We start from the raw sequence: 48,137 nt of genomic DNA, 5'->3' as shown, positions 1-48,137 counted from the left end.
TCTCCTCCCGCTGCAACCTCGGATACGCGCCGACGACGGGTGACGTGAACTCCCAGCCTCCCGGTCCGCCCGGCCCGCCCGGTCCGCCCGGCCCGCCCGGTCCGCCCGGAGTGCCGCAGGGCGCCCCCGGCCCCGTACCGCCGAATCCGCATACCCCGCCGCCCCCGGCGAACGCATATCCGCAGGCGCCGACCGGCCAGCCGACCGTCGGACCCGGCTACCAGGCCGTGCTGCGCTACCGCGCGCCCGACGGCAGCGAGCAGCAGCTGATCCGCCGCTCGGCGCCCGGCACCCCGCACCCCGAGTGGCAGATGCTGCACGAGCTGCGGGCGATGAACGTGCCGCCGCAACAGGTCATCGAGCTGCACACCGAGCTGGAGTCCTGCGAGCTGCCCGGTGGCTACTGCGCGCGGATGATCCGTGAGACCTGGCCGCAGGTGCGGATCACCAGCGTCGCTCCGTACGGCACCGATCACGCCAGCCGCCAGCAGGGCATGCAGCATCTGCTGACCCACCAGGGCGAGCTGCACCAGGTGGCGGACGGGCCGGCCCGTCCGGCGCCGGTGCGGGCCCCGCTGCCGCAGATGCCGCCCGCGATGGCGGCACCGCCGGAGGCCATCGCGGACGAGCTGCTGCAGACCTTCGGGCCGCAGGGCATCCTCCGCTTCGACCAGCGCGCCGTTTCCCGCCAGGGCGTGCCCGAGACCGTGGCGCGCACGCTGGTGTGGGCGGGGCTGCCCGCCGACTTCGGGCCGTTCTTCTGGGCCCAGCCGGGTCAGCCGGTGGTGCCGACGCTGGCCGAGCTCGCCGCACAGCGCCAGGTGCAGGCCGCCCCCGACGCGGGGTCGTATCTCGTCATGGGGTCCGACTTCGGGCGGGCGCTCTGTGTCCAGTACGGGACCGCGAACATCGTGGCCGTGCCGGTCGAGGCGGGACCGGGCGGGCAGTCGGTGGCGCCGCAGTTCGTGAACACCGGGCTGCCGGAGTTCCAGCGTTCGATGGCGCTGCTCGGCCGGATGTGGCGGCTGCGCTTCGGGCTCAACCCGGAGCAGGCGGGCCGCTGGACGGTCGACTTCCAGGCCCAGCTGGTGGCGCTGGACGCGGCGGCGCTGGCGTCACCGGAGAGCTGGTGGTCCGTCCTTCTTGAGCAGATGTGGGACGGCCTGATCTGACCCGGCGGCTTCCGCGACGGCGCCCGGCTCCCCGAGAGGGGGCCGGGCGTCGTGCTGTCTGTGATGCCTGTCGCTTCCGTCCGGAAAGCAGTTGATCGATTCCGACTTCTTGGCCAATTGCCGCATCCTTGACGTATTGCTGGTGGTCGGAGAGTCGGAAAGAGGCTTCAAGGATGAGTTCTGCACCGGTGTCCGCGCATGGCTTCGTCGGCGTACGCGGACGTGGCTACCGTCCGGAGCAGGTGGACCGCGCGGTGGCCGCGCTGTCGGCGGAGCGGGACGGGGCGCTGGACGAGGTGTCCCGGCTGACCGCGCTGGTGGAAGAACTGTCGGCGGAGTCGGTCCGGCTGAGCGAGGTCGTCGCCACGCTCGCCCCGCAGAACTACGAAACGCTGGGTGAGCGTGCCCAGCAGATCCTGGCGCTCGCCGAGAGCGAGGCGGAGACCGTACGGGGCGCCGCCCAGGAGGAGGCGCAGGCGCTGCGGGACGCGGCGCAGGAGGCGGGCCGAGGGCTCCGTGCCTCGGCGCGGGCGGATGCCGAGGTCATGCGGGCGGCGGCCGTGCAGCACGCCGACGCGACGCTGTCCGCGGCGAGGGGCACCGCCGACGGGGCCGTCGCCGAGGCCCGCGAGGAGGCCGCGGAGGTGCGGGAGCGGGCGGAGTCCATGATGGCGGAGACGGTCCGCCGCACCGAGAGCGTTCTCGCGCACCAGGAGCAGGAGCACTCCGAGCGGTGGCAGGCGGCCGAGCGCGAGGTGGCCGAGGCCGAGGCCGCGCAGTCGGCGCACCACGACGAGCTGACCGAGCAGGCAGAGGCCCGGCTGGCCGAGGCGCGGCGGGCGCTCGCGGAGACGGAGGAGGCCGCCCGGCACGGTCAGGAGGACGCCGAGGCGCGGGCCGCGGAGCTGATCGCGGAGGCCAGGGTCCGTGAGGAGCGGGTGGTCCGGGAGACGGAGCGGATCGTGCGGGAGCACGAGGAGGGCCGCGAAGAGGTGCAGGCGCACATGGCGCACGTACGGAATTCGCTCGCGGCACTCACCGGGCGGGTGACACCGGCGGAGGACTGATCCGGCCGGCTCCTCTCCCGGCCCCCGTACGTGGCCGAGTAACCGTCGTGCGCCCGTTCGGGCCTGGGCTAATCTGACGCCATGCGCGGGGGAGCTGAAGAAGAGTCACGTTTACTGGGCAGCGGAGCCACACCGACGGAGCCGGACGATCCCCGGCGGATCGGCGCTTTCCGGCTGCTCGGCATCCTCGGTACCGGCGGGATGGGGCGGGTCTATCTCGGCACCTCGGCGGGGCGGTACGCGGCGGTCAAGCAGGTGCTGCCGGTGCTGGCCGCGGACAAGGACTTCCTGTCCCACTTCGGGCACGAGCTCGACAATCTCGCCAAGCTGCCGGCCGGGGTCAGCGCGCGGCTGCTGGCCAGTGACCGCACGGCTCAGCCCCCGTGGTTCGCCACGGAGTACATCCCCGGCGTCACCCTGAGCGACGCGCTGCGGCTGAACGGGGGCCCGCTGCCCGCCGAGAGCCTGTGGCGGCTGCTCCGCGACGGGGCGGGCGGCCTGCGGGCCGTGCACGCGGCCGGCATGGTGCACCGCGACCTCAAGCCCTCCAACGTCATGCTGACGCTCGACGGTGTGAGCCTGATCGACTTCGGGGTGGCCCGCGCGGCCGACCAGTCCAGGGTGACCAGGACCGGGATGGTCATCGGGACGCCTGCCTACATGGCCCCCGAACAGGCCATGGCCGAGCGGGATCTGACCGGTGCGGCGGATGTGTTCGCGCTGGCCGGCCTGCTGCTGTTCGCGGCGAACTGCCGCCCGCCGTTCGGCGACGGGTCGGGGCCGGGCCTGTTCTACCGGATCGTCCACACCGACCCCGACCTCGGGCGCCTGCCGGACATCGATCCGGACCTGGCCGCCGTGGTCGAGTCCTGTCTCGCCAAGGACGCCGCGGACCGGCCGACGGCCGACCAACTCTTCGAGATCGCCGACGGCCATGTGCCCGCCGCGGCCTCCGCGCCCTGGCCGCCGGCCGTCACGGAACGGATCACCGAGCGGGCGGCGTTCGCGGCGAAGCCGCCGCCGGCCGAGGAGCCCGAACCGGAGCCGGTCGCGCCCGTCCCCGCCGGGCCCTCGCTGCCGGATGTCCGGACGACCGGCGTCCCGGAGAAGCCGCGCAGGCGCCGCTCCCGGGTGCTGCTCATCGCGCTCCCCGTCGTGGTGGTCACGGGCACGACCCTGACCCTCGCGCTCGGGCCGTACCAGATCGGCGGCTCCCGCGGTGCGGACTCCGATGTCGCGGCGCCGTCGGTCACCGTCGGTCCGTCCGGATCCGCGGCGGACGGCCGCTCCACGGACCCCGAGGCGTCGCCCTCCCGCTCGTCGGGCTCCGGGCCGGGTTCGAAATCCGCCTCGCCGGACGGCTCCGCCGACGAGCCGAAGGACGGGAACGGCGGGAAGGACGGGAAGGGCGGGTCCGACGGCGCCGGGGGTTCCGGTTCCGGCGGGTCCGGCGGTTCCGACGGCTCCGGTCCCTCGGACGGCTCCGGTTCCGGCGGCACCAAGCCCTCCGGCGGCTCCGGCTCCGGTGGTTCCGGCGGCTCGGGCGGCGGCGGACAGATCCCGGCACCCTCGGGGCAGTACTACCTCAAGAACGCGTCCAACAAGCGGTGCCTGGGCGAGTCCGCGTCCCCGTACGGGGGCTCCATGCTCATGAACTCGGTGTGCGGCGAGCCGGCGCACAACGGGGCCACGCTCTACTACAAGTGGACGTACAAACCCACGTCCGGCGGCAGGTTCAAGCTGGTCGGCCAGGGCACCGGCAACTGCCTCAGGCTGAACGGCCCCGCGGGGCTGTCGGCCGAGACCTGCAACGCCTCCGAGTCCCAGGTCTGGCGGATCGGGGCCAAGACGTCGAGCGGTCACACCCTGGTGAACGTCGCCGAGGGCGTCTGCCTCCAGATGTTCAGCAGCATCGGCTTCCAGGCGGTGGCGTGCAACCCCTCGGAGCCGGCCCAGCTGTGGCGCAACTCCTGACCGGCGCGCAGGGGGTGGGCCCCCGCGCGCCGTACGGGCCCTGGCCCGGCGGCCGTGTTCAGTGCCGGGATGTCGGCGGCACGCCCGCCAGGATCCGGGGCTCCTCGCTCTGGTAGAGCCGGCGAGCCGCGGGGGCCGTGTGGCGGGGGAGCACCGTTCCCAGCCAGCCCGCCAGGAATCCGGCCGGGATGGAGACGAGCCCGGTGGTGGTGTACGGGAACCAGTTGAAGTCGTGGTCGGGGAAGACCGAGGTGGGGGAACCGGAGACCAGGTTGGTGCCGGTGATCAGCACCAGCGTGGTGAGGGTGCCGACGATGAGGGTGCAGAGCAGTCCGGTGCGGGTGAAGCGCCGCCAGAACATGCTGTAGAGGAGCGCCGGGGCGAGCGCGGAGGCGCCGACGCAGAACGAGAGCGTCGCCAGCGCCTGTACGTTCCAGTGTCTGGCCACGACGGCGAGAACGGTGGCGAGCAGTCCGACGACGATCGCCGAGATCTGTGCCGTACGCATCTCGGACAGACCCGCCAGCGGCTTGCGGTCCGGGTCGCGCACCCCGTGCAGACCGTGCGCGAAGAGGTCGTGGGCGAGGGAGTTGGCGCAGGACAGGATCATTCCGGCGACCGAGGCGAGCAGGGTGAGGAAGATCGCCGTCGTCATCGTCGTGATGATCAGGGCCCCCATCTGCGTACCGTTCGCGACCTCTCCGCTGATCTGGAGGATCGCGCTGTTCCCGGACGCCCCGGCGGAGGTGATGACGTCATGGCCGACGAGGGCCCCCGCGCCGAAGCCGATCACGACGAGCAGCAGGCAGATCGCGCCGACCACGCCGACCGCCCAGGACATCGAGCGGCGGACCGCCTGGGTGGAGCGGGCGCTCGACATGCGCATCGTGACGTGCGGCAGGCAGGCGGCACCGAGCACCACGGTCAGTTCGGAGCTGACCATGTCCAGTCCGCTGCCGTCGAACTGGAGCCCCGAGCGCAGGTACGCGGCCCCCGCGCCGCTGCTCTGCCGGGCGGCCGAGAGCAGGGAGTCGGTGTTCCAGCCGAACCGGTTCATGATCAGTACGGCGATGGTGAGGGCGGCCACGAAGAGGACCACGGTCTTCACGATCTGGATCAGCGAGGTGCCCTTCATCCCGCCGATCGCCGCGTAGCCGATCATCAGGGTGCCGAGCCCGATGATGGCGCCGGTGCGGAACCCCGAGGTGTCGAACCCCAGGATGAAGGCGAGCAGATCGCCGCTGCTGGCGAGCTGGACCACCATCATCGGAACGAGCGCGGCGAGGGTGGCCGCGCAGGCGGTGATGCGGACCGCGCGGCCCGGGGCGCGGCGCACCAGCACGTCGCCCATGGTGAACCCGCCCGCGTTGCGCAGCGGTTCGGCGAGCAGGAACATCAGCAGCACGAGCGAGAGGGTGATGCTCAGGGCGAGGATCAACCCGTCGTAGCCGGTGAGGGCGATGATGCCGGTGGTGCCGAGCACCGTGGCCGCGGAGAGGTAGTCGCCCGCGAGGGCGAGGCCGCTGTGCATGGGCGAGAGCGAGCGGGAGCCGGTGTAGAACTCGTCGAGGTCGTCGCGGTCCGGGCCGGTCATCACACAGAGCAGCAGCGCCACGCTGCCCACGGCGAGGAAGGCCACCAGGGACATCGACTGCGCGGAGTTGTCGAATCCGTTCACCGCGCCGCTCCCGCTCTGCGGATCCGGGAGGCGAGCGGGTCGACCGTGCGCCGTGCGGTCCGCTCGTACAGGGAGATGGCGAGCAGGGTCACGGGGAACTGGCAGAGCCCCAGGGCCAGGCCGATGTTGAGGCCGCCGAACAGCGGGCGGTCCAGCAGGTCCTTGGCGTATCCGGAGAGCAGCAGGAAGATCACGAAGTAGCCGAACGCGGTCAGGGCCGCGGTGCGCCGCAGTACCCGGTACGAGGTGCGCAGCCGGCGCAGGTCGCTGTGGCGGCCGGGCGCGGGTGCGGGGGTGCCCGGCGTGCTCGGTGTGCTCTGCGACCGGGGGGACGGCGCGGTTTCCGAGCTCTGCCAGGGCAGCAGATAGTCGGGTTGGTGCGGAGGCGGGGGCTGATGCTGCGGAGAGGGTTTCGGCAGCTGCTCGGGCCAGGAGGGGTGGGGGGACGGGGGCGGGGTTCCGTGCGACATCGGGGTGCTGCTCCTTGCATGGCTCGGGTCCTGGTCTGGACGGCAAGGCAGGAGTGCGGGTGCGGTCGGAAGCGCGAACATTACTCGTGGGTACGGCAGTTGGGGAGTGGGTGGCCTGAATTACCAGCGGTAATGGCTCAGTTGCGTGAGGCCCGGTGAACCGGAGGTGGCGGCCGGGCGGGAATGAGACTTTCCAGGACCGGGCGGCTGCACCCGTGGGACCAGCCCCTGATACGGGTCTCCACCCGGGGGCCGAGACCCTTAGGGGGAGCTCCTTATTTCTGGCCAGGGGTGGTTCCTCCCGGCGGAGGACGTGGCAGCGGGAGCCCGTTCCTTAACGTGTTCCTACACCGCGAAAAGCGGCTGAATCCCGCCGCGAACGCGGCCGGGCACGGGGGGCGGGGTGGGGAAAACCCCACCCGAGGACTGCGCTGGGCACCAGTGTGCCGCCCTCCTCCCGACACCAGACTCTGCATGTGCGCCGACACATCCCGAACGCGCTGACCGACATAGGAGATAAACCGTGACAACGGCTGTAACGATTCCCAGGCACGGGGACACTGGAGGGCGTACGGCCGTCGCTGCGCGAGCGCGGCAGGTCGTCAAGGCGTACGGGACGGGGGAGACCCGGGTCGTGGCACTCGACCACGTCGACGTGGACATCGTCCGCGGGCAGTTCACGGCGATCATGGGCCCGTCCGGCTCCGGCAAGTCGACCCTGATGCACTGCCTGGCCGGCCTGGACACCGTGAGCTCGGGGCAGATCTTCCTCGACGAGACCGAGATCACCGGGCTCAAGGACAAGAAGCTCACCCAGCTCCGCCGGGACCGGGTCGGCTTCATCTTCCAGGCGTTCAACCTGCTCCCCACGCTCAACGCGCTGGAGAACATCACGCTGCCGATGGACATCGCGGGCCGCAGACCCGACGCCGCCTGGCTGCGGCAGGTCGTGGACACCGTCGGTCTCGCCGAGCGGCTGAAGCACCGGCCCACCGAGCTCTCCGGCGGCCAGCAGCAGCGCGTCGCGGTGGCCCGGGCGCTCGCCGCCCGGCCGGAGATCATCTTCGGTGACGAGCCCACCGGGAACCTGGACTCACGGGCCGGCGCCGAGGTGCTGAGCTTCCTGCGCAGGTCGGTCGACGAGCTGGGCCAGACCATCGTCATGGTCACCCACGACCCGGTGGCCGCCTCCTACGCGGACCGGGTGCTGTACCTCGCCGACGGGCGCATCGTCGACGAGATGCACAACCCGACGGCCGACCAGGTCCTCGACCGGATGAAGGACTTCGACTCGCGCGGGCGGACCTCATGACCGTCTGGAAGACATCGAGGCGGAACTTCTTCGCCCACAAGGGACGCATGGCGCTCTCCGCCGTCGCGGTCCTGCTGTCGGTGGCGTTCGTGTGCGGCACGCTCGTCTTCACCGACACCATGAACACCACGTTCGACAAGCTCTTCGCCGCGACCGCGGCCGATGTCACGGTTGCCCCGAAGGCGCCCGACGAGGACGACCGACTCCCGGGCGACGGCAAGCCCGTCACGGTCCCCGCGTCCGCCGTCGGGCAGGCCGCGAAGGCCACCGGCGCGAAGGCGACCGAGGGCGTCGTCTCCAGCACGTCCGTCACCGTCGTCGACCGCCACGACAAGAACATGGGTCCGACCTCGGGTGGCCCGACGATCGCGGGCAACTGGACCAGGAACGCCCTGCGTTCCATGGAGCTCTCCTCCGGTCACGCACCGCGCGGCCCGACCGAGGTGATGGTCGACGCCAACACCGCCGAGAAGCACCATCTGAAGCTCGGCGACGAACTGCGCACCATCACCGCCAACGGCGACATCGAGGCGCGGATCAGCGGCATCGCCACCTTCAAGGTCACCAACCCCGGTGCCACCGTCGTCTATTTCGACACCGTCACCGCGCAGACCAAGCTGCTCGGCGGCCCCGATGTCTTCAGTGGGATCTCGGTCACCGCCGAAGCGGGCGTGGCCGACGAGCAGTTGAAGAAGAACGTCGCCACGGCACTGGGCGACACCTCCGCGTACGAGCTGCGGACGCAGGAGGAGTCGGCGGCGTCCAGCAAGGACTCGATGGGCTCCTTCCTCGATGTCATGAAGTACGCGATGCTCGGCTTCGCCGGGATCGCCCTCCTCGTCGGGATCTTCCTGATCGTCAACACCTTCTCGATGCTGGTCGCCCAGCGCACCCGCGAGATCGGTCTGATGCGGGCCATCGGCTCCAGCCGCAAGCAGGTCAACCGGTCCGTGCTGATCGAGGCGCTGTTCCTCGGCGTCGTCGGCTCGCTCCTCGGCGTCGGCGCGGGGGTCGGCCTCGCCGTCGGCCTGATGAAGCTCATGGGCGCCATGGGCATGGAGCTCTCCACCGAGGACCTCACGGTCGCCTGGACGACCCCCGTGGTCGGCCTGGTGCTCGGCATCGTCGTCACCGTCGTCGCCGCGTACTTCCCGGCCCGCCGGGCCGGGAAGATCTCCCCGATGGCCGCCCTGCGCGAAGCCGGAACCCCGGCGGACGGCGGCGCGGGCCGGATCCGGGCCGCGATCGGCCTGGTCCTCACGCTCGCCGGCGGCGCCGCGCTCCTCGGCGCGACGAAGGCCGAGGAGTCGGCCCCGGGCTCGCTCCTCCTCGGTGCGGGCGTGCTCCTCACCCTGATCGGCTTCATCGTGATCGGCCCGCTGCTGGCCGGCTTCGTGGTCCGGGTGCTGAGCGCGGTCATGCTGCGGGTGTTCGGCTCCGTGGGACGGCTCGCCGAGCGCAACGCCCTGCGCAACCCGCGCCGCACCGGAGCGACCGGCGCCGCCCTGATGGTCGGTCTCGCCCTGGTCGCCTGCCTCTCGGTCGTCGGCTCCTCCATGGTCGCCTCGGCCACCGACGAGCTCGACAAGTCCGTCGGCGCGGACTTCATCGTCCAGCCGGCCGGCGGCGACGGCGCACTGATCGTGGACCAGGCGGCGAAGGCCCTGAAGAGCGTGCCGGACATCGAGCACGTCACCAACTACAAGATCGTCAACGCCCGGCTGACCGCCCCCGACGGCAGCACTGCGAACGAGGGCCTGGTCGCCGTCGAACCCACGTACAAGGACGACGTCCGCCGCGAGACGGTCTCCGGCGAGCTGGCCGACGCGTACGGCAAGGACGCCATGTCGGTCGGTGAGAGGTACGCCACCGAGCACCACGTCAAGGTCGGTGACCGGATGACCGTCGCATTCAAGGGCGGCGAGAGCGCGAAGCTGAAGGTCGCCGCGATCACCTCGGACGACGTGAACATCGACAAGGGCGCGATGTACGTCAACATCACGACCGCCGCGCGGTACGTCCCCGCCGACACCCTGCCGCAGAACATGATCATGTTCGCGAAGGCCGCGGACGGCAAGGAGAAGGAGGCGTACGCCGCCCTCAAGAGCGCCCTGGTCAAGTACCCGCGGTACGAGGTGAAGAACCAGGCCGACTTCAAGCAGCAGCTCAAGGACCAGATCGGCCAGCTGCTGAACATCGTCTACGGCCTGCTGGCACTCGCGATCATCGTCGCCGTGCTCGGTGTGGTGAACACCCTGGCCCTGTCGGTGGTCGAGCGGACGAGGGAGATCGGCCTGATGCGCGCCATCGGCCTCTCCCGCCGCCAGCTGCGCCGGATGATCCGCCTGGAGTCGGTGGTCATCGCCGTCTTCGGAGCCCTGCTCGGCCTCGGCCTCGGCATGGGCTGGGGCACGGCGGCCCAGAAGCTGCTGGCCCTGGAGGGCCTCGGCGTCCTGGAGATCCCGTGGCCGACGATCCTCACGGTCTTCGTCGCCTCGGCCTTCGTCGGCCTGTTCGCCGCCCTGGTTCCGGCGTTCCGGGCGGGCCGGATGAACGTCCTGAACGCGATCGCCACGGACGGGTGACGCGGGCTGCCCACGTAGACTGACCGTTCCGGCCCCGGGGTGTTCCTCCAAACACCCCGGGGCCGGATTCGTGCGCCGGGACGTCGCCCCGGACACCCCGCCGGGCCGGATTGCGGGCGCGGCTGTCACAGCGGAGTCGTACGCTGGGAACCCCCGGCCCGTGCGACGTGTCGGGTCCTTCGTGTTGCCCCTACGCGTCGCTCCTGGCAGCAGCCGGCTGCCGGACCTCGCCCTCGTTACCCGGACGGAAGCCCTTCATGAGCCTGCACGGTCTGCTGGATGTCGTCGTACGTGATCCGGCGCTCGAAGAAGCGGTGAAGGCCGCCGGCGACGGCCACCGGATGCATGTCGACCTCGTCGGCCCGCCCGCCGCCCGCCCCTTCGCCGTCGCCGCGCTGGCCCGCGAGACCGGGCGGACCGTGCTCGCCGTCACCGCGACCGGCCGGGAGGCCGAGGACCTGGCGGCCGCGCTGCGCACCCTGCTGCCGCCGGACACGATCGCCGAGTTCCCGTCCTGGGAGACCCTGCCGCACGAGCGGCTGTCGCCCCGCTCGGACACCGTGGGCCGCCGCCTCGCCGTGCTGCGGCGGCTGGCGCACCCCAGGAAGGACGACCCGGAGACCGGCCCGGTCTCCGTCGTCGTCGCGCCGGTCCGCTCCGTGCTCCAGCCGCAGGTCAAGGGGCTCGGCGACCTGGAACCCGTGGCACTGCGCATCGGTCAGAGCGCCGACCTCGGCAAGACCGTCGACGCGCTCGCGGCGGCCGCGTACGCCCGCGTCGAACTGGTCGAGAAGCGCGGCGAGTTCGCCGTGCGCGGCGGCATCCTGGACGTCTTCCCGCCGACCGAGGAACACCCCCTTCGGGTGGAGTTCTGGGGCGACGACGTCGAGGAGGTCCGCTACTTCAAGATCGCCGACCAGCGGTCCCTGGAGATCGCCGAGCACGGGCTGTGGGCGCCGCCCTGCCGCGAGCTGCTGCTCACCGACCAGGTGCGGGAGCGGGCCGCCGCCCTCGCCGAACAGCATCCGGAGCTGGGCGAGCTGCTCGGCAAGATCGCCGAGGGGATCGCGGTGGAGGGCATGGAGTCCCTCGCCCCGGTCCTGGTCGACGACATGGAGCTGCTGCTCGATGTGCTGCCGAAGGGGTCGATGGCGCTGGTCTGCGACCCGGAGCGGGTCCGCACCAGGGCCGCCGACCTGGTCGCCACCAGCCAGGAGTTCCTCCAGGCGTCCTGGGCGGCCACCGCGGGCGGGGGCGAGGCCCCGATCGACGTCGGCGCAGCCTCCCTGTGGGGCATCGCGGACGTCCGGGACCGGGCCCGTGAGCTGGAGATGATGTGGTGGTCGGTCTCCCCGTTCGCCGCCGACGAGGCCGACCAGGACGACGACACGCTCAAGCTCGGCATGCACGCCCCGGAGGCGTACCGCGGCGACACCGCCCGCGCGTTCGCCGACACCAAGGGCCGGCTCGCCGACGGCTGGCGCACGGTGTACGTCACCGAGGGCCAGGGCCTCGCCTCGCGCACCGTCGAGGTGCTGAGCGGCGAGGGCATCGCCGCCCGCCTCGACCCGGACCTGGCGGAGATCTCCCCGTCCGTCGTCCATGTCTCCTGCGGCGCGATCGACCACGGCTTCGTCGACCCGGCGCTGAAGCTCGCCGTACTCACCGAGACGGATCTCACCGGCCAGCGCACCGCCACCAAGGACCTGGGCCGGATGCCGGCCCGCCGCCGCAAGACGATCGACCCGCTGACGCTGGAGACCGGCGACTACATCGTCCACGAACAGCACGGCGTGGGCCGCTACATCGAGATGGTGCAGCGCACCGTGCAGGGCGCCACCCGCGAGTACCTCCTCGTCGAGTACGCCCCCGCCAAGCGCGGCCAGCCCGGCGACCGCCTGTACATCCCGACCGACCAGCTGGAGCAGGTCACCAAGTACGTCGGCGGCGAGGCACCCACTCTGCACCGGCTCGGCGGCGCCGACTGGACGAAGACCAAGGCGCGCGCCAAGAAGGCCGTCAAGGAGATCGCCGCCGACCTGATCAAGCTGTACTCCGCCCGGATGGCGGCCCCCGGCCATGTCTTCGGCCCCGACACCCCCTGGCAGCGCGAACTGGAGGACGCCTTCCCGTACGCGGAGACGCCCGACCAGCTCTCCACCATCGCCGAGGTCAAGGAGGACATGGAGAAGTCCGTCCCGATGGACCGGCTGATCTGCGGCGACGTCGGCTACGGCAAGACGGAGATCGCGGTACGGGCGGCGTTCAAGGCGGTCCAGGACGGCAAGCAGGTCGCCGTGCTCGTACCCACCACCCTCCTGGTCCAGCAGCACTACGGCACCTTCACCGAGCGCTACTCCCAATTCCCGGTCAACGTACGGGCGTTGAGCCGCTTCCAGTCCGATTCGGAGTCCAGGGCGACCCTCGAAGGGCTCCGCGAGGGCTCCGTGGACCTGGTCATCGGCACCCACCGCCTCTTCTCCTCCGAGACGAGGTTCAAGGATCTGGGCCTGGTCATCGTCGACGAGGAGCAGCGCTTCGGCGTCGAGCACAAGGAGCAGCTGAAGAAGCTCCGCGCCAACGTCGACGTCCTCACCATGTCCGCGACGCCGATCCCCCGTACGCTCGAAATGGCCGTGACGGGCATCCGCGAGATGTCGACGATCACCACGCCGCCCGAGGAGCGCCACCCGGTCCTCACCTTCGTCGGCCCGTACGAGGAGAAGCAGATCGGCGCGGCCATCCGCCGTGAACTGCTCCGCGAGGGCCAGGCGTTCTACATCCACAACCGCGTCGAGTCGATCGACCGGGCCGCCGCGCGGCTGCGCGAGATCGTCCCCGAGGCGAGGATCGCGACTGCCCACGGCCAGATGTCCGAACAGGCCCTGGAACAGGTGGTGGTGGACTTCTGGGAGAAGAAGTTCGACGTCCTGGTCTCCACCACGATCGTCGAGTCCGGCATCGACATCTCCAACGCCAACACCCTGATCGTGGAGCGCGGCGACAACTTCGGCCTCTCCCAGCTCCACCAGCTGCGCGGCCGCGTCGGCCGAGGCCGCGAACGCGGCTACGCGTACTTCCTCTACCCCCCGGAGAAGCCGCTCACCGAGACGGCCCACGAGCGGCTGGCCACGATCGCCCAGCACACCGAGATGGGCGCGGGCATGTACGTGGCGATGAAGGACCTGGAGATCCGCGGCGCCGGAAACCTCCTGGGCGGCGAACAGTCCGGCCACATCGCGGGCGTCGGCTTCGACCTGTACGTACGCATGGTGGGCGAGGCGGTCGCCGACTACCGGGCCTCCCTCGAAGGCGGCGTGGAGGAGGAACCGCCCCTGGAGGTCAAGATCGAGCTCCCCGTCGACGCCCACGTTCCGCACGACTACGCCCCCGGCGAGCGGCTGCGCCTCCAGGCGTACCGCGCCATCGCCTCCGCCAGTACGGAGGACGACATCAGGGCCGTCCGCGAGGAACTCACCGACCGCTACGGCAAGCTCCCCGAGCCGGTCGAGAACCTCCTCCTGGTCGCCGGCCTGCGCATGCTGGCCCGCGCCTGCGGCGTCGGCGAGATCGTCCTCCAGGGCCCGAACATCCGGTTCGCCCCGGTGGAACTGCGCGAATCGCAGGAGCTCCGCCTCAAGCGCCTCTACCCGAAGACGGTCATCAAGCCGGCCGTCCACCAGATCCTGGTCCCCCGCCCCACCACCGCCAGAGTCGGCGGCAAGCCGGTCGTCGGCCGCGAACTGCTGGCGTGGACGGGCGAGTTCCTCACGACGATCCTGGGGTCGTAGCCCTGGAGCGTTGCGTGTATCGGCCCCGTCGGATGTCCGGCGGGGCCGATACGCGTGGGTGCGCGGCCGGGTCGGACCTCGTGGGGTCGCGGCAGGCGAGGTGGCCGCGCCGGAAGCGGTCGCGGAACTACTGGGGACGCCTGTCGATCAGGTGAGCGCAGGCGTCGCTCTCCCGGCGATCCGCTCAGACGGCGAACGCGCCGCGGTTGTCCTGGGCCCAGGTGGCGAAGGTGCGGGGCGGGCGGCCCAGTGCTCGGCGCACCTGGTCGGTGAGCCTGGCGTTGCCGCCCTCCGCTACCAGCCTGGAGCCGTTCCCCGCTGGGCGCAGCTCGCCGACGCGGTCGGCTACTACGACCAGTCCCATCTGACCGCGGAGTTCCGCACCATGATGGGCGTGCCTCCGGCGGCTTTCTTCATGGGCCGCCTGCCGCCCCTCCAGCCTTGCTGACGTGCCGTTCCCGGTGTGATTCCGGCCGCAACGGCTCGCGGGCGCGCTCATGAACACCCGTCAGCGGGGAAGGCATCCGTAGGATTCCCGGGTTCGGCTTTCTCCCCGTCAGGACGGTTCCGCGTGATATCTCCCCGCACTTACCGAGTGATGCTGCCCGCCCTCAGCGTGGCGGCGGTGCTGGCCCTGGCCGGCTGCGACCCCGAGAAGACGTCCGCCGGGACCGGGCGGCAGGGCGGCGGTTCGGACGGCGGCGGGCGGGCCGCCACCGGATTCGGGGCCAGTCCGCTCGACAACGCCGACGGTACGAAGCCGGGGCTCGCGCCGCTCACGTCCGAGGCGGACCGGGCGGCCGGCCGGAAGGTCATCGAGCAGGTGGCGACGAAGGGGCGGGGGCCGAAGACCGGTTACGCCCGGGACGAGTTCGGCTACGCGTGGAAGGACTCGGTCGACGGGATACCGCTCGCGAGGAACGGTTGCGACACCCGTAACGACCTCCTGGCCAGGGACGGCAAGGACGTGAAGTTCCGGTCCGGTTCGGACTGTGTGGTCGTGTCGATGACCCTCAAGGACCCGTACACGGGCTCGACCATCGACTGGCGCAAGCAGCAGGCCACCAAGGTGCAGATCGACCACGTCATGCCGCTCTCGTACGACTGGCAGATGGGCGCCGCGCGCTGGAACGAGGCCAAGCGGCAGCAGATCGCCAACGACCCGCTCAACCTCATCCCGGTGGACGGGCCGGCCAACAACGCCAAGCGCGACTCGGGGCCGGCCTCCTGGCTGCCGCCGTACAAGCCGGTCCGCTGCTCGTACGCGGTGCGGTTCGCGCAGGTGTCCCTGAAGTACGAACTGCCGGTCACCGGCGCCGACAAGAAGGCGATGCTGGAGCAGTGCGGCGGATGACCAAGTGACCGGGTGACCGGGTGGGCCGGGGGTCCGGGGGTCCGGGCGGGGGTGCCCGTCCGGACCCCCGCGTCGTCAGAGCCCCGAGCCTCCGGTCGCGTCGATCGACCTGCCGGTCACCCAGCGGGCGTCGTCGGAGGCGAGGAACGCGACGATGCCGGCGATGTCGTCCGGCTGCCCGACCCGGCCCAGTGCGGCGAGCGACGCGGCATGCGCCTCGGCCTCCGCGTTGCCGCGCAGCCAGCCCGCGTTGACGTCCGTGTCGACGACCCCGGGGGCCACCGAGTTGGCCGTGATGCCGCGCGGGCCCAGCTCCTTGGCGAGGTTGAGGGTGAAGTTGTCCAGGGCCCCCTTGGTCGCGCTGTAGGCGATGATCTCCGGCATGGCGATACGGGCCGCGCCGCTGGAGATGTTGATGATCCGGCCGCCGTCGCGCAGCCGCCCGAGCCCCTCCTTGACGATGAAGAACGGCGCCCGGACGTTCACGGCGAAGACCGCGTCGAAGTCCTCCTCGGTGAGGGACGTCAGGTCCGAACTGCGGCCGATCCCGGCGTTGTTGACGATGATGTCGACACCGCCGCCGGGTGCGTGCCCGGTGATCCGTTCGTCGAAGGCGGACCACAGGGCGGCCGCGTCGCCGTGCGTGCCCAGTTCCGCCCGGATCGCGAACGCCGTCCCGCCGGTCCTGCGGATCCCCTCGACGACCTCGTCGGCCGCCGCCGTGTCGCGGGCGTAGGCGACGGCCACGACGGCCCCGTCCCGCCCGAGCCGTTCCGCGATGCCCCGGCCTATGCCCCGGCTGCCACCGGTGACGAGTGCGACCTTGCCTTCGAGCGCGTACGTGGTCATGGCTGTGGACCGCTCCTCTATTGTTGAGTGCTCGTTCAAAAATAAGCTAGCACGACTTCTTGAGCGGGCGCTCTAGAATGTGTGGCATGGGCAATACAGGTGCGACGCGCGGGCGCCCGCGCTCCTTCGACCGGGATGCGGCACTCGCGGCGGCCACCCGGCTGTTCTGGGAGCGTGGCTACGGGGCGACCTCGGTCGGTGAGCTGACCGAGGCGATGGGCATCAGGCCGGGAAGCCTCTATGCCGCCTTCGGGGACAAGCGGTCACTCTTCGAGGAGTCGGTCCACGCCTACGGGCGCACCCCCGTCGGGGCGTTCATGGGCAACGCCCTGGCGGAGGAGCCCACCGCCTACGGCGCGTTCGCGCGCATCCTGCGCGAGGCGGCGGAGATCTACCCCGACCCCTCCCACCCGGCGGGATGCCTGACGATCAGCGCAGCCACCAACATCGCCCCGCAGGACGCCGAGGTCGCCGCCTTCCTCCGGGACCTGCGCAATGCCAACCTCGCCGCCTGGGAGTCGCGGCTGCGGGCGGCGCAGCAGGAGGGTGAGCTGTCGGCGGACGCGAGCCCCGGGGCCCTGGCCGGATATTTCGCGGCGGTGATCCAGGGGATGTCGCAGCGGGCCCGGGACGGAGCCGGGCGGGCCGAGCTGGCAGAGGTCGCCGAGCTGGCGCTGGCCGCTTGGCCGGGGGCGGGCCGCTGACGGAGCCCGCGTCGCACGGACGGAACCCGCCCCGGGGCGGGGGCGGGTTCCGGCGATCCAGCGGTACGGGTGGTTCAGGTCTTCGGCTTCGCCGCGGTGAACGGCTTGTCGAATGCGGAGAACTCGACCGTCACGGGGCCGGTGTCGTGTCCCGCTCCACCGTGCGGGAGGCGCAGTTTCAACAGGAAGGGTCTGCCGTCGGTGGCGACGTCCGCCGTCCACTTCCCGTCGTCCGTCCTGCCGGCGACGGTCAGGGCGGGTGTGCCGGAGCCGGGCGCGGTCGTCCATCTTTTGCGGGCCGTTCCGCTCCTCGGTGCGAGGAGGCCGAGGAAGGTCTCCCGGTCGCAGTAGCGTTCGGCCGGCTTCGCGTGCCGGTCGGCGGTGGTGGGCCTCACCCAGTGGCCGGCGAGGCCGGTGGTGGCCGTCGCCCGCAGCATCGCGGCGTCCGACCGGGTGTGGACCGTGCCGCCCGTCCGTACCAGCTCCATGGTGCCCGCCGCGCCCATGGAGAGCGTGACCGTGCACTCGCCCCTGATGTCCGTGGCGACGTACGCCTCGACCGGGCCCTCGGGGGAGGTCGTCTCCACCGTTATGCGTACCGACTTGGCGGCGCGGGTCGCCGCGAGGGCCTTGTTGACGACCTCGGGGGCGGTCAGCCGGTCGTAGGGGGCGGTGGCGTCGGGTGCGTCGTCCGGAAGCATGCCGCAGGCCGTCGCGAGGGCGAGGGCGGTCGCGGCACTCAGGGTGGCTGCCGAGGCGCGGGCGAGAAGGCGCATGGTGATCGGCTCCGGTCCGTCGGTCCGAAGGGGAGGGTCAGAGCTTCAGGTCCCACTGGGAGGCGTCGTACGTGAAGCCGGGGTTGACCTCGACGGTCAGGTTCTTGGCATCCGCCGGGGCGTCGAAGGCGAACTGGACCGTGACCTTCTTGCCCGGCAGGACCGTGCCGCTGAAGCCCGCGCCGACCTTGTTGTCGAAGATCTGCTCGGCGTCCACGCCGTCCTGGCCGGCGCGGGCCGAGACGCTGACGAGCGCGGAGTCGAACTTCTCCTTGCCCGCGTTCTCGATGACGACGGCGACCCGGTAGGCCTTCTTGCCCTTGGTGTGTCCGGCGGCGTACGCGTCCGGGGTGTACGAGGTGGCGTCGCCGACCGTGACCGTCAGGTCGTCGTCGTACACGGCCGAGTCGCCGGCCTCCAGTGCCTTGCCGGTGTCCTTCTTCTTGTCCGCGCCGCCGCCCTTGGCGGAGTCGCCGCCGGGCTTCGGCTTCGCGGAGGCCGTGGTGTCCGACACCGCCTTGTTGAGGTCGTTCACGGCGTCGTCCACGGCCTTGAACGTGATCACCGCGCCCACCACGGCGAGGATCAGCGAGATCAGGCCGAGCACGGCGCCGAAGGTGGTCACCCCCTTGTTGGTGGCCTCGCCGCGCTTCACCCGGCCCCTGCCGGCCAGGCCCAGGATCAGGGCGATGAGGCCGAGGATGCCGGCCAGCCAGAACAGGAACGGGATCAGGCCGGACACGGCGCCGATGACACCCAGGACGAGGGCGGCGACGCCCAGTCCGTTACGGGCCGGGCGCATGCCCGGCATCTGGGCGGGGGCGTACGGCTGCTGGGGCTGCGGGGACTGCGGCGGCTGCGTGAACTGGGACATGGCTGTGCCCTCCGGCAAAAGCAGAAGTGGGTGGTGAGCGGTTCCGTGCATCGCTCTTGTGTGGCGATGGGTCAATAACAACAGAGCTTGTGAACCGAGTCAACACGGTTCACAGGAAATTGGTTGATGCACGCTGTGAATCGATGTCGTGTGGACCAGGTCGGTATGCTCGCGGACAACCGACAACCGACGACGAACGACCGGCAACCAGTACCGGGACGAGTGCCAGGACCAGGGGAGACAGTCAGTGCCGGAGAACTCGACAGAGGTGACCGCGGCCGGGATCGCACGGCTGGCGGGGGTGGGGCGCGCCGCGGTCAGCAACTGGCGCCGCCGTCACGCCGACTTCCCCAGGCCCGTCGGCGGCACCGAGACGAGCCCCTCCTTCGCGCTGCCCGAGGTCGAGCAGTGGCTCCGCGACCAGGGGAAGCTCGCCGAGGTCCCGCTGCGCGAACGGGTCTGGCAGCAGCTCGCCGGGCACCCGGCCGGCGCGGTCCCCGCCCTGGTCCACACGGGCTGCGCCCTACTGCTCCTGCGGACCGGCCCCAGCGCCTGGCCGGAGATCACCGCCGTGTCGGACGAACGGATGGCCGGCGTGCTGTCCCCGGCCCTCGACAAGGTGCTCACCGCCCGTTTCGGTCCGGCGGCGGAAGCCGGAAGGGCCGTTCACACCCCGAGCCGCGCCGAACTGCTTCCGTCCATTCCGCTGCTCCGCGCCGCCGCGGAGCTCGCCGCCGGGACCGGGGTCCAGGAGACCTTCGAGTTCCTGCTCGGCCGCCAACTGGACGCCAACCCGCGCCAGTACACACTCACCCCGCCCGGACTCGCCGGACTGATGGCCGCCCTGGTGGAGACGGGGGAGCGGCCCGCCCGCTCGGTCCTCGACCCGGCCGCGGGCACCGGCGCCCTGCTGCGCGCCGTCGGCCGGCCGGCCGCTCTGTACGCCCAGGAGACCGACCCCGACCTCGCCGCGCTCACCGCGCTGCGACTCGCCCTGCACACCGACACCGGCTGCGCCCTGGCGGCACGGACCGCCGACACCCTGCGCGCCGATGCCTTTCCGCAGCTCGCCGCCGACGCCGTGCTCTGCCACCCGCCGTTCAACGAACGCAACTGGGGCCACGACGAACTCGCCTACGACCCCCGCTGGGAGTACGGCTTCCCGGCCCGTACCGAGTCCGAACTCGCCTGGGTCCAGCACGCGCTGGCCCATCTGCGCGAGGGCGGCACCGCCGTGCTGCTGATGCCCCCGGCCGCCGCCTCGCGCCGCTCCGGCCGCCGGATCCGCGCCGATCTGCTGCGCCGGGGCGCCCTGCGCGCCGTCATCGCGCTCCCGGCCGGCGCCGCACCCCCGTACGGCATCCCGCTCCACCTCTGGGTGCTCCGCAAGCCCGGCAGCGGTCCGCACCCCTCGCCCGAACTGCTGCTCGTCGACACCGCCGAACCCGCCGAATCGCCCTCGGCCGGCCCGGCGCCGGCCGCCCCTTCCGGCGGGCGCGACCGGCTCGACTGGCAGGCGGTGCACCAGGCCGTGCTCGACGCCTGGCTGTCGTTCGACGGCGCCGGCCACCCCGGACAGGAGGGCCGGACCGGTCCCGGTCGCCCGTCCGGGGCCCGCCCCGGCGCCGCCCGCGCCGTACCCGTCATCGAACTCCTCGACGACGACGTGGACCTGGCCCCCGCCCGCCATCTGCCACCGCCGGCCGCCGCGGGCGGACCCGGCGAGCTGATCCGGGTACGGGAGCGGCTCACCGAGACGCTCGGCCGCACCGGCGCCCTCACCCCGCCCGCCGTGACCCCCTCCGACCCGGCCCACTGGCCCCTCACCACCGTCGGTGAACTCGCCCGCGCCGGCGCCCTCCAGCTCCGCACCGGCGGCTCCGGCACCGGCCCGGGGCCCGTCCTCACCGAACACGACGTCCTCGGCTCCACCGCCCCTTCGGGAAGCCTGCCCGCCGACGGGGCCCCCGAGGAGCCGGTCCTCGTCGAACCGGGAGATGTCGTCGTCCCCGTGCTCGGCGGCGGCTCCGTCGCCCGCGTCATCGACGACGCCACCGCGGGCGCCGCGCTGGGCCGCAACCTCCAGCTGCTGCGCCCCGATCCGGCCGCCCTCGACCCCTGGTTCCTGGCCGGCTTCCTGCGCGGCACCGCCAACAACCGCCAGGCCAGCAGCTACGCCTCCACCGCCACCCGGCTGGACGCCCGCCGCCTCCAACTGCCGCGGCTGCCGCTCGCGGAGCAGCAGCGGTACGGGGAACGGTTCCGTGCCCTGGCCGAGTTCGAGGACGCACTGAGACTGGCCGGCCGGCTCGGCGGACAGCTCGTACAAGGGATGTACGACGGGCTGACGGACGGCACGGTCGCGCCGAAGTGAGCTGAACCACAACGGTTCCGTACAACCCGGGGCCGGTTGTCGGTGTCGCCCTTTACGCTCGGATCTGCGTGCACGGAGCGTGTGCGCGGATGTTCAACGACCAGGTCTCCAGGAGCAGCCATGTACGCCCCGGGTCATCCGCCGACGCCGCCGCGCCGGGTTCCCGGCCGGGCCTGGATCGTCTCCATGCGTGTGCTGTTCGGCGTGCTCTCGGTGTGCTCGCTCGGACTGCTGCTGTGGAGCCCGCTGCTCCGCCTCGCGATCGTGCGCCGCCGGGCGTCCGACTGGTGGCTGACCGGGGCCGGGTTCGTGTTCGTCTGCGTGCTCCTGCCGATCCTCGGCAGGGACGGCAGCGACGAGCCGACCGGCATCGACAACGTCCTCATCCCGCTGCTGCTGGTGACGATGCTGGGCTCGCTCGCGTACTACCTGGTCGGGGACATCCGCCATTACGAACGGCTGACGAAACAGCACCCGGCGGGCGGCTACGCGGCCTCGATGCCGGGGTACGGATACGGGTACGGGTACGCACCCACGGTGCCGATGCGGATGTCCACGCCCGCGCCCGCGCCCCTGCCCGCGCAGCAGCCGCCGTCGCGTCAGCCGATGCAGCCGATGCAGCCGATGCGGCCGGTACAGCCGCCCACCGCACCCCAGCAACAGCCCCAGCCGCAGCCTTCACCCCAGCCCCAGCAGCCCCAGCCGTCACCCCAGCAACCGCCCCAACCGGACCCCTCGCCCCACCCCCACCCCCAGCGCATCGACCAGGTCCGCGCCGAGCTCGACGAGTTGAGCGACTACCTCCGCAAGGAGGAGGGCCGGTGAGTGGGCGTCTCATCGGCGGGCGGTACCAACTGGCGACCATCCTCGGCCAGGGCGGCATGGGCCAGGTCTGGACGGCCTACGACCAGCGGCTGGACCGCCGCGTCGCGGTGAAGCTGCTCCGCCCCGACCGGGTCACCGGCCCCATCGGCAGCGAGGCCGCGGGCGAGCTGCGCCGCCGCTTCGTCCGCGAGTGCCGGGTCACCGCCCAGGTCGACCACCCGGGCCTGGTCACCGTGCACGACGCGGGCAGCGACGGCGACGACCTGTTCCTCGTCATGCAGTACGTCGAGGGCGCCGACCTCGCCGATCATCTCGCCGAGCACGACCCGTACCCCTGGCAGTGGTCCGTCGCGGTCGCCGCCCAGCTCTGCGCCGTCCTGTGCGCCGTGCACGCGGTGCCGATCGTCCACCGCGACCTCAAGCCCCGCAATGTGATGGTGCGCCCGGACGGCACCGTCACCGTTCTCGACCTGGGCGTCGCCTCCGTCCTGGACACCGACACCACCCGGCTCACCCACACCGGTTCACCGATCGGCTCCCCGGCCTACATGGCCCCCGAGCAGGCGATGGGCGGCGCCGTGGGTCCGTACACCGATCTGTACGCCCTCGGCGTGCTCCTCCACGAACTGCTCAGCGGCGACGTGCCGTTCGCGGGGTCCACCGCCCTCGGGGTGCTGCACCGCCACCTCTACGAGCCGCCGCTCCCGGTCCGCCGGATCAGGCCCGACATCCCCGAGCCGCTCGAAGCGCTGGTGCTGCGGCTGCTCGCCAAGGACCCGCAGCACCGCCCGTCCGGCGCCCAGGAGGTGTACGAACACCTCGCCCCGCTGCTCCCCTCGCCGGGCACCGGCCTCTCCGTCGGACCGCTCGATCCGACCCGCCCCTTCCTGCGCCCACACGCCCCCTGGCCCGACCGCGCCGCCACCCCGCCCCCGCCACCGGCCCCGCCCGCCCCCGCGGCCGCCCGGCCCGATGTGGCCGCCGCCGTCGACGACGTCAAGAAACTGCTCGGCGAGGGCCGGATCACCCAGGCCGTGGACATCCTCGGCTCGATCCTCCCGGCCGCCGCCGAACAGCACGGCGAGGACTCCGCCGTGGTCCGCATCCTGCGCAAGCAGTACGCGGCGACGCTGATGGACGACGGCCAGTACCGCCGCGCCCTGCCCGAGTTGCGCCGGCTCGCCGACGACCGCGCGGCGGAGGCCGGCCCGACCGACGCGCAGACACTCCAGTTCCGGTACGACGCGGCCCAGTGCCTGGAACAGCTGGGCGAACCGGCCGCCGCGCTCGCGGAGTACCGCGCGGTCCTCCCGTACTACGAGAACCACCGCGCCACGGGCGGTGACCCGGCCCGCTCCTTCGAGATCCGCAACCGCGTCGCGCATCTGCTGCTCGCGCTCGGCGACCACGTGACGGCACGGGTACAGCTCCAGGCGCTGCTGTACGACGCCGAGCGGGCCTACGGACCCCACCATCCGCTGCCGGTGGAGCTGCGCCGCCGCCTCGACCGCCAGGTGGAGGTGCGGGGCGGCTGACGACCGCCGGGGGAGTGCTGGCGGCCGGCCACCGGCCCCGGTCAGGCGTCCACGGGCTCCGGAGTCCCGGCGTGCTGCGGCGAGCGGTCGGGGCCGGGCCGCCCGGCCCCCGTGCTCCGTCGCCGGTACGCGAGGACCGGCCCGCCGAGCACGAGCACGGCCAGCGCACCCGCCCAGGCCAGCGCACCCGCCCGCAGGCCCGGGGGCCGGAACGTGCAGTCGACCGCCGCGCCGCGGGCCGGGACCGGGGTGGCGACCAGGCCCAGGTAGCTGTCCGCGGGGCGGCCCTGGCAGCTCCAGCCCGCGATCCGGGGCGCCGCGATCACGACCGTTCCGGTGGTGCCGGGCGGCAGTTCGGCCCGGACGCCGTGGGCGGTGACGCGCACGGCGGTCGCGCCGGTGCGCTTCAGTCCGGCCACCGCCGAGGCCAGCCGGGCCCGGTCCAGACAGCCGATCGCCTCGTGCGGCACGGTCCCCGCGCGCACGGAGGTCAGCGCGATCCGCACGGGCCCGCCCCCGCCGACCGTGCCCAGGCGCTCCATCGCGGCGCGCCTGGCCGGGAGCTGCCCCTTGAACTCGACCTCCCGGCCGCCGTCGAGCCGCGCCGAGCCGAACAGGTCGGGCGACCACAGATACGCCTCCGTGCCCGCCGGACAGCTCGCGGTCAGCGTGTATGTGCCGCGCCCCACCCGGTAGTCGTACGCCCCCTTGTCCGCCACCGCGCCGCCCCCCGCCGCACGCAGCACCGTCGTCGGCACCGTATAGACCCGCGAACCGAGCAGCTCCTCCTGGTTCCGGAACGGTGAACGGCCGTACGGCACCGGCCCGCCCGGCCGCCGCACCGTCACCAGCGGCGGCGTCTCGGCACGGCTCACCGTCACCGGCCGGTCGTCCGGGGCGTTCCAGACCTGGTACGGATCGCGCGGCCCGCGCACCCGCGCGCCGACCGAGAAGATCGCGTCCGTGACGGGGTTGTCGAGGCTCTGCACGGCCCGGCCGTTCGACGTCCAGCCGCCGCCGAGCGCACGCATCGTGCGGGTCAGCATGGCGGGCGTGTGGCTGCTGTAGTACGCGCCGCCCTGCCCGCCCACCAGCAGCGGATCGTTCGCGGTGGTCTGCTCCCGGCCGGGGTCCGTGCGATAGCGCGGCCAGCCGTCGGCGCCCGCGACCGCGGCCGCCTGCACCCGCTGCCGCTCGCCCCAGGGCGCGTAGTGGTCGAGCCGGATCAGCCGCTGCCGGTCGGCGAACGCGGTGGTCGCGGCGGCCTGCCCGGCCTGTGCGCCGATCAGCAGCACGGCGGCCAGCGCCGCGAACCCCCGGCCGCGCCCGACCAGCAGCAGCGCGCCGACCGCCGCCACCAGACCCGCCGCGAACAGCGGATACGTCCACCGGGTGACCAGACCGCTGAAGCCCGCCCCGGCCGCGATCAGCACCAGGACCGCGGCCCCGCCGAGCAGCGCCCGCCGCCCCGGCCAGTCGTACGACACCGAGATCCAGGCGGCGATCACCACCAGCCCGGCCAGCACGAACGTCTGCCGGTACGGACTGCCGTTGGGCGTGGCGAACGCATGCCAGAGCAGATGCGTGGGGCCCCACTGCAAGGACAGCGCGACCCCCGCCACCAGCCCCGCCCACGCCCACCGCTCGCGCCCCGGCACCGACCGCTGGAAGGCCAGCGCACAGGCCAGCAGCAGGGTGCCGGTGCCGAGGAAGAGGGCCGGGGTGAAGAAGCTGTACGTGTTGGGCAGCAGCCGGGCGAGCACATCGGGCCAGGCGGCGGGCGCGAACGTACGGTCCCAGCCCGGGTAGGCGTGCTTCGTCCCCAGGTAGACGGGGAGCAGGACGGGCGCCGAGAGCCCGATCCCCACCCCGACCGTGCAGCCGGCCCGCACCAGCCCCCGGACCACCGCCCGCCGGTCGTCCCGCTCGGTGAAGAGCCGGACGGCCAGCACCAGAGCGGCACCGAGCGTCGCCATGTACGCCGTGTAGAAGTTGGCCGCCCACACCACCGCGACCAGCAGCGGCGCGGTGATCCGGTGCCGTCCCGTACGGGCCCACTCGGCGGCCAGGCAGAGCAGCGGCAGGGCGACCAGGCCGTCCAGCCACATCGGGTTGTACGACGCCTCGGCGACCGACCAGCCGCACAGCGCGTACGAACCGCCCAGCACCCCGGCCGCCCACCAGCGCCCGCGGCGCAGCGTCAGCAGGAACAGGGCCATCAGCGCCGCCGCCGAGGTCATCTTCAGGACCGTCACCACATAGACCGCGAGATCGATCCGGTCGCGCGGGAAGACCCCCACGAGCAGGGCGAACGGGCTGGTCAGATAGGTACCGAGATCCGGCAGGAAACTCGTCCCGTACCCGGAGGACCAGTTGAGCAGCAGACCGCCGTCGGCGTTCCCGTGCAGAAGGTCCCACAGCCGGGCGTGGAACGGCACGAACTGATTGCCCAGGTCGTTGACGCTCCGCGTGCGCGGCCCGAACGGAAAGCCGCGCGCCAGTGCGTCACCCGCGCAGACGGCGGCGACGGTGAGCAGCGCGGCGAGCGAGCCCGCGCACAGGCGGGGACGGGAAGTCGGCATACGCAGGAATATGCCAGCTTCGAACGCATAAACCCGGGCCGAATTGGGGCAGTTCACGTAATGGACGCTCATCGGCCATGTGCTGCATCGGATTCCGACATCTGGCCGCGCTGGTGTACATCCGTGCTGATCTCGCTGGTGGTGCCTTGTTTCAACGAGGAAGAGATCCTCGAACGCTTCCATGAACGCGTCACGGACGAAATGGCCGGTCTTGGACATGAATTCCAGCTGGTGTTCGTCGACGACGGCAGCGCGGACCGGACCCTGGTGATCCTCCAGGAGCTGGCCGCCGCCGACCCACGAGTCCGCTATGTCTCCTTCAGCCGCAACTTCGGCAAGGAGGCCGCCATGCTGGCCGGTCTCCAGTACGCCGAGGGGGACGCCGTCGTCATCATGGACGCCGACCTCCAGCACCCGCCCGAGCTGGTGGGCCGGATGCTCGAAGAGCACGCACAGGGCTACGACCAGGTGATCGCCCGCCGCACCCGCAAGGGCGACCGGGTCACCCGCACCCTCAGCGCCCGCGCCTACTACTGGCTGATCAACCGCCTGGTGGACGTGGAACTGGTCGACGGCGTCGGGGACTTCAGACTGCTGTCCCGCCGCACCGTGGACGCGGTACTGGAACTCACCGAATACAACCGGTTCTCCAAGGGCCTTTTCGCCTGGGTGGGATTCCGTACGACGACCTTCAGCTACGAGAATGCCGTCCGTGAACAGGGCAGTTCCGCCTGGACCTTCGGAAAGCTGCTCAATTACGGTCTCGACGGGCTGCTGTCCTTCAACAACAAACCGCTGCGCGCCGCGCTCTACCTGGGCATGCTGCTGCTGTCGGTGGCCTTCGCCTATGCCGCGTGGATCGTCGGCGTCGCCCTGGTGCGGGGGGTGGACACCCCCGGCTATGTCACCCTGATCGTCGTGGTCACGGCACTCGCCGGGGTCCAGATGGTGATGGTCGGGGTGGTCGGCGAGTACGTCGGCCGTATCTACTACGAGGTGAAGCGACGCCCGCACTTCCTGGTGAAGGCCACGAACACCGAGGCGTCGCGGCAGATACGGGAACCCCAGGAGTTCGTACGCCGATGACGGTCACCGCGCAGATGGCCCGATTCGCCCTCGTGGGAGTGGTGAACACCGGCACGTACTACGGCTGCTACCTCGTCCTGCTGACGTGGCTGCCCTACATCGCCGCCCATGTGATCGCCTTCGCGCTGAGCATGACCGGCTCGTTCTTCCTGAACTGCTGGTTCACCTACCGGACCCGTCCCACCTGGCGGAAGTTCCTGCTCTTCCCGCTCACCAACGCCGCCAACTTCGTCATCACGACCGGCGGTGTCTATCTGCTGGTCGACCTCGCCGGGTTCAGCAGCCGGTACGCGCCGCTGGTCGCGGCCGCGGCGGCCATCCCGATCACCTTCGTCGTCTCGCGCACGATCATGCTGCGGCCGGACACCAGGGCCCCGGCGGTTGAACGCGTGCCCTGAGCCGTCCCGATCGGGCCCACATCCCCAACTCCTTCCGAATCGTTGGTCGAATCGGTGGCCCCAGCCACGTCCACTGCCTAACATCGATCACCGCAAGGTCTTGTGCACTGATGCACAAAGTCTCCCCGGGAGGTTCCTTTGCACCGCCGCCGTCGCACCGCGCTCACCCTCTCCGCCGCCCTGCTCGCCGGCGCCCCACTCCTGACCGCCTGCGGCGGCGAGGCCCACCCGGGCGCCGCGGCCGTCGTCGGCGGGGACCGGATCGAGGTCTCCACGCTGCAGAGCCAGGTGGCTGCCGTACGCGAGGCCCAGCGCGATTCGAAGGACGCCTCCCAGCTCATCGACAAGTCCGGACAGCTCAGCCGGGCCAAGCTGCACGGCATGATCTTCGACCGGGTCCTGGACCGGGCCGCACAGGACGCGGGCGTGACCGTCAACCGCAACGAGATCCAGCAGATGCGCAAGGCGGCGGCCGCCCAGTCCGGCGGGGAGGCGCGGCTGCGGACGGCGATGCTCCAGCAGAGCTGGGTCGCCCCCGGCCAGATCGACGCCGTCCTGCGCGAGCAGGTCCAGCTGACGAAGCTGGCCCAGGCGCTCGGCGCCGACCTCCAGCAGCCCGCCGGCCAGCAGGCGGTCGGCGAGGCGCTCGGCAAGGCGTCGAAGGCACTGCGCGTCGATGTCAATCCGCGCTACGGCACCTGGGACAACAAGCAGACCCAGCTCGCCGACTACAAGGCCCCCTGGATCACCCAGGTCACCAAGCCGGCCGGCGCGGACACCGAGGCCGGCGCCTGACCGGCCGCGGCACGGGCGACCGGAACGACCGGGGTAGATTCGAACGGTGAACGCTGAAGACCCCGGCCGTATCGTTCTGCTCACCGCCAGCCACCGCGTCGCGCCCGGACTCCTGTCCTGGCCCGCCTGGCAGACGCTGCACGCCGCCGACCGGGTGCTCTGCGCCGATCCGGACCACCCGCAGCTGCCGTATCTGCGCGAGGCGGGCGTCACCGTCGAGCACTCCGCGCCCACCGCGCAGGAGCTGGTCGACGCCTGTGCGGGCGGCCGTTCCGTCGTCGTCCTCACCGGCGGCGAGGGCAACCAGCCGCTGACCGACGGTCTGGCCCGGCTCGCCGGTTCGGGCCGGGTGCAAATGCCGGACCTGGAGCTGCTGCCCGGTTCGTACGACCTGCCGGGCGCCCGGCTCCTCGATCTGGTCCAGGTCATGGACCGGATCAGGATCGAATGCCCGTGGACCTCGCAGAAGACCCACGAGGGCCTCGCCAAGTACGCCATCGAGGAGGCGTACGAACTCGTCGAGGCGATCGAGGACGGCGACCGCGACGAGCTGCGCGAGGAACTCGGCGATGTGCTCCTCCAGGTCGTCTTCCACGCCAGGATCGCCGAGGAGGGCCGCCCCGAGGACGGGGAGGAACCCTTCTCCGTCGACGACGTGGCCGCGACCCTCGTCGAGAAGCTGATCCACCGCCACCCGCACGTCTTCGGCGACGAGAGCGCCGAGACCCCGGAGGACGTGCACGCGCACTGGCTGCGGACCAAGGCCATCGAGAAGCAGCGCGACTCGGTCACCGACGGAGTGCCGCTCGGCCAGCCCGGCCTGGCGCTGGCGGCGAAGCTGGCCGGCCGGGTCCGTACCGCGGGCCTCGATGTGCCGCTCCCCACCGGCGACGGCATCGGCTACGAGCTCCTCGCCCTCGCCGTACGCGCCGAGCGGGACGGAGTCGACCCCGAGGCCGCACTGCGGGCCGCGGGCCGCGCGTACCGGGACGCCATCAGGGCGGCGGAGGGCAACGGATAACGTCGGGGGGTGAACCACAGCCCCGCCGATCAGCCCGCCGACCGCCCCGCCGCATGTCCCGGCGCACCCGAACTCTTCACATGGGAGTTCGCCACCGACCCGTACCCGGCGTACGCCTGGCTGCGCGAGCACAGCCCCGTGCACCGGACCGCGCTGCCCAGCGGCGTCGAGGCCTGGCTGGTGACCCGGTACGCGGACGCGCGGCAGGCGCTCGCCGACACCCGGCTCTCCAAGAACCCGGCGCACCACGCCGAGCCGGCGCACGCCAAGGGGAAGACGGGCATCCCGGGCGAGCGCAAGGCGGAGCTGATGACGCATCTGCTGAACATCGACCCGCCGGACCACACCCGGCTGCGCCGCCTCGTCTCCAAGGCGTTCACCCCGCGCCGGGTCGCCGGGTTCGCACCGCGCGTACAGGAACTGACGGACCGCCTCATCGACCGCTTCATCGCGGAGGGCGAGGCGGACCTCATCCACGACTTCGCCTTCCCGCTCCCCATCTACGCCATCTGCGACCTGCTCGGCGTCCCGCGCGAGGACCAGGACGACTTCCGGGACTGGGCGGGCATGATGATCCGCCACGGCGGCGGCCCGCGCGGCGGGGTGGCCAGGTCGGTGAAGAAGATGCGCGGCTATCTGGCCGAACTGATCCACCGCAAGCGGGAGAACCCGGGGGACGATCTGATCTCCGGGCTGATCCGGGCCAGCGACCACGGCGAGCACCTCACCGAGAACGAGGCCGCCGCCATGGCCTTCATCCTGCTCTTCGCCGGATTCGAGACCACGGTCAATCTCATCGGCAACGGCGTCTACGCCCTGCTGCGCAACCCCGGTCAGCGCGAACGGCTGCAACTCTCCCTCGACTCGGGGGAGAGCGGGCTGCTGGAGACCGGGATCGAGGAACTGCTGCGGTACGACGGACCGGTGGAGCTTGCCACCTGGCGGTTCGCCACCGAGCCGCTGACGCTCGGCGGACAGCACATCGCGGCCGGGGACCCCGTGCTGGTGGTGCTCGCCGCCGCCGACCGCGACCCGGAGCGCTTCGCGGACCCCGACACGCTCGACCTCGCACGACGTGACAATCAGCACCTCGGATACGGGCACGGCATTCACTACTGCCTGGGAGCGCCGCTCGCCCGGCTGGAGGGACAGACCGCACTCGCCACCCTGCTGAACCGCCTTCCGGACCTGCGATTTGCGGTGGAACCTACCGATTTGCGGTGGCGTGGCGGGCTCATCATGCGTGGACTTCGCACGCTCCCCGTGGAGTTCACACCGGGGCCCGCCGGCGCCGGAAATGACACCCTGTCAACTCTGTGACTTTCACGTGATCTGCGCTGCATCGACTTGTGACGCGCGTTCGAGTCCCGCTAGGTTCACCGTTCGACTCACCAGTCACACGTCAGTCACACGGAAGGCAACCCCATGGGCTCCGCGAACGGCAGACACCGTCGCCCCCGTCAGGCACCCGCCATCGTCGTCGCCGCGGGTGTGACCGGATCGGCCATCGCCATCCCGCTGCTCGGCGCCTCCGGCGCGCACGCGGCCGACGCCACGACCTGGGACCGGGTGGCCGAGTGCGAGAGCGGTGGCATGTGGAGCGCCGACCTCGGCAACGGCTACTACGGGGGTCTGCAGTTCTCGCAGGAGACCTGGAAGGCGTACGGCGGTGAGGCGTACGCGGAGCGCGCCGACCTCGCCAGCCGGGCGCAGCAGATAGCGGTGGCCCAGAAGGTGCTGGACGACCGGGGCCCGCAGGCCTGGCCCAGCTGTGCGGTCATCTCCGGCCTCGCCGCGGACGGGACGCTGCCGGGCGTCGACCCGGGCTCCGTACCCGCCGACGACCCGACCGGGAGCGCGAAGCCGGCTGACGACGCGTCGGCGGACCCGTCCGACGACACGACGCCCTCCGAGCGCGCCTCGGACGGTACGGACGCCGTGGACGGCACCGACGGCTCGGACGAGGCCGGCAAGCCGTCAGGGGGGACCTCGCCGTCCCCGAAGCCCTCGGCCTCGACCACCCCGTCCCCCGACGCGCCCTCGGACGCACCCCGTGACCCGTCCGGCTCGCCCGACTCGTCCACCGGTGTGGGCGGCAAGCACCGCGGCGCGCCGGCCAGTGAGGGGAGCCGCGGCACGGACGGCGGCGGCCGGGAGTCGGGCCGTCATGCCTCCCGCGGCGGCAACGACGCGCGCGACACGGCCGAGCCGGCGGCTGACGGCGCGTACACCGTGCGCCCCGGCGACAACCTCTGGTCGATTGCTGACGCACAGAAGGTTCCCGGCGGCTGGCCCGCACTCTATGAGGCCAACAAGGGTGCCGTCGGCTCCGACCCGGACCTCATCCTCCCTGGCCAGAGCCTCGATCTCGATGTGAAGACCAAGTGAGGGAAGTCTGATAATCGACTAAAAGCGCCTCAAAAACTGGGGCAGTTCAGGGACCTATGTCCACTTATGCGCAAGTGAGACATGGGTCTCTTTGCGTCAACTGGCGTGTCGCGCCCGGGGGGCCCTCCCGTATCGCGTCCCACCTGCGGAAACGATGGTTCTTCAGATGCAAGTACGGGCCGATTGTCCGATGTGTCCATCTTTGAATGTGAGGGTTGCGTATGTTTACGGTCGGAATCGCTCGCACCGCGGGCCCCGTCGACCGTCACGCCGAATCCTGCCGTCGGTCGAAGGGAACAGACGCGTAAAGCGCCGTAGGCAGGAGCGGGGGACCCAGGTAAGCGCCGGACCCGATCGTCGAAAGACGCATCAGGACCGGCTTGGGGTGAAGTCGCGTGCTAGGACGTGCGACCGGGCAACTCACTTGGCCCGAACCCGACAGCTCACCTCGCAGGCGTCGGTGAGGAGAAGTTCCATGCTGCTTTCCAGCAAGGGCAAGCACCGCCGCCCGTCCAAGGCCGTCCGTATCGCCACGCTCGCCGGTGTCGCCGGTGCCGCCGTCGCCGTGCCCCTGATGGGCGCGACCAACGCCTCCGCCGCCTCCGTCGCCACCTGGGACGCCGTCGCCCAGTGCGAGTCCGGTGGCAACTGGTCCATCAACACCGGCAACGGCTACTACGGCGGGCTGCAGTTCTCGCAGTCCAGCTGGGCCGCCGCCGGCGGTACGCAGTACGCCGCCCGTGCCGACCTGGCCACCAAGGCCCAGCAGATCGCCACCGCCGAGAAGCTCCTCGACATGCAGGGTCCGGGTGCCTGGGCCTGCGCCGGTGCCGGCGGCCTGACCAACGACGGTGTCGACCCGGGTGTCGACACCGGCTCCTCCTCGAACTCCGGCGCCTCCGAGCAGCAGAGCGCCCCGGCCGCCCCGAAGCAGCAGTCGCAGCCGGCCCAGCAGGCCCAGCCGAAGCAGAGCGAGCGCACCGAGGCCCCCGCCGCCTCCCGCTCCGAGCGCTCCGCCGCCCCGCAGGCCGAGTCGAAGAAGACCGTCACCACCCCGACCGGCGAGAAGGTCAAGAAGGGCGACGGCGAGTACAAGGTCGTCTCCGGCGACTCGCTGAGCCAGATCGCCGCCGACCACAAGGTCGAGGGTGGCTGGCAGCAGCTGTTCGAGCTGAACAAGGACATCGTCAAGGACGCCGACCTGATCTACCCGGGTCAGCAGCTGCACCTGACGAAGTAGTCACGGCTCTCTCCTCCCTGAGCACCCCGGCCCGGCGCGCATCCCCCGTATGCGCCGGGCCGGGGTTCCGCCGTCTGTGCTCGGGAGAGCGCCGGACCGTTCAAGTGTTGTAGTTACCGACCAGTAAATTTCTGGCTGTTTGCCCGGCAATGTGAGCCCTTGGGTCCTTTTTCGTCCCAGGGGCCGGGCGGTCGGCCGACTGATCGGGCCGGGCCGGTTAGGCTCTTGTCGCAAGGCCAAAGTGACCCTGCACAACCAGCGTCATATCCCAGAAGGAGATGCCTCGTGCCGTCCATCGACGTCGTCGTAGCCCGGGAAATCCTCGACTCCCGCGGAAACCCCACGGTCGAGGTAGAGGTCGGCCTCGACGACGGCAGCACGGGCCGTGCTGCCGTTCCGTCCGGCGCCTCCACCGGTGCGTTCGAGGCCATTGAGCTTCGCGACGGTGACCCCAACCGCTACCAGGGCAAGGGCGTCGAGAAGGCCGTCCTCGCCGTGATCGAGCAGATCGGTCCGGAGCTCGTCGGCTACGACGCCACCGAGCAGCGGCTGATCGACCAGGCGATGTTCGACCTGGACGCCACCGAGAACAAGGGCTCGCTCGGCGCCAACGCCATCCTCGGCGTCTCGCTGGCCGTCGCCCACGCCGCCTCCGAGGCCTCGGACCTGCCGCTGTTCCGCTACCTCGGCGGCCCGAACGCGCACCTGCTGCCCGTTCCGATGATGAACATCCTCAACGGCGGTTCGCACGCCGACTCCAACGTGGACATCCAGGAGTTCATGATCGCGCCGATCGGCGCCGAGTCCTTCTCCGAGGCCCTGCGCTGGGGTGCCGAGGTCTACCACACGCTGAAGAAGGTCCTGAAGACCAAGGGCCTGTCGACCGGTCTCGGCGACGAGGGCGGCTTCGCGCCGAACCTGGAGTCGAACCGCGCCGCCCTCGACCTCATCATCGAGGCCATCAAGGAAGCCGGCTACGCCCCGGGCAAGGACATCGCGCTCGCGCTCGACGTCGCCGCGTCCGAGTTCTACAAGGACGGCAAGTACGAGTTCGAGGGCAAGTCCCGTTCGGCCGCCGAGATGACCGAGTACTACGAGGAGCTCGTCTCCGCGTACCCGCTGGTCTCCATCGAGGACCCGCTGTACGAGGACGACTGGGCCGGCTGGAAGGTCATCACCGACAAGCTCGGCGCCAAGGTGCAGATCGTCGGCGACGACCTCTTCGTCACCAACCCGGAGCGCCTGGCCCGCGGCATCGAGGAGGGCTCCGCCAACGCCCTGCTCGTCAAGGTCAACCAGATCGGCTCGCTGACCGAGACCCTGGACGCCGTCGAGCTGGCCCAGCGCAACGGCTTCAAGTGCATGATGTCGCACCGTTCCGGCGAGACCGAGGACGTCACCATCGCCGACCTCGCGGTCGCCGTGAACTGCGGCCAGATCAAGACCGGCGCCCCGGCCCGCTCGGACCGCGTCGCCAAGTACAACCAGCTGCTGCGCATCGAGGAGATCCTCGACGACGCCGCGGTGTACGCGGGCCGCTCGGCGTTCCCGCGGTTTCGCTCCGCGAACCAGTAGGCACAGCGCTCCGCGAACCAGTAGGCACAGCGCTCCGCGAACCAGTAGGCACAGCAAGGGCTGATCCCTTCCGGCCCGTCAGGGGCCGGAGGTCATGGCGTCCGTCCGTCCCCGTACTCGGTCCCGTACCGTGTGCGGGGACGGACGTGTGTAGTGGGGAGGCGGAGACATGGCCGCGAAGGACCGGGACCGGTTCTCCACCGCGACCCGGCTGCGGCTGCTCGGCGAGCAGACCGCTGCCCGTGTCTACCGGTCCCAGAACCGCCGCCAGGCCCGCCGCTCACGGCTCACCGGCCGGGCGGCCTTCCTCGCGCTCGTCGTCTGCTCCCTCGTGGTCGCGCTCGCGTACCCGATGCGGCAGTACGTCTCGCAGCGGGACGAGATCGCCGACCAGGAGCGTCTGGCGCAGGAGGCCAAGGCCCGGACCGAGGAGCTGCGCGACGAGAAGGCGCGCCTCCAGGACGATGCGTACATCAGGCAGCTGGCCCGGACGCACCTGCACTACCTTCTTCCCGGGGAGACCGGTTACACGGTGATCGACCCCGACGCGGTCAAGGAGCGCGAGGGCAGGACGGACGAGTCCGGCCGGCCGTGGCACTCCAACCTCTGGGACGGCGTCGACAGCGCCGACCGCGACTGACTCTCTTCCCATCCATCTGCAGAACCGCAGTTCGAGCAGCCCGATCAGAACCTAGGCAGGCATGGAAACGCCCCCTCCCCAGACCGAGTCCACCGCGCCCACCGAGGCGGACATCGCCGCGTTCCAGCAGCAGCTGGGCCGCCCGCCGCGCGGTCTGCGCGCGATCGCGCACCGCTGCCCGTGCGGCAACCCGGACGTGGTCGAGACGCAGCCCCGGCTGGAGGACGGTACGCCGTTCCCGACGACGTACTACCTGACGTGCCCGCGTGCCGCGTCCGCGATCGGCACGCTGGAGGCGAACGGGGTCATGAAGGAGATGACCGAGCGCCTCGGTACGGACCCCGAGCTGGCCGCCGCGTACCGGGCCGCCCATGAGGACTACATCGCACGGCGCGACGCCATCGAGGTGCTGGAGGGCTTCCCGAGCGCGGGCGGCATGCCGGACCGGGTGAAGTGCCTGCACGTCCTGGTCGGGCACTCGCTGGCCGCGGGGCCGGGGGTGAACCCGCTGGGCGACGAGGCGATCGCGATGCTGCCGGAGTGGTGGCGCAAGGGGCCGTGCGTTTCGCCGTGCGGCGAGCCGGACGAGGGCTGACCGTTCGCCCCGGGGGCTCCGCCCCCTGACCGCCGCTCCTCGATCGCCGGAGGGGCTTGAACTGCTCCTCGTCCGCCGGAGGGGCTTGATTTGGGAGTGCTTCATGACCCGCGTGGCCGCCATCGACTGCGGTACCAACTCCATCCGTCTGCTCGTCGCCGACGCGGACCCGTCCACCGGTGAGCTCGTCGAGCTCGACCGGCGGATGGAGATCGTCCGTCTCGGCCAGGGCGTGGACCGCACCGGACGGCTCGCCCCGGAGGCCCTGGAGCGGACGTTCGCCGCCTGCCGTCAGTACGCGGCGGTGATCAAGGAGCACGGGGCGCAGAAGCTCCGCTTCGTCGCCACCTCCGCCTCCCGTGACGCGGAGAACCGGGACGAGTTCGTCCGCGGGGTGCTGGAGATCCTGGGCGTCGAGCCCGAGGTGATCAGCGGTGACCAGGAGGCGGAGTTCTCCTTCACCGGCGCCACCAAGGAGCTCGCGGGCCGCGACCACCTGGCGAAGCCGTATCTCGTCGTGGACATCGGCGGCGGCTCCACCGAGTTCGTCGTCGGCGACGACCATGTGCGGGCCGCGCGCTCCGTGGACATCGGCTGCGTACGGATGACCGAGCGGCACCTGGTGCGCGACGGCGTCGTGACCGACCCGCCGACCGCCGAACAGATCGGCGCGATCCGGGCCGACATCGACGCCGCCCTCGACCTCGCCGAGGAGACCGTCCCGATCACCGGGGCCGCCACCCTCGTCGGCCTCGCCGGGACGGTCACCACGATCGCCGCGATCGCCCTGGGGCTCGACGCGTACGACTCCGAGGCGATCCACCACTCCCGGATCTCCTTCGAGCGGGTCCAGGAGATCACCGGCCGGCTCCTCGGCTCCACCCACGCCGAGCGGGCCGCGATCGGCGCGATGCATCCGGGACGGGTCGATGTGATCACGTCCGGGGCGCTGATCCTGCTCGCCGTGATGGAGCGGACCGGGGCCCGGGAGGTCGTCGTCAGCGAGCACGACATCCTCGACGGAATCGGCTGGTCGATCGCCTGAGGGCTGTCCCGTAATCCCCCGCCAGGGATTAAGGGACAGCCCTCGGAACGGGCCGCTCACACGGACCTTGGCCTGCACCTTTGAGCCCTCACGAGCCACTCGGGCGGTGCTCGGAGGGACACGGCGCGACGAAGTTCGTGAACTTCTTCACAAGGAATTCGGCTCCGTGGAGGGCGGTTCTGGTCCGAATGGGCATCCGGAGCCGCTCGCAGGGCCGTTGAGCGGTCGCGCGGGAGTGTTCCGTACGTGTTGCCGGTGCGTGAATCGGAGCGGTGGTTCACTCTGTCCGGAGGGCCAAGGGCCAGCTCACAAGCGGTGAACAACGTTCGCCGTCACACCGTGGTTCCCCTGCGGTGTCATGACCTCGGTCACGTGGGCGGCGAAGTGTAGCAGAAGGTGGCTCATACCTTGTGAAGGGGCTCACGAGCATGCCCTCCGAGGGGGGTGGATACTCGATGGCATGAGCACCACGGAGCGTCCCAGGATCCTCGTAGTAGGCGGTGGGTACGTAGGCCTGTACGCAGCTCGACGCATTCTCAAGAAGATGCGCTACGGAGAGGCGACCGTCACGGTCGTCGACCCGCGCTCGTACATGACGTACCAGCCCTTCCTCCCCGAAGCTGCTGCCGGCAGCATCTCGCCTCGGCATGTCGTCGTCCCGCTGCGACGCGTACTGCCGAAGGCCGAGGTACTCACCGGTCGCGTCACGACTATCGATCAGGACCGCAAGGTCGCCACGGTCGCGCCGCTCGTCGGCGAGGCCTACGAGCTGCCCTTCGACTACCTGGTCATCGCGATGGGCGCGGTCTCCCGCACCTTCCCGATCCCGGGCCTTGCCGAACAGGGCATTGGCATGAAGGGGATCGAGGAGGCCATCGGACTGCGCAACCACGTTCTCGAGCAGCTCGACAAGGCCGACTCGACGACCGATGAGGACGTCCGCCGCAGGGCGTTGACGTTCGTCTTCGTGGGCGGCGGCTTCGCCGGTGCGGAGACCATCGGCGAGGTCGAGGACATGGCCCGCGACGCGGCGAAGTACTACACGAACGTGAAGCGCGAGGACATGCGCTTCATCCTCGTCGACGCCGCCGACAAGATCCTTCCCGAGGTCGGCCCGAAGCTGGGCACCTGGGGCCGGGAGCACCTGGAGTCCCGTGGTGTCGAGGTCTTCCTCTCGACCTCCATGGACTCCTGCGTCGACGGTCATGTCGTCCTGAAGAACGGCCTCGAGGTCGACTCCAACACCATCGTGTGGACGGCCGGCGTGAAGCCGAACCCGGCGCTGGCCCGCTTCGGCCTGCCGCTCGGTCCGCGCGGTCACGTGGACACCTCCGAGAAGCTCCAGGTGCAGGGCACCGACTACATCTGGGCCGCGGGCGACAACGCCCAGGTTCCGGACCTGGTCGGCCGCAAGGCCGGCAACCCCAACGCCTGGTGCCCGCCCAACGCCCAGCACGCGCTGCGGCAGGCCAAGGTCCTCGGCGACAACGTCATCTCCGGGATGCGCGGCTTCCCGCAGAAGGACTACAGCCACGCCAACAAGGGTGCCGTCGCCGGTCTGGGGCTGCACAAGGGCGTCGCGATGATCGTCATGGGCAAGATGAAGATCAAGCTCAAGGGACGCCTCGCCTGGTACATGCACCGTGGCTACCACGGCATGGCGATGCCGACCTGGAACCGTAAGATCCGGATCTTCGCCGACTGGACCCTTGCGATGTTCCTCAAGCGTGAGGTCGTCTCGCTCGGCGCCATGGAGACGCCGCGCGAGGAGTTCTACGAGGCCGCCAAGCCGGCCCCGGCACCGGTCGCCGCCAAGGCCGAGGGCGAGAAGGCCAAGGCCTCCTAGTCCGACCGCGGGCCCACTCGCCCGCGCAGTACGTGCACAACGCCCGAAGGGGCCGTCCGCCATCCGTGGTGCGGGCGGCCCCTTCGGCGTATCCGGCCCCGCGCGGTGCGGTGCGGGGCGCCGTGGGTCGCCGCGGCGGCGAATGTGTGTGGTGTACAGCTATTTTGCCCTTCCATTGCGCTGTAGCGGGATGGTGCGCGCTCCGCAGACTGTTGTCGGGTGTGTACCTCGTCGCGGCGCACGGGTGCCCGGCGTGGTTGCAGGCATGTTTGACCATGTTTGGGCACATTGGGAACACCATCACGGAGGTGTGCGCCATGGCAGACGCCGCGTTGCGGCTGACCGCTCTCGTCGAGGAGTTGCTGGGAGAAAAGCTGCCGGTCCGTATCCGGGCCTGGGACGGCAGCGAATCCGGACCGCCCGGTGCCCCCGTTCTGCTGATCCGGAACCGCCGCGCACTGCGCCGGCTGCTCTGGAAGCCGGGCGAACTGGGCCTGGCCCGCGCCTGGGTGGCGGGCGAGCTCGACATCGAGGGCGATCTCTACGAGGCCCTGGACCTGATGGCCTCGCTGATCTGGGAACGCGGAGCCGATGCCGAGGACGGCGTCCACCCGGTCCGCGACCCCAAGGTACGGGCCTTCGCCAAGGGACTGCTGCGACTGGCCGGTCCCTGGCCCCCGCCGCCCCCGCCGCCCGAGGAGGTGCGCCGCCGCACCGGCACCCTCCACACCAAGCGCCGCGACAAGCAGGCCATCAGCCACCACTACGACGTGGGCAACGACTTTTACGCACTGGTCCTCGGCCCGTCCATGGTCTACTCCTGCGCCTACTGGGAGGACGGCGTAAGCCTTGAGGAAGCCCAGCGCGACAAGCTCGACCTGGTCTGCCGCAAGCTCGCGCTGAAGGAGGGCGACCGCCTCCTCGACGTCGGCTGCGGATGGGGCTCCATGGCCATCCACGCGGCCCGCGAGTACGGCGCCCGGGTCACCGGAGTGACCCTCTCCGTCGAACAGGCCGCCTTCGCCAGGAAGCGCATCGCGCAGGAGGGCCTGACCGACCGGATCGAGATCCGGGTCCAGGACTACCGGGACGTCAGGGACGGTCCGTACGACGCCATCTCGTCCATCGGTATGGCGGAACACGTCGGCTCGGTCCGCTTCCGGGAGTACGCCGACGACCTCTACGCACTCCTCAAGCCCGGCGGCCGGCTGCTCAACCACCAGATCGCCCGCCGCCCCGAGAAGGACGAGTCCGCGTACCACGTGGACGACTTCATCGACGCCTATGTCTTCCCGGACGGTGAACTGGCCCCGCTGGGCCGGACCGTGGCCACCCTCGAAGAGGCCGGCTTCGAGGCCCGCGACGTCGAGTCGCTCCGCGAGCACTACGCGCTGACCCTGCGCCGCTGGGTCGCCAACCTGGAGGAGCACTGGGACCGTGCGGTCCGGATGACCTCGCCCGGCCGGGCCAGGGTCTGGCGCCTCTACATGGCCGCCTCCGCCCTCTCCTTCGAGCACAACAAGATCGGCGTCAACCAGATCCTCGTGGTGCGTCCCGAGGAGGGCGGGGCCGTCGGCATGCCGCTGCGGGCCCGCGACTGGACGGCGTCCGCGACCGGCTGACACCGGAACGGCCCGAGGGCCGGTACGCGCAGCTCCGTGCTGCGTGTACCGGCCCTCGGGCAGGTCCGTGACGTCACCGCCCGGCCCGTTACTCGGTCTTGATCGCCGTCAGCATGTTCAGCTTCGCGGCGCTGCGGGCCGGCCAGAGCGAGGCCAGCACACCCACGACCCCTGCCAGCACCAGGAAGACCGCGATCCGGTCCCACGGCAGGACCAGTGCGTAGTTCGGGATCTCCGACGACAGGGTGTGCCCGATCGCCCAGCCGAGGAACATGCCGAGCCCGACACCGACCACCGCGCCGAAGAGCGAGATGACCACGGCCTCCAGCCGGATCATGCGCTTCACCCTGCGTCGGTCCAGGCCGATCGCCCGCAGCATGCCGATCTCCTGCTGGCGCTCGAAGACCGACATCGCCAGGGTGTTGACGACCCCGAGCACCGCGATGATCAGGGCCATCGCCAGCAGCCCGTACATGATGTTCATCGCGAGGCTGACCGAGCCGCCGAACATGTCACGGATGTCCTGACGGTCCATGATGCTCATCGCCGGGTTGTCGCCCAGCGCGTCCACCAGGGCCTGCTCGTTGGCCTTGGTCGCGCCGCCGTCCATCTTCAGCCAGACCTCCCGGATGTCCGCCAGGCTTCCGTGCCGGTCGGCGATGTCCTTCGGGAGCAGGACCGGCGAGAGGAATTCGTTGTCCTTGAAGACCGCCCCGACCTTCAGTTCGCCGTTCTTGTCGTCGTCGAACTTGACCCGGAGGGTGTCGCCGGTCTTCCAGCCGTTCGACTTGGCCGTCTTCTCGGCGACGGCGATCTCGCCCTTGCCGAGTGCGTCGATCGAGCCGGAGACGGTCGTGAACGCGAAGACCTTCTGGACGTCGCCGGGGGTGACGGCGGACGCGGAGTGGTACTCGTCCTTGACCTGGAGCGAGGTGGCCTGCTGCGGCGAGACCGCCGTGACTCCGTCGGCCTTCTGCAGGGCGGCGAGCGCCGACTTGTCGAGCGGCCTGCCGCTCGCCATCGTCACCATGTAGTCGGCCTTGATGTTGTCCGTGGTCATCCGGTCGACCGCCTGGCCGAGGGTGACGCCGAGGACCGAGATGCCGGTGACCAGGGTGAGGCCGATCGCCAGCGCGGAGGCCGTGGCTCCGGTACGGCGCGGGTTGCGGACCGCGTTCTGCGCGGCCAGCTTGCCGGAGACCCCGAACAGCCGCTTCAGCAGCGGGCGGACCAGTGCGATCACCGGCCGCGACAGCAGCGGGATCAGCACGATGACACCGATCAGCGCGAGGAAGGCACCCACGGCGATGACGGTCCGGCCGGTCGATCCGGACTTGGCCGCGCCCGCCACGATTCCTGCCCCGCCCAGCAGGGTGAGCACCGCGCCGATCGAGTTGCGCAGCACCAGGGACTTGACGGTGGCCGTCGCGTGCACGCTGCTCATCGCCGCGACCGGCGGGATCTTGGCGGCCCGGCGGGCGGGCAGCCAGGCGGCCAGCACGGTGATCAGAACACCGACGGCGAACGCGGCGATGACCGCGGTGGGCGAGACGACCAGCGGTCCGGCCGGGATTTTTCCGCCGATCAGGCTCATCGCGGAGCGCAGTCCGGTGGCGAGGCCGAGGCCGAGGGCGAAGCCGACGACCGAGGCGATCACGCCGACGACGGCCGCTTCGAGGAGCACCGAGCGCTTGACCTGGCGGCGGGAGGCGCCGACGGCGCGCAGCAGTGCCAGCTCCTTGGTGCGCTGGGCCACCAGCATGGTGAAGGTGTTGGCGATCAGGAAGACACCGACGAACAGGGCGATGCCGGCGAAGGCGAGCAGCATCGTGTTGAGACCGCTCAGACCGGTCTCGATCTGCTTGGCCTGCTCGTCCGCGAGCGCCTGGCCGGTCTTGGCCTCGGCGTCCTTGGGCAGCAGCGGCTTGACTTCGGCCAGCAGCTTCTCGGCGGAGACACCGGGCGCGGCGGACACGTTGGCGTCCCTGAACACACCGGGCCTGAGGTAGAGCTTCTGGGCGACCTCGGTGTCGAAGAGGACCAGGCTGCCGCCCGCGTTGACCGCGCCGTCCTCGGTGGTGAAGACACCGGAGAGGGTGTACTCCTTCACCGGCCCGTTCGTGGCGACCCGGACCCGGTCACCGACGTGGTATTCGCCACGCTTCGCCGTCTCCTTGTCGAGCGCGATCCGGTCGGCCGCGACCGGGCCCGTACCGTCGACGAAGGTGTACGCGGAGTCCTTGCCGTTCTTTCCGGGGGAGTAGTTCCCGCCGGTGTTCGACCACCCGTTGCCGATCAGCTTGCCGTCGGGGTCGGCGACCCCGGCGAAGCCGGAGACCCGGCCGGTGGCGGTGTCGACGCCGTCCAGGCCCTGGATCTTCTTCAGGGTGGCGGCGGTGATGCCGGGCGTCTTCTCCTCGCGCTGGTCGGCGTAGGTGGTGACGGCGACGGCGACGTCGTCGTAGCTCTTCGCCGACTGGTTGCGGAGGGCGTTGCCGAGGGTGTCGGTGAAGACCAGCGTGCCGGAGACGAAGGCCACGCCGAGCATCACGGCGAGGACGGTCATCAGCAGCCTGGCCTTGTGCGCGAGCACATTGCGCAGGGCGGTACGGAACATGTCTGTCAGTCCTGGGATGGGGAGGGGTGCCGGGAAAGGGCGCGGGGAAGGGCGGGCTTCAGCTGGTGCGGCCCTTGGCGTCGAACGCCTTCATCCGGTCGAGGACCCCGTCCGCGGTGGGGTGCATCATCTGGTCGACGATCCGGCCGTCCGCGAGGAAGATGACCCGGTCCGCGTAGGAGGCGGCCGCCGGGTCGTGGGTCACCATCACCACGGTCTGGCCCAGCTCGCGCACCGAGTTGCGCAGGAAGCCGAGGACCTCGGCGCCGGAGCGGGAGTCCAGGTTCCCGGTCGGCTCGTCACCGAAGATGATCTCCGGCTGCGAGGCCAGGGCGCGGGCCACCGCGACGCGCTGCTGCTGGCCGCCGGAGAGTTCGGTCGGCCGGTGGGTCAGCCGGTCGGAGAGGCCCACCATGTCGATGACCTTGCGCACCCACTCGGCGTCGGGCTTGCGGCCCGCGATGTCCATGGGGAGCGTGATGTTCTCCTGCGCCGTCAGCGTCGGCAGCAGGTTGAACGCCTGGAAGATGAAGCCGATCTTGTCCCGGCGGAGCTGGGTGAGCTGCTTGTCCTTGAGGGAGCCCAGCTCCGTGTCGCCGATCCGTACCGAACCGCTGCTGAAGCTGTCGAGGCCGGCCACACAGTGCATCAGCGTGGACTTGCCGGAGCCGGACGGGCCCATGATCGCGGTGAACTCGCCCCGGGGGAAGTCCACGGTGACCCGGTCCAGGGCCGTCACCTTGGTCTCGCCCTCTCCGTAGACCTTCGACAGATCCGTGGCGCGGGCGGCCACCGTGGTGACGCGGGGTGCGGTGGAAATGGTGGTCACGGGAATCTCCTGTTTCGGGGCTCCGGCCGAGGGCTCGTCCGGGGTTTTGTTCGGGGCCCCTCAATCGTCACCGCCGTTCCGGCGCCGGTCGTCCGTCCGCGTGCCCGTTCCGGGGACAGCCTTGAGTCGCACCGGGAGGGCCCGGCGTCCTCCTGCGGTATGACACCGACCCCGAGGCGCCGGTCCGGGGGCCACCGCCCGGCCGGTACTTCGCGGGCCCGCACCCGGCCAGGCGGCGCACTCCCGCCGACCGCCGGCGTACGCCTGGTGAATGGGCCGTCCGGGTGCGGCGACTTTACGTCAATCCGGATTGCGGGTCGCCGTGCCCGCTATCCCGCCCAGGCATGTGGAGATGCGCTCGACCGTGTGCTGACGACCCCTCAAACGGTCAATAAAATAAGACAACATCGCGCCACTGATCCGCTGTTCGGGCGAAGTCCCCGGATAGGGTCATGTGCCAACGCGGAGCCGCGCGCCAGGCCCGGATGGTGGAATGCAGACACGGCGAGCTTAAACCTCGCTGCCCCTCGGGGGCGTACCGGTTCGAGTCCGGTTCCGGGCACCACTACGCGCATGAGCCTGACGGACCCTGTGGCCGGCCGGGGGCGGCTGTGCTGCCGCGGCGGGGGCGCGGGAGGACGGCCGGGCGGGACGGGCGAGGCACGGGGGTGTTCCGCTCCGGGGCGGCCTGCCGCGGGCAAGGAGGTCCGTTCGATGGTTGTGTCCGATGTGGGGCGGGCGGAGACCGCAACGGCGTGATCCGCGCCGGGCGGCCTGCTGGACGTGACCGAGCGGCACCGGGCGTCCACCGAGGCCGCCGAGGCCAGGCGGCGGCCGGCGCTCATCGCCGCACCTGCCGCGTCGCGCCGGGCCGGCCACCCACCGCCCGTACTGCTCCGGCCCGGTCACGCACCCCGGCTCCTGGACCTGCTCGCCGGGGCGCCGCTGGGCGTCGGCGGCGTGCCCTTCCGACCCACGGGGCTGTACCTGGGCCCCGAAGACCGCCTGGTCCGCTACGCCGACGGGCTCGTGGAGACCCGCGACGAGCCCATCGACGCCGGCCTGCGATCCGTCCTGGACCTGCTCGCCGAGCCCTGCCCGTCCCTGGAGGCGGCCTGCGACCGGGTGCTGAGCGCCCTGCGTCACCCCGGCCACGACGACGTCGCACTGCTCGTCGCGCGGCTCGCCCCCCGACCGGGGTTGAGCCGCGAGGCGTGTGCCCTGCGCGGCACCGGCTTCGACATGAGCGAATTGCGAATTTATGCAATTCACTACATGCTGTGTTCGGTGTGCCCGTAATTACTCGCGGACGTGAAGGTGCGGACGTGAAGGTGCAGAGCGATGCCCCGGAATTCCGGGGGTCGAAGGGGGTCCGTGGTCGTGCCGGTTCCGCTACGAAATCGCCGACGGGGACGTCGCGGAGCTGATGCGGGCGGTCCGGCGGATCCCGACCGAGATGCCGGCCGGGCGGAACGAGCTCCTGGACGAGTTGCGGGAAGCCGGGGGCGCGGCGGAGTGAGTACGTTCTCCGGCCGGGCCGCGAACCGGGTGCGCGCGCTGCCGCCCCGCCGGGCCGACTTCGCGGCCCCGCGCCGCGATCTGCCGGCCGGGCCCGCCGTCGCCCTCGTGGCGCCGGAGGTGTCCGGCTCATGACGGAGCGGTACGAAGCCCTGCCCCTGCGCCACGTCCTGACCCTGCCCACGATGGGCGCCGCCGTCCGCATGGCGCGCGAGACCACCGAGCAGGTGCTGGTCGAATGGGGCATCGGCCTGAACCACCCCAGCGTCGGTCCGGCCCTGCTGATCCTCAGCGAGTTGGTCACCAACAGCGTCCGGCACGCGGCCGTGCTGTCCCCGAACGTGACCGTGCTCTACGCGGCGGGCCCGGACGCGTTCGCGTTCGGGGTCCACGACCGCCACCCGTACCGGCCCGCCCTGCACGTACCGGCCTACGTCGCGGGCGGCGGCGGTCTGGCCACGGTCGCCGAACTCACCCTGGGCCTCGGGGGCACCGTCGTCGTGCGCGACGACCCGGACGGACAGGGCAAGAGCATCTGGATCACCCTGCCTCTGCATAGGGCGGGCAGCGCGAGCGAGGACGCATGACGGCCGACCGGATCGTGAAGGACGGCAACGGGCCGGGACCCCGGCCCCGCCCGGCCGCCATCCGACCCGGGCGGGTCAGGGGCGCCACTCCTCGCGCCACCGCGGGTGGCTCGCGTACTCCAGCGCCAGGGCCTTCAGTGCCATCAGCGCGATGACGGCGTCCAGCGAAGGGGCGGTGTCCGGCGCCCGCTCGATGCGCCCTTCGAGGTCCCGTACGGTCAGGCGCTTGAGGCCGACCTCGTCGTGCATCCGCTCCGGGACGGGGCAGTCGCACCCGGCCGGTACGAGGGGCCCGGACGGCCGTGTCCCACCGGCCGCGACGGCGATCCGGCAGGACGGTTCGTGGAACAGGTCCGCGTCGCGGTCCTCGTCGTCCAGCCGCGCCCGTACGAACGCGCTCAGGCCCTCCGGCACCGGCCCCACGGCGCTCCTTCCCGCAGCTGCCGTCACCACATTCCGAATTGCTAATGTTAGCAATTAGCGAGGTCAGCACGTTTGGGTGGACGCGCGAGGATGGCCCCATGGCGAAGAGTTTTGGGTGGACGCGATGCACGGGACACGCACGATCTCGACGGGCCGGCCGGACCGCCGGGACCGAGGGTGCGAGGCCGCTGCGATGAGCGCGCCCCTCTACCAACTGAAGGCCGAGTTCTTCAAGACGCTCGGCCACCCCGTGCGGATCCGGGTGCTGGAACTCCTCAGCGAGCGGGAGCACGCGGTGTCCGAGATGCTGTCCGAGATCGGCGTCGAGCCCGCCCACCTCTCGCAGCAGCTGGCCGTGCTGCGCAGGGCTAACCTGGTCGTCACGCGCCGGGAGGGCTCGGGCGTGTACTACTCGCTGGCCAACACGCAGGTGGCGGAACTGCTGAAGGTCGCCAGGACCATCCTGTCCGGGGTCCTCGCCGGCCAGGCCGAACTGCTGGCCGACCTGCGCGCGGCCGACCCGGACCGGCCCTGAGGGCTGTCCACGGTTCCGTAAAGATCCTCCCCAAGCACTAGTCTGATTCTTTTGCCTACCCATTACTCTTGTGGGAAGGCCACGCAGGGTGGCCATGGAGGAGTGAGATGAGGAGCAGCAACCCGGTCTTCTCGCGACGGGGCTTCAGCCGCGACAACGGATACGCGGGCTTCAACGCGGCGCCGCAGGCCGGGGCCCCCGCAGCGGGTGCCAACCCGTACGCGCAGGGCGCCGCCGCCAACCCGTACGCCACCAACCCCTACGCCCAGCCGGACGCCCAGTACGGCGCCCCGCAGGCACCGGCGCGCACCGGCGCGATGACGATCGACGACGTCGTCACGCGGACGGCGATCACGCTGGGCACCGTGGTGCTCGGCGCCGTCCTCGCCTGGGCGCTGCTGCCGGTCGACGAGGCGAACCTCGGCAAGTCGTACGGCATCGCGATCGGCGCCGCCCTGGTGGCGTTCGTCCTGTCGCTCGTCCAGTCCTTCAAGCGCAGGCCGGTGCCGGCGCTGATCGTCGCGTACGCGGCCTTCGAGGGTGTCTTCCTCGGAGTGATCTCCAGCGCGGTCAGCACGTACATCGGACCCGGCGTCGTGATGCAGGCGGTGATGGGCACCATGTGTGTCTTCGCCGGTGTGCTGCTCGCGTACAAGATGCGCTGGATCCGCGTCACCCGCCGCTTCTACGGCTTCGTGATGGCCGCCGCCATGGGCTTCATGCTCCTGATGGTGGTCAACCTGCTGTTCGCCGTCTTCGGTGGCGGTGACGGCCTGGGCTTCCGCAGCGGCGGCCTCGGCATCCTCTTCGGCGTCATCGGGATCGTCCTCGGTGCGTGCTTCCTGGCCCTGGACTTCAAGCAGGTCGAGGACGGCATCGCCTACGGCGCCCCCCGCGAGGAGTCCTGGCTGGCGGCCTTCGGCCTCACCATGACCCTGGTGTGGATCTACCTGGAGATGCTGCGTCTGCTCTCCATCCTCAGCGGCGACGACTGATCGCCCGCACCCGCACGACGGGAACGGCCCGCAGGCACAGTGCCTGCGGGCCGTTCCCCTTTTCACGGGTGCTCGGATCTCACGGGTGCTCAGAGCAGCTTGCGGGCGGCCCGTCTGAGGTCGTACTCGTGGATGAGCGCCTTCGCGTGTCCATAGGCGAGGTCGTGCTCGCTCCGCAGCCAGCTGACCTTCTCCTCGAAGCGGAGAGCGGGTCCTTCCTCCACGATGCGGAGCCAGTCGGCGATTTCACGACCGGTGCAGCGGGGGATCCGGGCGAGCAGATTGCGATGGGTCTCTTCGGAGAAGACTTGGGACATGGCGCCTCCGACGCATTGCGCGTTGTTGGTCTCCTTGCCGACACGGTGCCCGAGCATCGGCCCGTTGGCAACCGTCCTGCCGGGGCGCGTAGGGTCGCGGAGTGCTCGATACGACCCCGCTGATCACCGCCGTGGACCGATTC

General features: G+C 71.2%; 40 protein-coding genes, 1 tRNA gene, 2 pseudogenes and 1 riboswitch (1 of these 44 only partly in view). Of the genes and pseudogenes, 32 read left to right on the top strand and 11 right to left on the bottom strand.

What is annotated here, in order from left to right; all coding sequences use genetic code 11:
- The 3 genes from ABZY11_RS04810 to ABZY11_RS04800 all read left to right on the top strand — a co-directional run.
- Window positions 1-1,172, top strand: a 1,172-nt coding sequence (locus ABZY11_RS04810) for an SUKH-4 family immunity protein (RefSeq protein WP_356477739.1), incomplete at its 5' end; no start/stop codon positions are given.
- Between the two features lie 173 nt (window positions 1,173-1,345).
- Window positions 1,346-2,239, top strand: coding sequence for a cellulose-binding protein (locus ABZY11_RS04805; RefSeq protein ID WP_356477738.1), 894 nt, complete (start codon window positions 1,346-1,348; stop codon window positions 2,237-2,239).
- A gap of 81 nt (window positions 2,240-2,320) precedes the next feature.
- Window positions 2,321-4,213: a protein kinase gene (locus ABZY11_RS04800; RefSeq protein ID WP_356477737.1), complete on the top strand. Its 1,893-nt coding sequence runs from the start codon at window positions 2,321-2,323 to the stop codon at window positions 4,211-4,213.
- A gap of 58 nt (window positions 4,214-4,271) precedes the next feature.
- Here the strand turns inward: ABZY11_RS04800 and ABZY11_RS04795 are convergent, their stop codons facing one another.
- The gene (locus ABZY11_RS04795; RefSeq protein ID WP_356477751.1) at window positions 4,272-5,861 is read right to left on the bottom strand and encodes a cation acetate symporter; all 1,590 of its coding nucleotides are present in this window, start codon (window positions 5,859-5,861) and stop codon (window positions 4,272-4,274) included.
- A gap of 26 nt (window positions 5,862-5,887) precedes the next feature.
- The gene (locus tag ABZY11_RS04790) at window positions 5,888-6,361 is read right to left on the bottom strand and encodes a DUF485 domain-containing protein (RefSeq protein ID WP_356477736.1); all 474 of its coding nucleotides are present in this window, start codon (window positions 6,359-6,361) and stop codon (window positions 5,888-5,890) included.
- Between the two features lie 523 nt (window positions 6,362-6,884).
- Between ABZY11_RS04790 and ABZY11_RS04785 the strand changes: the two genes are divergently transcribed.
- From ABZY11_RS04785 to mfd, 3 genes are all read left to right on the top strand, one after another.
- Window positions 6,885-7,673, top strand: coding sequence for an ABC transporter ATP-binding protein (locus ABZY11_RS04785; protein ID WP_356477735.1), 789 nt, complete (start codon window positions 6,885-6,887; stop codon window positions 7,671-7,673).
- Complete coding sequence (locus ABZY11_RS04780; RefSeq protein WP_356477734.1) at window positions 7,670-10,258, top strand: FtsX-like permease family protein; 2,589 nt, start codon at window positions 7,670-7,672, stop codon at window positions 10,256-10,258. Before ABZY11_RS04785 ends, ABZY11_RS04780 begins: the two co-directional genes overlap by 4 nt.
- A gap of 257 nt (window positions 10,259-10,515) precedes the next feature.
- Window positions 10,516-14,049: a transcription-repair coupling factor gene (gene mfd, locus ABZY11_RS04775; protein ID WP_356477733.1), complete on the top strand. Its 3,534-nt coding sequence runs from the start codon at window positions 10,516-10,518 to the stop codon at window positions 14,047-14,049.
- Window positions 14,050-14,233: 184 nt separating this feature from the next.
- Here mfd and ABZY11_RS04770 read toward each other — a convergent pair whose 3' ends face one another.
- Window positions 14,234-14,413 carry a hypothetical protein gene (locus tag ABZY11_RS04770; protein WP_356477732.1) on the bottom strand — a complete coding sequence of 60 codons (180 nt, stop codon included), beginning with the start codon at window positions 14,411-14,413 and terminating at the stop codon, window positions 14,234-14,236.
- Window positions 14,414-14,647: 234 nt separating this feature from the next.
- On the opposite strand from ABZY11_RS04770, the gene ABZY11_RS04765 reads away from it, so the two are divergent.
- Entirely contained in the window at window positions 14,648-15,403 is a 756-nt protein-coding gene (locus tag ABZY11_RS04765) for an HNH endonuclease family protein (RefSeq protein WP_356477750.1), read from the top strand.
- A gap of 75 nt (window positions 15,404-15,478) precedes the next feature.
- Here ABZY11_RS04765 and ABZY11_RS04760 read toward each other — a convergent pair whose 3' ends face one another.
- Complete coding sequence (locus ABZY11_RS04760; protein ID WP_356477731.1) at window positions 15,479-16,252, bottom strand: SDR family oxidoreductase; 774 nt, start codon at window positions 16,250-16,252, stop codon at window positions 15,479-15,481.
- An 86-nt stretch (window positions 16,253-16,338) separates the two neighbouring features.
- Here ABZY11_RS04760 and ABZY11_RS04755 point away from each other — a divergent pair, with 86 nt between their 5' ends.
- Window positions 16,339-16,956 (top strand): TetR/AcrR family transcriptional regulator, encoded by a 618-nt coding sequence (locus tag ABZY11_RS04755; protein ID WP_356477730.1) that lies wholly within the window; start codon window positions 16,339-16,341, stop codon window positions 16,954-16,956.
- Window positions 16,957-17,030: 74 nt separating this feature from the next.
- Here the strand turns inward: ABZY11_RS04755 and ABZY11_RS04750 are convergent, their stop codons facing one another.
- Window positions 17,031-17,732: a hypothetical protein gene (locus ABZY11_RS04750; RefSeq protein ID WP_356477729.1), complete on the bottom strand. Its 702-nt coding sequence runs from the start codon at window positions 17,730-17,732 to the stop codon at window positions 17,031-17,033.
- A gap of 37 nt (window positions 17,733-17,769) precedes the next feature.
- Window positions 17,770-18,606: a DUF4352 domain-containing protein gene (locus ABZY11_RS04745; protein ID WP_356477728.1), complete on the bottom strand. Its 837-nt coding sequence runs from the start codon at window positions 18,604-18,606 to the stop codon at window positions 17,770-17,772.
- Between the two features lie 247 nt (window positions 18,607-18,853).
- Between ABZY11_RS04745 and ABZY11_RS04740 the strand changes: the two genes are divergently transcribed.
- The 3 genes from ABZY11_RS04740 (at window position 18,854) to ABZY11_RS04730 (ending at window position 23,340) form a co-directional block, all read left to right on the top strand.
- Window positions 18,854-20,980, top strand: coding sequence for an N-6 DNA methylase (locus ABZY11_RS04740; RefSeq protein ID WP_356477727.1), 2,127 nt, complete (start codon window positions 18,854-18,856; stop codon window positions 20,978-20,980).
- Window positions 20,981-21,100: 120 nt separating this feature from the next.
- A complete protein-coding gene (locus tag ABZY11_RS04735; protein WP_356477726.1) occupies window positions 21,101-21,805 on the top strand; it encodes a hypothetical protein in 705 nt (234 codons plus the stop codon).
- Window positions 21,802-23,340, top strand: coding sequence for a serine/threonine-protein kinase (locus tag ABZY11_RS04730; RefSeq protein WP_356477725.1), 1,539 nt, complete (start codon window positions 21,802-21,804; stop codon window positions 23,338-23,340). The genes ABZY11_RS04735 and ABZY11_RS04730 overlap by 4 nt, the downstream gene beginning before the upstream one ends.
- 41 nt (window positions 23,341-23,381) lie before the next feature.
- On the opposite strand, the gene ABZY11_RS04725 is transcribed toward ABZY11_RS04730, so the two are convergent.
- Window positions 23,382-25,922, bottom strand: a complete 2,541-nt coding sequence (locus tag ABZY11_RS04725; RefSeq protein ID WP_356477724.1) for a YfhO family protein — start codon at window positions 25,920-25,922, stop codon at window positions 23,382-23,384.
- A 123-nt stretch (window positions 25,923-26,045) separates the two neighbouring features.
- On the opposite strand from ABZY11_RS04725, the gene ABZY11_RS04720 reads away from it, so the two are divergent.
- The 13 genes from ABZY11_RS04720 (at window position 26,046) to ABZY11_RS04660 (ending at window position 40,173) form a co-directional block, all read left to right on the top strand.
- Window positions 26,046-27,008, top strand: a complete 963-nt coding sequence (locus tag ABZY11_RS04720; RefSeq protein ID WP_356477723.1) for a glycosyltransferase family 2 protein — start codon at window positions 26,046-26,048, stop codon at window positions 27,006-27,008.
- A complete protein-coding gene (locus tag ABZY11_RS04715; protein ID WP_356477722.1) occupies window positions 27,005-27,406 on the top strand; it encodes a GtrA family protein in 402 nt (133 codons plus the stop codon). Before ABZY11_RS04720 ends, ABZY11_RS04715 begins: the two co-directional genes overlap by 4 nt.
- 138 nt (window positions 27,407-27,544) lie before the next feature.
- Window positions 27,545-28,201, top strand: a complete 657-nt coding sequence (locus ABZY11_RS04710) for a SurA N-terminal domain-containing protein (protein ID WP_356477721.1) — start codon at window positions 27,545-27,547, stop codon at window positions 28,199-28,201.
- Between the two features lie 46 nt (window positions 28,202-28,247).
- A complete protein-coding gene (locus ABZY11_RS04705; protein ID WP_356477720.1) occupies window positions 28,248-29,222 on the top strand; it encodes a nucleoside triphosphate pyrophosphohydrolase in 975 nt (324 codons plus the stop codon).
- Between the two features lie 9 nt (window positions 29,223-29,231).
- Complete coding sequence (locus ABZY11_RS04700) at window positions 29,232-30,542, top strand: cytochrome P450 (protein WP_356477719.1); 1,311 nt, start codon at window positions 29,232-29,234, stop codon at window positions 30,540-30,542.
- A gap of 105 nt (window positions 30,543-30,647) precedes the next feature.
- Entirely contained in the window at window positions 30,648-31,610 is a 963-nt protein-coding gene (locus ABZY11_RS04695) for a transglycosylase family protein (RefSeq protein ID WP_356477718.1), read from the top strand.
- Between the two features lie 300 nt (window positions 31,611-31,910).
- Window positions 31,911-32,082, top strand: a riboswitch (cyclic di-AMP (ydaO/yuaA leader).
- A gap of 3 nt (window positions 32,083-32,085) precedes the next feature.
- A complete protein-coding gene (locus tag ABZY11_RS04690; RefSeq protein WP_356477717.1) occupies window positions 32,086-32,850 on the top strand; it encodes a transglycosylase family protein in 765 nt (254 codons plus the stop codon).
- 285 nt (window positions 32,851-33,135) lie between these two features.
- Window positions 33,136-34,425 carry a phosphopyruvate hydratase gene (gene eno, locus ABZY11_RS04685; RefSeq protein WP_356477716.1) on the top strand — a complete coding sequence of 430 codons (1,290 nt, stop codon included), beginning with the start codon at window positions 33,136-33,138 and terminating at the stop codon, window positions 34,423-34,425.
- 169 nt (window positions 34,426-34,594) lie between these two features.
- Window positions 34,595-35,065, top strand: a complete 471-nt coding sequence (locus tag ABZY11_RS04680) for a septum formation initiator family protein (RefSeq protein ID WP_356477715.1) — start codon at window positions 34,595-34,597, stop codon at window positions 35,063-35,065.
- A 61-nt stretch (window positions 35,066-35,126) separates the two neighbouring features.
- Window positions 35,127-35,660, top strand: coding sequence for a DUF501 domain-containing protein (locus tag ABZY11_RS04675; RefSeq protein ID WP_356477714.1), 534 nt, complete (start codon window positions 35,127-35,129; stop codon window positions 35,658-35,660).
- A gap of 103 nt (window positions 35,661-35,763) precedes the next feature.
- On the top strand, window positions 35,764-36,705 hold the full coding sequence (locus ABZY11_RS04670) for a Ppx/GppA phosphatase family protein (RefSeq protein WP_356477713.1): 942 nt from the start codon (window positions 35,764-35,766) through the stop codon (window positions 36,703-36,705).
- Between the two features lie 460 nt (window positions 36,706-37,165).
- Window positions 37,166-38,551 carry an NAD(P)/FAD-dependent oxidoreductase gene (locus ABZY11_RS04665; protein WP_356477712.1) on the top strand — a complete coding sequence of 462 codons (1,386 nt, stop codon included), beginning with the start codon at window positions 37,166-37,168 and terminating at the stop codon, window positions 38,549-38,551.
- A 317-nt stretch (window positions 38,552-38,868) separates the two neighbouring features.
- A complete protein-coding gene (locus ABZY11_RS04660) occupies window positions 38,869-40,173 on the top strand; it encodes a cyclopropane-fatty-acyl-phospholipid synthase family protein (protein WP_356477711.1) in 1,305 nt (434 codons plus the stop codon).
- Between the two features lie 88 nt (window positions 40,174-40,261).
- Here ABZY11_RS04660 and ABZY11_RS04655 read toward each other — a convergent pair whose 3' ends face one another.
- Both ABZY11_RS04655 and ABZY11_RS04650 read right to left on the bottom strand, forming a co-directional pair.
- Complete coding sequence (locus ABZY11_RS04655; RefSeq protein WP_356477710.1) at window positions 40,262-42,790, bottom strand: FtsX-like permease family protein; 2,529 nt, start codon at window positions 42,788-42,790, stop codon at window positions 40,262-40,264.
- A gap of 58 nt (window positions 42,791-42,848) precedes the next feature.
- Window positions 42,849-43,619, bottom strand: coding sequence for an ABC transporter ATP-binding protein (locus tag ABZY11_RS04650; protein ID WP_356477709.1), 771 nt, complete (start codon window positions 43,617-43,619; stop codon window positions 42,849-42,851).
- 479 nt (window positions 43,620-44,098) lie between these two features.
- On the opposite strand from ABZY11_RS04650, the gene ABZY11_RS04645 reads away from it, so the two are divergent.
- The 5 genes and pseudogenes from ABZY11_RS04645 (at window position 44,099) to ABZY11_RS04625 (ending at window position 45,724) form a co-directional block, all read left to right on the top strand.
- Window positions 44,099-44,184: transfer RNA gene (locus ABZY11_RS04645), tRNA-Leu, on the top strand.
- A 305-nt stretch (window positions 44,185-44,489) separates the two neighbouring features.
- Window positions 44,490-44,804 (top strand): annotated as a pseudogene (locus ABZY11_RS04640) (PP2C family protein-serine/threonine phosphatase); the annotation flags it as partial.
- A 208-nt stretch (window positions 44,805-45,012) separates the two neighbouring features.
- Window positions 45,013-45,138, top strand: a pseudogene (locus ABZY11_RS04635) (transcriptional regulator); the annotation flags it as partial.
- On the top strand, window positions 45,135-45,272 hold the full coding sequence (locus ABZY11_RS04630) for a hypothetical protein (protein WP_356477708.1): 138 nt from the start codon (window positions 45,135-45,137) through the stop codon (window positions 45,270-45,272). The pseudogene ABZY11_RS04635 and the gene ABZY11_RS04630, both read left to right, overlap by 4 nt.
- The gene (locus ABZY11_RS04625) at window positions 45,269-45,724 is read left to right on the top strand and encodes an ATP-binding protein (protein ID WP_356477707.1); all 456 of its coding nucleotides are present in this window, start codon (window positions 45,269-45,271) and stop codon (window positions 45,722-45,724) included. The genes ABZY11_RS04630 and ABZY11_RS04625 overlap by 4 nt, the downstream gene beginning before the upstream one ends.
- Window positions 45,725-45,799: 75 nt before the next feature.
- Here the strand turns inward: ABZY11_RS04625 and ABZY11_RS04620 are convergent, their stop codons facing one another.
- A complete protein-coding gene (locus tag ABZY11_RS04620) occupies window positions 45,800-46,147 on the bottom strand; it encodes a DUF6221 family protein (protein ID WP_356477706.1) in 348 nt (115 codons plus the stop codon).
- 193 nt (window positions 46,148-46,340) lie between these two features.
- On the opposite strand from ABZY11_RS04620, the gene ABZY11_RS04615 reads away from it, so the two are divergent.
- Window positions 46,341-46,682: a metalloregulator ArsR/SmtB family transcription factor gene (locus ABZY11_RS04615; protein ID WP_356477705.1), complete on the top strand. Its 342-nt coding sequence runs from the start codon at window positions 46,341-46,343 to the stop codon at window positions 46,680-46,682.
- Between the two features lie 107 nt (window positions 46,683-46,789).
- Window positions 46,790-47,677, top strand: a complete 888-nt coding sequence (locus ABZY11_RS04610; RefSeq protein ID WP_356477704.1) for a Bax inhibitor-1/YccA family protein — start codon at window positions 46,790-46,792, stop codon at window positions 47,675-47,677.
- Between the two features lie 89 nt (window positions 47,678-47,766).
- On the opposite strand, the gene ABZY11_RS04605 is transcribed toward ABZY11_RS04610, so the two are convergent.
- Complete coding sequence (locus ABZY11_RS04605; protein ID WP_356477749.1) at window positions 47,767-47,994, bottom strand: DUF4287 domain-containing protein; 228 nt, start codon at window positions 47,992-47,994, stop codon at window positions 47,767-47,769.
- 101 nt (window positions 47,995-48,095) lie between these two features.
- Here ABZY11_RS04605 and ABZY11_RS04600 point away from each other — a divergent pair, with 101 nt between their 5' ends.
- On the top strand, window positions 48,096-48,137 hold the 5' portion of the coding sequence (locus tag ABZY11_RS04600; protein ID WP_356477703.1) for a hypothetical protein. It continues 276 nt past the right edge of the window; only the first 42 of its 318 coding nucleotides appear in the window; it begins with the start codon at window positions 48,096-48,098; the stop codon falls past the right edge of the window.

The sequence above is a fragment of the Streptomyces sp. NPDC006510 genome, from assembly GCF_040611955.1.
In the GTDB taxonomy this organism is placed as follows: domain Bacteria; phylum Actinomycetota; class Actinomycetes; order Streptomycetales; family Streptomycetaceae; genus Streptomyces.
This window is presented reverse-complemented; position numbering and strand designations above follow the sequence as displayed.

Bases quoted from the DNA above. Each gene is read 5' to 3' on its own strand.
- ABZY11_RS04750 (WP_356477729.1), bottom strand. From the start codon at position 17,732: ATGCGCCTTCTCGCCCGCGCCTCGGCAGCCACCCTGAGTGCCGCGACC.
- ABZY11_RS04735 (WP_356477726.1), top strand. From the start codon at position 21,101: ATGTACGCCCCGGGTCATCCGCCGACGCCGCCGCGCCGGGTTCCCGGC.
- ABZY11_RS04680 (WP_356477715.1), top strand. From the start codon at position 34,595: ATGGCCGCGAAGGACCGGGACCGGTTCTCCACCGCGACCCGGCTGCGG.
- ABZY11_RS04725 (WP_356477724.1), bottom strand. From the start codon at position 25,922: ATGCCGACTTCCCGTCCCCGCCTGTGCGCGGGCTCGCTCGCCGCGCTG.
- ABZY11_RS04770 (WP_356477732.1), bottom strand. From the start codon at position 14,413: ATGGGACTGGTCGTAGTAGCCGACCGCGTCGGCGAGCTGCGCCCAGCG.
- ABZY11_RS04760 (WP_356477731.1), bottom strand. From the start codon at position 16,252: ATGACCACGTACGCGCTCGAAGGCAAGGTCGCACTCGTCACCGGTGGC.
- ABZY11_RS04690 (WP_356477717.1), top strand. From the start codon at position 32,086: ATGCTGCTTTCCAGCAAGGGCAAGCACCGCCGCCCGTCCAAGGCCGTC.
- ABZY11_RS04605 (WP_356477749.1), bottom strand. From the start codon at position 47,994: ATGTCCCAAGTCTTCTCCGAAGAGACCCATCGCAATCTGCTCGCCCGG.
- ABZY11_RS04660 (WP_356477711.1), top strand. From the start codon at position 38,869: ATGGCAGACGCCGCGTTGCGGCTGACCGCTCTCGTCGAGGAGTTGCTG.
- ABZY11_RS04800 (WP_356477737.1), top strand. From the start codon at position 2,321: ATGCGCGGGGGAGCTGAAGAAGAGTCACGTTTACTGGGCAGCGGAGCC.
- ABZY11_RS04670 (WP_356477713.1), top strand. From the start codon at position 35,764: ATGACCCGCGTGGCCGCCATCGACTGCGGTACCAACTCCATCCGTCTG.
- ABZY11_RS04745 (WP_356477728.1), bottom strand. From the start codon at position 18,606: ATGTCCCAGTTCACGCAGCCGCCGCAGTCCCCGCAGCCCCAGCAGCCG.
- ABZY11_RS04780 (WP_356477734.1), top strand. From the start codon at position 7,670: ATGACCGTCTGGAAGACATCGAGGCGGAACTTCTTCGCCCACAAGGGA.
- ABZY11_RS04795 (WP_356477751.1), bottom strand. From the start codon at position 5,861: ATGTCCCTGGTGGCCTTCCTCGCCGTGGGCAGCGTGGCGCTGCTGCTC.
- ABZY11_RS04695 (WP_356477718.1), top strand. From the start codon at position 30,648: ATGGGCTCCGCGAACGGCAGACACCGTCGCCCCCGTCAGGCACCCGCC.
- ABZY11_RS04715 (WP_356477722.1), top strand. From the start codon at position 27,005: ATGACGGTCACCGCGCAGATGGCCCGATTCGCCCTCGTGGGAGTGGTG.
- ABZY11_RS04790 (WP_356477736.1), bottom strand. From the start codon at position 6,361: ATGTCGCACGGAACCCCGCCCCCGTCCCCCCACCCCTCCTGGCCCGAG.
- ABZY11_RS04755 (WP_356477730.1), top strand. From the start codon at position 16,339: ATGGGCAATACAGGTGCGACGCGCGGGCGCCCGCGCTCCTTCGACCGG.
- ABZY11_RS04765 (WP_356477750.1), top strand. From the start codon at position 14,648: ATGCTGCCCGCCCTCAGCGTGGCGGCGGTGCTGGCCCTGGCCGGCTGC.
- ABZY11_RS04655 (WP_356477710.1), bottom strand. From the start codon at position 42,790: ATGTTCCGTACCGCCCTGCGCAATGTGCTCGCGCACAAGGCCAGGCTG.
- ABZY11_RS04610 (WP_356477704.1), top strand. From the start codon at position 46,790: ATGAGGAGCAGCAACCCGGTCTTCTCGCGACGGGGCTTCAGCCGCGAC.
- ABZY11_RS04675 (WP_356477714.1), top strand. From the start codon at position 35,127: ATGGAAACGCCCCCTCCCCAGACCGAGTCCACCGCGCCCACCGAGGCG.
- ABZY11_RS04615 (WP_356477705.1), top strand. From the start codon at position 46,341: ATGAGCGCGCCCCTCTACCAACTGAAGGCCGAGTTCTTCAAGACGCTC.
- ABZY11_RS04805 (WP_356477738.1), top strand. From the start codon at position 1,346: ATGAGTTCTGCACCGGTGTCCGCGCATGGCTTCGTCGGCGTACGCGGA.
- mfd (WP_356477733.1), top strand. From the start codon at position 10,516: ATGAGCCTGCACGGTCTGCTGGATGTCGTCGTACGTGATCCGGCGCTC.
- ABZY11_RS04665 (WP_356477712.1), top strand. From the start codon at position 37,166: ATGAGCACCACGGAGCGTCCCAGGATCCTCGTAGTAGGCGGTGGGTAC.
- ABZY11_RS04625 (WP_356477707.1), top strand. From the start codon at position 45,269: ATGACGGAGCGGTACGAAGCCCTGCCCCTGCGCCACGTCCTGACCCTG.